43 protein-coding genes are annotated in these 53103 nt (G+C 50.6%); 13 read left to right on the top strand and 30 right to left on the bottom strand.

Features of this window, described 5'->3' with window-relative positions:
* Nucleotides 1–119: 119 nt before the first annotated feature.
* The 5 genes from ACNRUY_RS11315 to ACNRUY_RS11295 all read right to left on the bottom strand — a co-directional run bounded on the left by ACNRUY_RS11315 (nt 120) and on the right by ACNRUY_RS11295 (nt 4207).
* Entirely contained in the window at nt 120–1109 is a 990-nt protein-coding gene (locus tag ACNRUY_RS11315) for a hypothetical protein (RefSeq protein ID WP_488111744.1), read from the bottom strand.
* Between the two features lie 77 nt (nt 1110–1186).
* Nucleotides 1187–1348 carry a hypothetical protein gene (locus ACNRUY_RS11310; RefSeq protein ID WP_488111743.1) on the bottom strand — a complete coding sequence of 54 codons (162 nt, stop codon included), beginning with the start codon at nt 1346–1348 and terminating at the stop codon, nt 1187–1189.
* A 191-nt stretch (nt 1349–1539) separates the two neighbouring features.
* On the bottom strand, nt 1540–2598 hold the full coding sequence (gene holA / locus ACNRUY_RS11305; protein ID WP_488111742.1) for a DNA polymerase III subunit delta: 1059 nt from the start codon (nt 2596–2598) through the stop codon (nt 1540–1542).
* Between the two features lie 6 nt (nt 2599–2604).
* Entirely contained in the window at nt 2605–3171 is a 567-nt protein-coding gene (locus tag ACNRUY_RS11300; RefSeq protein WP_488111741.1) for an LPS-assembly lipoprotein LptE, read from the bottom strand.
* 142 nt (nt 3172–3313) lie between these two features.
* Nucleotides 3314–4207 carry an aspartoacylase gene (locus ACNRUY_RS11295; RefSeq protein WP_488111740.1) on the bottom strand — a complete coding sequence of 298 codons (894 nt, stop codon included), beginning with the start codon at nt 4205–4207 and terminating at the stop codon, nt 3314–3316.
* Between the two features lie 356 nt (nt 4208–4563).
* Here ACNRUY_RS11295 and ACNRUY_RS11290 point away from each other — a divergent pair, with 356 nt between their 5' ends.
* The 4 genes from ACNRUY_RS11290 (at nt 4564) to ACNRUY_RS11275 (ending at nt 9814) form a co-directional block, all read left to right on the top strand.
* Nucleotides 4564–6018 (top strand): catalase, encoded by a 1455-nt coding sequence (locus ACNRUY_RS11290; protein ID WP_488111739.1) that lies wholly within the window; start codon nt 4564–4566, stop codon nt 6016–6018.
* Nucleotides 6019–6338: 320 nt separating this feature from the next.
* The gene (locus ACNRUY_RS11285; RefSeq protein WP_488111738.1) at nt 6339–7547 is read left to right on the top strand and encodes a hypothetical protein; all 1209 of its coding nucleotides are present in this window, start codon (nt 6339–6341) and stop codon (nt 7545–7547) included.
* 529 nt (nt 7548–8076) lie between these two features.
* A complete protein-coding gene (locus tag ACNRUY_RS11280; RefSeq protein WP_488111737.1) occupies nt 8077–8790 on the top strand; it encodes a DNA-3-methyladenine glycosylase I in 714 nt (237 codons plus the stop codon).
* A gap of 67 nt (nt 8791–8857) precedes the next feature.
* On the top strand, nt 8858–9814 hold the full coding sequence (locus ACNRUY_RS11275; RefSeq protein ID WP_488111736.1) for an AEC family transporter: 957 nt from the start codon (nt 8858–8860) through the stop codon (nt 9812–9814).
* Nucleotides 9815–9838: 24 nt separating this feature from the next.
* Here the strand turns inward: ACNRUY_RS11275 and ACNRUY_RS11270 are convergent, their stop codons facing one another.
* The 4 genes from ACNRUY_RS11270 to trxC form a co-directional block, all read right to left on the bottom strand.
* Entirely contained in the window at nt 9839–11236 is a 1398-nt protein-coding gene (locus tag ACNRUY_RS11270; protein WP_488111735.1) for a hypothetical protein, read from the bottom strand.
* A gap of 109 nt (nt 11237–11345) precedes the next feature.
* Nucleotides 11346–11873, bottom strand: a complete 528-nt coding sequence (locus ACNRUY_RS11265) for a phosphatase PAP2 family protein (RefSeq protein WP_488111734.1) — start codon at nt 11871–11873, stop codon at nt 11346–11348.
* A gap of 129 nt (nt 11874–12002) precedes the next feature.
* Complete coding sequence (locus ACNRUY_RS11260) at nt 12003–13367, bottom strand: LSm family protein (protein WP_488111733.1); 1365 nt, start codon at nt 13365–13367, stop codon at nt 12003–12005.
* A 193-nt stretch (nt 13368–13560) separates the two neighbouring features.
* Nucleotides 13561–13995 carry a thioredoxin TrxC gene (trxC, locus tag ACNRUY_RS11255; RefSeq protein ID WP_488111732.1) on the bottom strand — a complete coding sequence of 145 codons (435 nt, stop codon included), beginning with the start codon at nt 13993–13995 and terminating at the stop codon, nt 13561–13563.
* Nucleotides 13996–14090: 95 nt separating this feature from the next.
* Here trxC and ACNRUY_RS11250 point away from each other — a divergent pair, with 95 nt between their 5' ends.
* Nucleotides 14091–14534, top strand: coding sequence for a response regulator (locus ACNRUY_RS11250; protein ID WP_488111731.1), 444 nt, complete (start codon nt 14091–14093; stop codon nt 14532–14534).
* A gap of 81 nt (nt 14535–14615) precedes the next feature.
* Here the strand turns inward: ACNRUY_RS11250 and leuS are convergent, their stop codons facing one another.
* Nucleotides 14616–17225, bottom strand: a complete 2610-nt coding sequence (gene leuS / locus ACNRUY_RS11245) for a leucine--tRNA ligase (protein ID WP_488111745.1) — start codon at nt 17223–17225, stop codon at nt 14616–14618.
* Between the two features lie 578 nt (nt 17226–17803).
* On the opposite strand from leuS, the gene ACNRUY_RS11240 reads away from it, so the two are divergent.
* A complete protein-coding gene (locus tag ACNRUY_RS11240; RefSeq protein WP_488111730.1) occupies nt 17804–19462 on the top strand; it encodes a putative transporter in 1659 nt (552 codons plus the stop codon).
* Between the two features lie 117 nt (nt 19463–19579).
* Here ACNRUY_RS11240 and ACNRUY_RS11235 read toward each other — a convergent pair whose 3' ends face one another.
* Nucleotides 19580–20314 (bottom strand): hypothetical protein, encoded by a 735-nt coding sequence (locus ACNRUY_RS11235; protein WP_488111729.1) that lies wholly within the window; start codon nt 20312–20314, stop codon nt 19580–19582.
* Between the two features lie 386 nt (nt 20315–20700).
* On the bottom strand, nt 20701–22173 hold the full coding sequence (locus ACNRUY_RS11230) for an FAD-binding oxidoreductase (RefSeq protein ID WP_488111728.1): 1473 nt from the start codon (nt 22171–22173) through the stop codon (nt 20701–20703).
* 186 nt (nt 22174–22359) lie between these two features.
* Between ACNRUY_RS11230 and ACNRUY_RS11225 the strand changes: the two genes are divergently transcribed.
* Both ACNRUY_RS11225 and ACNRUY_RS11220 read left to right on the top strand, forming a co-directional pair.
* Entirely contained in the window at nt 22360–23214 is an 855-nt protein-coding gene (locus ACNRUY_RS11225) for a 2OG-Fe(II) oxygenase (RefSeq protein ID WP_488111727.1), read from the top strand.
* A gap of 266 nt (nt 23215–23480) precedes the next feature.
* Nucleotides 23481–24041 (top strand): outer membrane beta-barrel protein, encoded by a 561-nt coding sequence (locus tag ACNRUY_RS11220; protein WP_488111726.1) that lies wholly within the window; start codon nt 23481–23483, stop codon nt 24039–24041.
* 456 nt (nt 24042–24497) lie between these two features.
* Here ACNRUY_RS11220 and ACNRUY_RS11215 read toward each other — a convergent pair whose 3' ends face one another.
* The 3 genes from ACNRUY_RS11215 to ACNRUY_RS11205 form a co-directional block, all read right to left on the bottom strand.
* Nucleotides 24498–25535: an OmpA family protein gene (locus tag ACNRUY_RS11215; protein ID WP_488111725.1), complete on the bottom strand. Its 1038-nt coding sequence runs from the start codon at nt 25533–25535 to the stop codon at nt 24498–24500.
* A gap of 543 nt (nt 25536–26078) precedes the next feature.
* The gene (locus ACNRUY_RS11210; protein WP_488111724.1) at nt 26079–27392 is read right to left on the bottom strand and encodes a C45 family autoproteolytic acyltransferase/hydrolase; all 1314 of its coding nucleotides are present in this window, start codon (nt 27390–27392) and stop codon (nt 26079–26081) included.
* A gap of 81 nt (nt 27393–27473) precedes the next feature.
* Nucleotides 27474–28784: a serine hydrolase domain-containing protein gene (locus ACNRUY_RS11205; protein ID WP_488111723.1), complete on the bottom strand. Its 1311-nt coding sequence runs from the start codon at nt 28782–28784 to the stop codon at nt 27474–27476.
* Nucleotides 28785–28997: 213 nt separating this feature from the next.
* Here ACNRUY_RS11205 and ACNRUY_RS11200 point away from each other — a divergent pair, with 213 nt between their 5' ends.
* Entirely contained in the window at nt 28998–29870 is an 873-nt protein-coding gene (locus tag ACNRUY_RS11200; RefSeq protein ID WP_488111722.1) for a LysR family transcriptional regulator, read from the top strand.
* Between the two features lie 92 nt (nt 29871–29962).
* Here ACNRUY_RS11200 and ACNRUY_RS11195 read toward each other — a convergent pair whose 3' ends face one another.
* Together ACNRUY_RS11195 and ACNRUY_RS11190 are read right to left on the bottom strand one after the other, a co-directional pair.
* Nucleotides 29963–31138 (bottom strand): cation:proton antiporter domain-containing protein, encoded by a 1176-nt coding sequence (locus ACNRUY_RS11195; RefSeq protein WP_488111721.1) that lies wholly within the window; start codon nt 31136–31138, stop codon nt 29963–29965.
* Nucleotides 31139–31201: 63 nt separating this feature from the next.
* Nucleotides 31202–31954: a hypothetical protein gene (locus tag ACNRUY_RS11190; RefSeq protein ID WP_488111720.1), complete on the bottom strand. Its 753-nt coding sequence runs from the start codon at nt 31952–31954 to the stop codon at nt 31202–31204.
* Nucleotides 31955–32106: 152 nt separating this feature from the next.
* Here ACNRUY_RS11190 and ACNRUY_RS11185 point away from each other — a divergent pair, with 152 nt between their 5' ends.
* Complete coding sequence (locus tag ACNRUY_RS11185) at nt 32107–32850, top strand: YdcF family protein (protein WP_488111719.1); 744 nt, start codon at nt 32107–32109, stop codon at nt 32848–32850.
* Between the two features lie 19 nt (nt 32851–32869).
* Here ACNRUY_RS11185 and ACNRUY_RS11180 read toward each other — a convergent pair whose 3' ends face one another.
* The 7 genes from ACNRUY_RS11180 to miaB form a co-directional block, all read right to left on the bottom strand.
* Nucleotides 32870–34276, bottom strand: a complete 1407-nt coding sequence (locus ACNRUY_RS11180) for a class II fumarate hydratase (RefSeq protein ID WP_488111718.1) — start codon at nt 34274–34276, stop codon at nt 32870–32872.
* Between the two features lie 346 nt (nt 34277–34622).
* Nucleotides 34623–36170, bottom strand: coding sequence for an apolipoprotein N-acyltransferase (gene lnt, locus ACNRUY_RS11175; RefSeq protein ID WP_488111717.1), 1548 nt, complete (start codon nt 36168–36170; stop codon nt 34623–34625).
* Nucleotides 36170–37009: a CorC family transporter gene (locus ACNRUY_RS11170; RefSeq protein ID WP_488111716.1), complete on the bottom strand. Its 840-nt coding sequence runs from the start codon at nt 37007–37009 to the stop codon at nt 36170–36172. Before ACNRUY_RS11170 ends, lnt begins: the two co-directional genes overlap by 1 nt.
* A 134-nt stretch (nt 37010–37143) precedes the next feature.
* Nucleotides 37144–37608, bottom strand: a complete 465-nt coding sequence (ybeY, locus tag ACNRUY_RS11165; protein ID WP_488111715.1) for an rRNA maturation RNase YbeY — start codon at nt 37606–37608, stop codon at nt 37144–37146.
* Entirely contained in the window at nt 37605–38636 is a 1032-nt protein-coding gene (locus ACNRUY_RS11160; RefSeq protein ID WP_488111714.1) for a PhoH family protein, read from the bottom strand. The genes ybeY and ACNRUY_RS11160 overlap by 4 nt, the downstream gene beginning before the upstream one ends.
* A gap of 111 nt (nt 38637–38747) precedes the next feature.
* Nucleotides 38748–40079: a hypothetical protein gene (locus ACNRUY_RS11155; protein WP_488111713.1), complete on the bottom strand. Its 1332-nt coding sequence runs from the start codon at nt 40077–40079 to the stop codon at nt 38748–38750.
* A 308-nt stretch (nt 40080–40387) separates the two neighbouring features.
* A complete protein-coding gene (gene miaB / locus ACNRUY_RS11150) occupies nt 40388–41737 on the bottom strand; it encodes a tRNA (N6-isopentenyl adenosine(37)-C2)-methylthiotransferase MiaB (RefSeq protein WP_488111712.1) in 1350 nt (449 codons plus the stop codon).
* Nucleotides 41738–42214: 477 nt separating this feature from the next.
* On the opposite strand from miaB, the gene ACNRUY_RS11145 reads away from it, so the two are divergent.
* Both ACNRUY_RS11145 and ACNRUY_RS11140 read left to right on the top strand, forming a co-directional pair.
* Nucleotides 42215–42544, top strand: coding sequence for a DUF1820 family protein (locus ACNRUY_RS11145; protein WP_488111711.1), 330 nt, complete (start codon nt 42215–42217; stop codon nt 42542–42544).
* Between the two features lie 159 nt (nt 42545–42703).
* Nucleotides 42704–45151 carry a hypothetical protein gene (locus ACNRUY_RS11140; protein WP_488111710.1) on the top strand — a complete coding sequence of 816 codons (2448 nt, stop codon included), beginning with the start codon at nt 42704–42706 and terminating at the stop codon, nt 45149–45151.
* Nucleotides 45152–45184: 33 nt separating this feature from the next.
* Here the strand turns inward: ACNRUY_RS11140 and ACNRUY_RS11135 are convergent, their stop codons facing one another.
* From ACNRUY_RS11135 to radA, 6 genes are all read right to left on the bottom strand, one after another.
* Entirely contained in the window at nt 45185–45832 is a 648-nt protein-coding gene (locus ACNRUY_RS11135) for a hypothetical protein (protein WP_488111709.1), read from the bottom strand.
* Nucleotides 45833–45886: 54 nt separating this feature from the next.
* Nucleotides 45887–47170: a glutamate-1-semialdehyde 2,1-aminomutase gene (gene hemL, locus ACNRUY_RS11130; RefSeq protein ID WP_488111708.1), complete on the bottom strand. Its 1284-nt coding sequence runs from the start codon at nt 47168–47170 to the stop codon at nt 45887–45889.
* A gap of 122 nt (nt 47171–47292) precedes the next feature.
* Complete coding sequence (gene thiE / locus ACNRUY_RS11125; protein ID WP_488111707.1) at nt 47293–47925, bottom strand: thiamine phosphate synthase; 633 nt, start codon at nt 47923–47925, stop codon at nt 47293–47295.
* A gap of 54 nt (nt 47926–47979) precedes the next feature.
* Nucleotides 47980–48810: an SGNH/GDSL hydrolase family protein gene (locus ACNRUY_RS11120; protein WP_488111706.1), complete on the bottom strand. Its 831-nt coding sequence runs from the start codon at nt 48808–48810 to the stop codon at nt 47980–47982.
* A gap of 112 nt (nt 48811–48922) precedes the next feature.
* Nucleotides 48923–50200, bottom strand: a complete 1278-nt coding sequence (locus tag ACNRUY_RS11115; protein WP_488111705.1) for a dicarboxylate/amino acid:cation symporter — start codon at nt 50198–50200, stop codon at nt 48923–48925.
* Nucleotides 50201–50446: 246 nt separating this feature from the next.
* Nucleotides 50447–51820 carry a DNA repair protein RadA gene (gene radA / locus ACNRUY_RS11110; protein WP_488111704.1) on the bottom strand — a complete coding sequence of 458 codons (1374 nt, stop codon included), beginning with the start codon at nt 51818–51820 and terminating at the stop codon, nt 50447–50449.
* A 622-nt stretch (nt 51821–52442) separates the two neighbouring features.
* Between radA and ACNRUY_RS11105 the strand changes: the two genes are divergently transcribed.
* Nucleotides 52443–53024, top strand: coding sequence for a hypothetical protein (locus ACNRUY_RS11105; protein ID WP_488111703.1), 582 nt, complete (start codon nt 52443–52445; stop codon nt 53022–53024).
* The last annotated feature ends 79 nt before the right edge of the window (nt 53025–53103 follow it).

The following is a 53103-nucleotide window of genomic DNA, read 5'->3' as shown; positions in this document are numbered from 1 at the left end:
TGATTAGTATGAATCATAAGGGTTACCTTTTTACGATTTAGATTTCAGTGATTTCACCCTCTATCTAAATCGGTAACCCTTCCCTTTTTTGAAGAGGGAATTGTCAGATCAGATCTGAACTAATGCATATAATCAGATTGATCTACATCAGAGTTGGATAGTGCTTGGCAGACATCTTCGCTTTCACTTTTAGTTAAACCAAAACTACCTAGTGATCTTTTAAGGTTGCGTACATGAGAAAAATCAGAATCTAAGGCTTCCTCAAATCCGTGTTCATGCCTTCTGGTTGTGGTTTCGATGCTGGAAGTGCTATAGCCGGAATCGGTTGAACCAGTATCAAAATCATCGAGAAGAAGGTTGAATTCATGTTCATAGCGTGTCGTTAGTTCGGAGCGGTTATGGCTGCTATTATCAGAACGCTCAGGATAAGACTCATCAAGCAAACGCTCGTACGCTCGGTTAAATTCTCTTGCGGTGTGGACTCTTGTTGTTTCAGGTTGGGTAGATTCTTGTTGAACTTGCTCCCTGCCTGGATGAATTGATGAGACTGTTTGTTGACGAGTGTTCGTACCTCTACTGTGGTTTGAATCGTTAGTGGAGATATCAAAATCATCAAGAAGACGATCAAATTCCTGTTCATAGCTGGTCGTTAATTCGGAGCGGCTCTGGCTGCTCTCATCAGAACGCTCAGGGTAAGACTCATCAAGCGAACGCTCGTAGGCCTGGTTAAATTCTCTTGCGGTGTTAGGCCTGGTTGCTTCAGGTAAGCTAGACTCCTGTTGTATGCCTTCTCTGCTATGCAGCCTTGATGGGCTTCCTGGCTGGTGAGAAGCTCTACTTCGGCTTGAGCTATAAGAGGCGTCAGTGTCAAAATCAAGTAGGCGCTCAAATTCATCTTCATAGTGTGCAGGGGACCTGTTTCTTCCCGAGCTTCTATTTTGGCTGTATGCCAGAACTCTTGAATCAATTGTGTCAATAAGGTTCTGCGTGCGTTGAGAAACGCAGCCTTCAGAAATATCATCAAGAATTGATTGAATAGCATTTGTTATTTTTGCCGACAGCTCGTGATCTGAACTGTATTGGGCACGTAAGCCCTGTAATCTTTCCATTGTTCTCATTCTTTCTGAATGAGTATTGACTGGCGGTTGCCTATCGCTGCTTCCTCTTGTTGCGATGTGATAATCAGTCAACCTTTTTGGCTGTTCTGCTGTTGAAGTGTATTGGGTTCTATAACGCCTCGGCGCAGCAGGCCGGATTCCAAACCTGCTTGTTGATTCTTCAGGAACGGAACGCGCACGAAACCGGTCACAATATGGCCGGCGATGAGCAATTTGGCTACTGTATCCATAGTTTCTGCTGTCCATAGCTTTTGCTCCTTGTGTTTGCGTCATTTTCCCAAAAGACTGTTTTGATCACCCGTGTTTCATTCAGATTCATACCCCTTGTGTCCCATCATTCCTATTTCTTCTGAGGGGCAGAACACAATGGGCTACCAGTTCTTCCTGTGGGATATATTACCTGTGGGCGGAAATTGAACAACTAGACAAAGGTGGCAGTAGCCGCTGGGGCTGGCATCCCGGCCAGAAACAGCACCAGGGAAAGCAACTCATCCCAGGGGTTGTTCTTTTCCAGGCCTTTGACACAGCGGTCAACCTGACCTGCGCCAACCAGCATCTGCCTGAGATTCCGTTCGCTGTGGCGCTGGAGGCATTTGTCCAGCAGGGCCCGGCGACGTTTGAGGATGAAGGGGGCAAAGCCCAGTACTTTTGCGGACTGGTCAATGGCCAGGTCCGTTGACAGCCCCCGGGATTTCAATCGACTCAGGTGGCTGAGCAATCGTATGTCCCGGGCAAGAGCCCAGAGCACAACGGGAGGTTCAATCCCTTCTCCCCTAAGCCCCCCGAGAATCCTGACACACTGCTTGATATTCCCTTCCAGGGCAGCGTCCAGCAGCTGGAACACATCATAACGGGCGCTGTCGGACACGGACTCTTTGACGGTCTCTTCATCAATGACCCGGTCTTTCGCCAGCAGCTTCAGTTTTTCAATTTCCTGGGAGGCCGCCAGCAGATTGCCTTCGACCCTCTCTGAGATAAGTGACAGTACTTCCGGGCTGGCGGAGTAGCCATCGGTTTGCAGGCGCCTGGAAATCCACTGGGGAAGCTGGTTGGACTCAATGGGCCAGACAGGAATAAAGGTACCGGTCTGCTCCAGGGCCTTAAACCACTTTGATTTCTGGGTGGCATTGTCCAGGCGGTCGGTGATGATCAGCAGCAGGTTGTCCTCAAACGGGTGCTTTATGTATTCCAGCAGGGCTTTTCTTCCGGCATCTCCAGGCTTGCCATTGGGCATGCGCAGCTCAAGGATCTGTTTCTGGGCAAACAGGGACAGGCTGTTGGCGGCTTCCAGAAGCTCTCCCCAGTCAAAGCCACTTTCTGCGTGGTAGACATGCCTTTCTGAAAATCCCTTCTGGCGTGCCTGATGTCGGATCTGGTCACAGCACTCACCCACTTGCAGGGGTTCATCACCACTGACGATATAAACGGGGGTTAACTGGCGCTTCAAATGGTTGCCAAGCTGGTCAATACGGAGCTTCATTGAGTACTACAGCCCGCTATCCTGTGCCTGTTCCTGCTCAAGCCGCTGAACCTCCCTGGCCCGTTCCGCTTCTGCTTCCAGCGCGTCTGAGGACATACTGGCAACCCGGCGAACCGTAGTGGCGATCAGTTCCTGGCGCAGTTCCCTGAAAATAATGCGCTCTTCAGACTCGCCGGCATTGGCCTGATTCTGGTTCCAGGTCATGTACCGCTCCCTGCTGAGCTCCACGGGCTGGTAAAGGGGGAGACCATCCGCGGTTTCCAGCTGATACACGATGCTCATGGAGAGGCGTTTCTCATAGTAACCCGCAGAGGCCTGAGTCTGCTGGCCATTATTTTGCCGTGCATCCAGAATGTGGAGACGGTAAGGGGCAATATTGGTGATCCGGATTCCGGTACTTTCCAGCGACCGGGAGAGCAGGCGAACGATGTCATGATTTCCCCCGGATACGGACAGCTGTGCCAGTTCAGTGGGCACTTCTATTTTTCCCCTAAGGTGAAAGCCGCAGGCCGTCAGCAGACTGGACAACGTCAACAGAAGGAATAGAGCTGCCGGGCGAATGCGTTGTGTCATGATCTCTCCATGGTTCATTAAAAGCCGGGAACGGCTATGGCGCGCGCTATTGATCAAAAAAGAAGAGTATACAAATGCCCATAGCGAAAGAAAAACAGTTTGCGGAACCTTCATCATTGAAAAGAGGGAAACAAACGGTTTTTCAAGGGGCTTTCAGGGACAGGGTAACTTTATCCGCCACCATAAAGGCCACGTCTTCTCGGTAATAGGCAGCTTCATTGATGAAGACCGCATATCCAGGCTCTCCCTCATAGGGAACGGCTTCTCCCCCAAAGGTTTCAAAAATAGCATGGCCTGCTTCCAGCAGCCGGTAATCCCGATCCTGAAGGTCTTTATGAACCATTGCTGTCAATTCGCCGTTGTCATCCCGTGGATAGGGAACCCGCTCCCTGACCTGAAACGCCTGGACTTCTTCATGAAGCCGGGGCTCCTGACGGGTTTTGCACAGAGTCATGAACTTGATCAGCAGCGACACAACTTTTTCGGTGGTATGAAACAGGTCATGGCGGATCACCGCATTGGCCAGGGGGCCGATTTCCACAGCCAGGCCAAACTTTGAAATACTGTTCAGGGACTGGCTCTGCTCCCGGTCCACATCGCTCACCAGAATCCGGGCTTCCGGGATATTCTGCTGGACGTAGGAGGCGGCATGCAGATTGAAGGGCTGGTCATTACGGACAATCAGGGTAATGCCCATATTGGCGGTGCTGCTGTGGAGGTCAATGATGAAGTGATGTTCCAGCTCTTCAGGGGAAAACAGCAGGTTGATTTCCCGGGCTCGCTGATGCTCATGGTCATTGTTGGTGCTGGTCAGAATCTCCCGGGTAAAAGAGCGGTTGAGGTCGTTGTGGATAAAACGCTGTCCCATGGCAAAGGCTTCCGGGTTGGCCAGCAGGGTGGACACTTCAAGAGAGTTGTCCTGATAGAGACCCGTTTGCTTAACTTTCCGGATAAAGTAAGGGCCAAGGTACTCATTGCCATGGGTACCACCGACAATGGTGATTTTTTCAATGGTGGCCCACTGTTCGTTTTTCATACCTCAGCTCCCAGTCATTTTTTTGCGAAAGCCCCGGGGTGGCCAGGACGATACTGTGTTATTACTGTGAGAATGCGTTTACTTCGGGTTTTGTAGGCATTGTCACGATTCAGGATAGGTGGCAGATACTGCTTATGGCTGTCTGGATCTCGGTTAGTCCAGCATAACACAGTTGCTGCCAGCGGTGCCTGGCAAGGTGTTTTTGCCCATTAAGAAGTGAAATGCTCAGCGTTCAAGCCTTGGTATTGATAATCATTTTTACTTGAAAGCGTTGATGAGGATCAATTTGAGGTATACGTCACCTTAACTATACTTCCGGTCGATGAGCTGCATGCCCTATTGGATGGAGAGAAATAATGAATAATGATAACTTTTTAACCACAGCAAACGGTGCGCCGGTTCCAGAGGATGACAACAGCATCAGTGCTGGCGAGCGGGGGCCATTGACCTTCGATAATTTCCGTTTGTTTGAGAAGCTTGCGCATTTCAACCGGGAACGGATTCCAGAGCGTGTGGTGCATGCCAGGGGGTATGGAGCCCACGGAACGTTCACCCTGAACAAGGATCTGTCAGACTATTCCATTGCGGATTTTCTTCAGGGAGCAGGCAAAAAAACGGATGTTTTTCTGCGGTTTTCCACAGTGGCTGGAGGTCAGGACTCCGGTGATTATGTCCGTGATGTCAGAGGGTTTGCCCTGCGTTTTTATACGGAAGAAGGCAACTATGACATAGTGGGCAATAACACTCCGGTTTTCTTTCTGAGGGATCCGTCGAAGTTCCCGGATTTTATTCACTCCCAGAAGAAAGACCCGAGAACCAACCTGCCGGACCCGGCCCATCATTTTGAGTTCTGGGCCAGTAATCCGCAGTCTCTTCACCAGATCACCATTTTAATGTCGGATCGGGGAATTCCCCTGTCCCTGAGGCACCTCAATGGCTATGGCTCCCACACCCTGAGTATGTGGAACAGCAAAGGCGAGCGGTTCTGGGTGAAATGGCACTTCAAAACCAACCAGGGGATCAAAACCTTAACCAATGAAGAAGCGGCGGCCATGCCTGTGGAGGGTATGCAATCCGATCTGGTTAGTGCCATTGATCGTGGAGAGTTTCCCGGCTGGACGGTGAAAATCCAGGTGATGACGGAGGCCCAGGCAAAGCAGTACCCCATCAACCCCTTCGACCTCACCAAAGTCTGGCCCCATTCTGATTTTCCTTTAATGGAGATTGGACAGCTGGAGTTGAACCGCAATGTGGACAATTACTTTGCTGAAACTGAACAGGCTGCATTTGCTCCCAGCAACCTTGTGCCAGGCGTAGGGGCCTCTCCGGATAAAATGCTTCAGGCGCGCCTGTTTGCCTATGCGGATGCCCATCGTTATCGTATTGGCGCCAATAACCAGCAGTTGCCGGTCAACCGCCCCAAATGCCCTGTCAACCATTACCAGCGGGATGGTGCAATGACGGCCGGTTCTGCCTGCCCTTATTCCGGTCATAACCAGGGCTCAGGGGCTAACTTTTATCCCAATGATCGCCCGGATGCACCAAAACCGAAGCCGGAGGTGGCAGAGCCACCCATGCCCCTGGAAGAAAATGCCTGGGTGAAGGCCTATGACTCCAGAGACGAAGACAATTACAGTCAGGCAGGTAACCTGTTTCGAATGATGTCTGAAGAGCAGAAGCAACAGCTGGCAGGGAATATTGCCGGTGGTCTGAAGATGGCAACTGAGTCGGTTCAGAAGCGGATGATTGAGCACTTTACCCAATGCGATCCTGATTATGGCAAATGGGTGAAGGCGGCCCTGGAAGTCTGATTCATCTTAACGTGTAATAAGCCGGGCATTGACCCGGCTTTTTTAGTCGGAGGGTATCCGCTTATTACCTGAAGTCACTACAGAAGTGGCCTATAGCCCGAACAAGTTAAGGGGGGGCAGAACTACAAACGATCATCTGGTCGCTTGTGGGTTTCTCTGACTGCCTGCAATGCTACCGCCAGTGCCTTTGAATTTCTATTCCTTTGCTCTTTGTAACATAAAGCCGGATAACAGCTTTGCAATGGATATAAATCCACCGTTTTATTCCTGGAATGGTATTTGTGAAAATAAAGAAATAGCAGAGGCAGCCCCACTCTCTGGTGAAACATTTTATATTGAATTATTTCACTTCGTTCTTTTTTTCGCCTCTCTACAGTTACTTTGAATCGGTTTTATACGGGAAAAATAACGTCAAGGCAGACTGTATAGAACTTGTCTATAATCCCACAACAAAACAACAAAACAACAAAATACTAGAGGTTTTAGCGATGGTACATATTATTATGCTCAGGCGAATACTCTCTGTTATTTGCATAATATTATCCATGTTCGTTCCAATATCAGTCTTTTCTTATACTTTCACTGTAGATGATAAACTAGCCTTTCAAAACGACAGTGGACGACTTAAAATGACTGCGCATAAAGGAGATAGTGCTTCTACACAAGAGTGTGTGAGAGGTGCTCCATTCGACAGCTTCCACCATTATCTTGAATGTTACGGGGGTGTTCATCTGGAATCAAATGAAAAAAATACATTTTATTTTATTTTGCCTCACATGATTGAAAGAATAGGAATAGAAGGGCCACATTTAGATTTAGATGTGGCCGTTATGGTGCAGTCAGTGATTTTGCATGATGTTAATAATCCAGTTAATTCGCGCTACAAAATGAATGAAAAGACTGATGCGTTTGATTTTAAACTTCAGGAATTTACCCGGCAATTAGAGCAAGACCAGGCAGATCGAAATCCCGAAACAAACATTCCATCAGTATTTACGCCTTCAGTTCAGGGGTTGTTATCGGCTATTGTAAATGATGGGGTTGGGTTTCCCTGCGTAGGGGAGGTGAAATACTTAAATAAGCGCAATGTTCCATTAAATATAAAGCTTGGTAAGGCATATTTTATTCCAGGCAGTATGTCACCCAGAGAGTACGCTTATCTATCCTCCAATGACCCCAGGACACTCTTGAAGTTGAAGTTTCTTAGCTCTAGGAGTGTATCCTTTTATAACCTTACCTTTGAAGATCATTTTCATTCGGTTATGATTAGTCTAGTGTCGTTAGGGGGGCTGGAACACAATACTGGAAGAGATACTACTTTAGAAATGGAAAAAAACGCTGGTCGGATAAGAAAAGCTGATTTGGAAGAAGATTACTTGGAAGAAGAGGCTGTTGATTCACCGTGCAAAAAATATTTCAAAGCTGTAATGGACCAAATGCAAATGATGTTTATAAAAGCCTGGGCTAGGATGGCGGCTTTGGCCTTTAAGAATGCAAGTGAAGGATTCAGGAAGCCAAAGACTGACTAAAGCTGTTTTTTATTAAATGCTCCAAAGGTGATAATGGCACAGTGCAGGCACAATTTTAAGTGTTGTAAAAAACAGTACAATTTTATAAGGCTTCTATCTTGGTACTGGTTATCAGGTCGGAAATGATCACAATTTTTATGTTATCACAGCCTGAGCTAAGCCCCTGAAGCGCTGTGAAGATAGGCTGGGTTTTGCTTAAGGTTCCAGTCAATATCAGCTTCCTCGATTACCCATCCGGGAAGTGCAAACATAGGTTGAAGCTGGCGGGGCACGCATGCATGATTCTTCAGAACTATTATCCTTACAAGCCAATGATTTATTGAAGATTAATTCTGATGCAGTCCCTCTCTTTCATCAGCCAACTTGTATAACCGTTCATTTTGTTGACAAGCCCGTGTAACAAGCATGAATGTGTGGACAAAATATGTGACTCAAAAAAATAGTAGAGTGAGAAGCTCGACACTTCGGGTAATATGCGGGTTAAGCCGTTGGCTGGGTCATGTTCATTTCACCATTACAGGAGGCCAGATTGAAACCGGAGAATTTTCAGACGCTGTATGAGCGCGCCTGTGAGCGAAAAGGGGGGGAAGACAGGCTTGAGGAGTTGCTGGTGAAGCCCCTGGAATCAAAGGGGCTGGAAGCCCTTGGGGATGACCGTTATCTGGCGGAGTTTACCCGGAAAGTGTTTCAATCCGGCTTCGTCTGGCGGGTCGTGGATCAGAAATGGCCTGAGTTCGAACAGCTTTTCTGGCAGTTTGATATAGAACGCCTGTTGATGATGCCCGATGACATGCTGGAAAGAAAAGCCGCTGACCCCAGGATTATCCGCCATTTGAAGAAAGTCTGGAGTATCCGGGAAAATGCGTTGATGATTCATGATATCCAAGTGGAACATGGTCGTTTTTCCCGGTGGCTTGCTCAATGGCCTGTGGAGAATATTGTGGGTCTATGGCTTTATCTCAAGAAAAATGGCTCCCGGCTGGGGGGGAATACCGGTCCTTATGCCTTGAGGGCCATAGGAAAGGATACGTTTTTATTGACCCGTGATGTGGAGGCTTATCTACGTCACTGGAAGATTATTGACAGCGGCAAAGGCACCAAAAAGGCGCTGCTGCAAGCCCAGGCTTTTTTCAACGATCTCCAGCAGCACAGTGGCAGGTCGCTGGCTGAGCTGAGTCGTCTGGTGGCCCTCAGCAGTGGTGTAAACCGGGTAGGCTCAGAAGCTGACGCCGATCATGTCTGAATCGTTCGAATCCGGGCATCATTTTCTATTTGGCTGTTCCTGAATTTGAGTGGGTGATAAGCGTTTCATGTTTTGGGAAACCTTGCTGTTTACTGCGGGTGTGACTCTGCCGGTGTGTGTGATGTTGCTGTCAGGTATTGCCTTGAAGCACTGGCAGTTTATAGATGACGCCTTTATTCAGACCGCGTCCAGGCTGGTCTTTCACTTCTGTCTGCCCTCTTTGCTGTTTCTCAGTCTGGCGCACCTTGACTGGGAGCTGTTTGTTGACCCGGACCTGATTGTGTTTGGAGTTGTTTCTTCGCTTCTGGCGTTTCTGGGGGCGGGATTGCTGTCCCTGAAAACAGTGTCTGTTGCCAGTGACCGGGGAGTGTTTATCCAGGGGGCCGCACGAGGCAACCTGGCCATTGTTGGCCTGGCGCTGGCTGGCAACTTATACGGCAGTGATGGTATTGCCCTGATGTCTCTACAGATGGGTTTTCTTATCCCTGTTTATAACATTGCCTCTGTCTGGGTGCTCAGAACCTATTCAGGCAATGTCACTGGAGAAAAACAGAAGAGGACCTCCCTGTTTCTGGATTTGTTAAAAAACCCTTTGATTGCTGCTGTGTTGTTGGGGGGCATAGTGTGTCTCAGTGGCTGGCCCTTGCCCGGGATTGTTGACCAGGTTGGAGGGTATTTTGCCCGGGTGGCACTGCCACTGGCATTGATTTGCATTGGGGGAAGTCTGAGCCTGAAGTCCCTGGCAGAAACCAGTGGAGCTTCCCTCTGGGCCAGCCTGCATAAGGTGGCATTGATGCCAATGGTTCTGGTTCCCTTAGCCTGGCTTGCAGGATTCCGGAATATGGAATTGGGTATATTGTTTCTTGCTTATGGCTGCCCCACGGCCGCTGCCAGTTTTGTCATGGCCAAAGCCGCAAGGGGAAACACCTCACTGGCGGCCAATATCGTAGTATTAACCACTCTGGGGGCTTTGCCTGCGACCTCTGCGGGAATCTTTATTCTAAGAGGGGTTGGTATTATCTGAATCAACCCTGAAAACGCCGGGCATTCAGACTTTCTTCTGATTATGGATTTGCTGGAAGGACTGGGCATTATTCAGGGTATCCAGGGCCAGGTTGCGACCTGCAAGGAGTTCTTCAATCATTTTTCGTATGTTCTCCTCGATGAGAGCCTGCTCTTGTGCGACTGAGTGATGCCCTGTGGCTTTAGCAGTAGCTTCATCTTCAGAGGGAGCGGAATTGAAAACTCGCTGGTTCTCATACTCAGTAGGGCTGCTGGCCTGGTTGCTCAAACTTTCTGCCACTTTCATGAGCGGGGCATTAAGCGCTTTTCTGTAAACCTTGTCGGGCTGGGCAAAACGATCAAAGTCACTTGAGTCTTGGGCCATCAAAGCCAGCATGAGGTGCTTCAGTGTTGTTTTTTCCTGAGGGGATGTTGAAGCCGCCAGTAACCCTATAATTGCTTCAGGTCCAATCAGTGCTTTTAGCATGGTTACTGCAAATGAGTTGGCTATATGTCTTACAAAACTGGCTGGCTCGAATTGACCCGTGGCTAAATTATGGGCCTTATGCATATTCATCTCTATCGACCACAGGGCGCCACGAACTAATTCGGCTGCGACACCGCTGACGCCGCTGGCCTCGACATTTCCGAGTCTAAGCTCCAGGGTTTTTAGTTTTTTGTTGTGTGACTGCAATATTTTAATCTTATCAAGCTCTACCTGCCGTTCATTGAACACGATGCTGTTATCCTGAAGTTGAGTTTTTATACTCATCAGCATTGAAATAGCCTTGTCCAGGGTCATCGGCTTTTCTGAATCATTAAGGACGGATAACGTAAAGTTCTGTATGGCGGCATTGACGCCTTCTCTCTTCCTTTGGGGAATCGACTCTATGTTGGTTACTGATGCCATTACATCAGCAAACAATGACTGGCTTTTGAGGAGTCTGGGGTCATTGTCTTTTTGCGCAAGGAACTGGCTGGTCATCCGGTGGATATCAGTAATTGTATTGTTACCGTGGCTGTTGTCAGGGTTGGCGATGACTAAGAGCCCCTCAATGGCCAGTTCGCTGATGCCATTGTTCATAAGGTGGCGTTTGTTGCCTGATAGTTTGTCAGACACTTCGGAAAATATGCCGGTTTTTAACTCATCACTATTTTTTTCAAAGGCTTTTGCCAGTTTTAACTGTTTCTCACTAGAGATGGTTTTATCCAGCAAATTCATATTTTCTTTAGCCAGGACTTCAGCCACTCCAGGGTTCAGACTTTCTGTGACCGGTTCATTGAGCCTGGGCCGGTATACAACGAAACTCCCGATGTCGTTTGATAGTGCAACTGATGCACTGTTCTCCCGGTTCCAGCCCGCGGTTGTTTTTTGAACTTCAGGTGTTAACTCTGCTCTGTCCAGCTTCAGGTTTTCTGTGTTTGAGTTGTTCTCAATACGCATAATGCAAACCCTTGAAATACATGTTTTTGAGTTTTCTTTCAGTGGTGGACTATTGGGTTGATCTCCATTGGCAGTGAAAGCAATTATTTCTGTAAGGGTACAGCGAGCTTCACCAGGAGACGCTGTAGCGAATGGCAACACCATCAGACAGAGGTACAGGTTGAATGGCCGGTTTTTCCCGGCGGGAAGTAAAGTACCATGAAGAAAAGACACCCAGTGCCGCCCCGGCGGTGACATCCACAATATCATGGCGTTTTGCATGGATTCTGCTGTAGCCAACAAAAGCCGCTGCCATATACGCTGGAATGGCGTATTTAAAGCCGTACCGGAAATGAATAAAGGAGGCGCTCTGGAAAGAGGCTGAAGTATGTCCTGATGGAAAAGATAACCGGTTCGAATGGTCAGGCCGTTCTTTTCTTGTGATTCTTTTCAATGCTTCTGTGGTCAGCTGGGACGTGGCAAAGGATTTAACCAGTTGCTTGGTACCTTGAAAATCGCCCAGAAGTATTGTGGAAGTCAACGCAACTGTGGGGATGGCCAGCTGAACTTTGTCACCCATTTCCTTAATGTCGGCGGAAGTCATCCGGGTGAAAGCAAACAGTGATAAGGCCAGTGTTATCCATCGTTTGGTGGTCATGGGGAGCTTCATCCTTGAAGTTCTAATGGGGATTTCTTATTCACTCACCATAGTTGAGTGAGGGGATTCTGTCAGGGTGGGGGTATCAGGGGTCAATTCCCTGGCAGCAGGGCCGCCAGGGGGAGAGGGTTACTTCAAGACTTTGACGGTGAGGATTCTATCCAGCCGGATAGGAAGCACGGCTTCTCCCCCAGGCTGGATCCGTTTCAGCCTCAGTCGGTCTTTATCAAGACCGGCAAGAACACCTTCGTAAACCCTCCCTTGATTGAGCTCAATAATGATTTGCCGGTTGATATAGTCAGCCAGAGAAGCCTTTTCAATCACCGTGTAATTCAAGTGGGAGCCCGTATAGATCGCTCGTTCATCCACAACGGATGTTTCAGGCGAGGGTTGCTTTGGTGGTGCTTCTGGTGTCCTGAGCTGTTGCTCTGAAGGGGCATTAAGCTGAAGCAACGTCTGGAGGTCCGCCAGCCGGGAGAGTATCTGGACAGGAGACAAACTAAGCTCTGGTGCTTGAACTTCACGGCCATTGACCTCCATGCTCAGCTTTTGCAGTTGTGGCCAGCTTTGCTGCTGGGAGGGCTTCAGTCTGGCTGGGTGAAAGCCGCGCTGAAACCGGGCGGTAACACTGAGGTGTTCTGGTTGGGTGAGCAGCCTCCTGTAGGCCTCCCGGACAGACGGGCCGGGAATTAAACCCCAGACCTCTCCATAGTAGTGGTCACTTCTTGAGGTTTCGCGGGCAATATACTGCTGGGGAGAGATTCTTGACCGGGCTGCACAGTAAGCGGTTCTCCTGGTCAGAAAACCATCATCCTGGTAATGGAAGGTCAGCTGTGAGAGTTCTGCCCCCGGGCTATCCAGAAACCTGGGAGAGAGTGCTGGAATGTTGTCTAGCCGGGTGGTGAGTGTGGCAAAGCCGATGCCCTGCATTTCAGTACCCATTGACAGCTCAAGGCTCTGGCTGAAGTCATCATAGTGGTAAGCCAGGCTGAGGTTCATCAAAACGGAAGGGTTGTAACCCATGGCCAGAAGCTCTTCCGGGCCAAAGCGGTAATGTTGTCCACAGGAGGAAGGCAATATTCTGCCCAGTTGGCGGTTGCTGGATGAGTAGCGTTCAACCAGTAACGGGTTCTCCAGAAAGAACAGGCCTGTTCCTTCCAGTTCTATGGCCAGTTGCCTGGGCAGAACGGCCTCCTCTGCCATCAGTGCAAGCCTGTACAGGCTGAGGGGGGCGGGAAAGTGGATCGAAAGACGCTCAACCTGTTGTCTGGGGAGTTGGCTTTGCTGAAGTTCCACGGACACCTGGTGGAGAGTAATACTGCCCCGTAAGTCAATATTAATGGTCTGATAGTGGATTCTGGCGTAGGGAGATAGCCTGGCAATCCACTGGTCGACCATCAGCGTGACCTTGCTGGTCAGAAAGTAGTTAAGGCCAGGTAAGATGACTGAAGCCAGAATCAGGGTCAGAATAAGCCCTTTCAACACTCGACGCACTTTTTTATCCTGCTTTGGTCAGCCCTGTTGATGAAGCCAGTGATAGGAGTTGTGATGAATTCTGCCAGTATTCGATAAAGCAGACCAGAGGTCGGCTGGAGAAAGCCGCCCTGAACATCCTCTGACCAGAAAAATGGGCTCTGGGTCTCAAATTCCGGGTTATTCTGATTGCGCTGCTACTCAATGGATCAGGTTATAAAAACCGCTTGATCCATTTTCTTAACTGGACTTCCGGCAGAGCTCCAGATATCCGCTCAAGCTCTTTTCCGTTCCTGAAGGCGATCAATGTTGGAATACTGCGAATATTATATTGTACCGCCATCTGCTGGTGGGCCTGGGTGTCCAGTTTGGCGAGGCGAATCAGGGGCTCAAGTTCAGCCGCAACCTTGCTGAAAGCGGGAGCCATGGCTTTGCACGGACCGCACCAGGGGGCCCAGAAGTCTACCACCACAGGAATATCCGTCTGGCTGAGGAAACGTTTGAAGTTGCCTGCATTGAGAATGGCCGGTTGTCCTGAAAAAAGGGGGCTCCGGCACTTTCCGCAGACAGGGTGGTCTTTCAGGCGGTTTCCAGGTACCCGGTTAGCCGTGGTGCAGGTTGGACAGGGGATCTGAAGTGGGGAGGTCATTGTCTCTGGCTCCCCAAAAGGAAGGTCATTTTTTTACACCTTTTCGTTTTGCTCAAAGTTTATAACTGGGACTAACCTTAAAGGAAATGACTGGTTTGAGAAAGGATGCACATACCGATATGGACTCTCCCTCTTTAACGCCCTCCGCGGACTTTTCCGGAAAGCAGGTTCTGGTGGCTGAAGACAACATGGCCAATCAGCTGGTACTGAAAAAACTGCTTAAGAAAGTCAGTGTCACACCTGTGTTTGCCAACAATGGCCAGGAAGTTGTGGACCTTTATAAAAGTGACCATGAGAAGTGGGATCTGGTGCTCATGGACTGTGAAATGCCGGTGATGGATGGCTACACCGCCACCGAAACCATTCGCCAGTTCGAACAGGAAAGTAACCTGGCGAAAGGGAACATTGTGGGATTAAGTGCCCACGCCATCACTGAGTTCAGGAACAAGGCTCTGGGTAAGGGGATGGACGACTATTTGACCAAGCCCATTGACCGGGACTTGCTCTACAAAACCCTGGCGCAGTATCTGGGTAATTGATTGGATATGGGGAAGATAAAAAAGGGGGATGCAAATGCATCCCCCTTTTTTGTTGTCCGGCTTTGTTGACCGATAAAGCGATCAGTTGGCAACAATATTGACCAGTTTTCCTGGCACTACAATCACCTTGCGGATGGTTTTACCGTCGATAAACCGGGCGACATTGTCGTGCTCTTTGGCCATCTGCTCAATGGCGTCCTTGTCCATGCCTGCGGGCACTTCCAGCTTGGCCCGAACCTTGCCATTCACCTGGACCACCAGAGTGATTGCGTCTTTCCTGAGAGCCTCTTCATCGATGCCTGGCCAGCTGGCATCGAGCACTGAATCAGTGTGTCCCAGGGCTTTCCAGACACTGTGCATGGCGTGAGGCGCGATGGGCGCCAGCATCAGAGTGGTGGCTTCAATGGCTTCGTGAATAACCGCGCGGTCCTGATCGCTATTGCACTTGAACTTGCTGATGGCGTTGTTCAGTTCCATGATGGCGGCAATGGCGGTATTGAACGTCAAGCGCCGTTCGCAATCATCCGAGACCTTGCCAATGGTTTCGTGGGTCTTGCGGCGCAGGTCTTTCTGTTCCTTGCTCAGAGCAGACGAATCAAGGGCAGGAATATCACCCAGGGCAACGTGCTCTGCCACCTGTTTCCAGAAACGGCGCAGGAAGCGATGGGCGCCTTCCACAGCGCTTTCTGACCACTCCAGAGTCTGTTCCGGTGGCGCGGCAAACATGGTGTAGAGACGGATGGTGTCCGCACCGTACTTGTTGATCAGGTCCTGAGGATCAATACCGTTGTTTTTGGACTTGGACATTTTACTCATGCCTGCATGCTCAACGGTTTCCCCGGTGCTCTTGAGGGTGGCGGTTACCAGGCGTCCCTTGTCGTCAAACTCCATATTGACATCGGTAGGAGCGATCCAGTGCTTGACCCCTTTTTCATCCACTTTGAAGAAGGTGTCCGCCAGCACCATGCCCTGGCAAAGCAGGCGCTTGAAGGGCTCATCACTGTCCACCAGGCCCGCATCCCTGAGCAGTTTGTGATAAAAACGGGAGTAGAGCAGGTGCATAACGGCATGCTCGATACCGCCAATGTACTGATCAACTGGAAGCCAGTAGTTTGCCTGGGTCGGGTCCAGCATCTGGTCATCGGAGCTGGATGAACAGTAGCGGGCGTAGTACCAGCTGGACTCCATAAAGGTGTCAAAGGTGTCCGTTTCGCGGGTAGCCGACTGACCATTGTGGGTGGTTTTTGCCCACTGTGGGTCGGCCTTGATGGGAGACTGAACGCCGTCCATTTCCACATCTTCCGGCAGGAGAACCGGCAGCTCCTCCAGGGGAACAGGAACCTCTGTTCCATCTTCCAGGTAGCGCATGGGAATCGGTGCTCCCCAGTAACGCTGGCGGCTGACACCCCAGTCTCTCAGGCGATAGTTGACCTGACGTTCGCCCTTTCCCTGTGCAATGAGTTTGTCGGCAATGGCGTTAAAGGCGGCTTCTGAGGAGAGACCGTCGAACTCACCGGAATGGATCAGACGACCTTTTTCTGTGTAAGCGCACTGAGTCAGGTCGACGACTTCTTCACTCTCCTCTGAGTTGAGAGGCTCAATCACCTGCTCAATGGCGAGGCCAAAGCGGGTGGCAAATTCGTAATCCCGCTGGTCGTGACCCGGAACCGCCATGACCGCACCGGTACCGTAATCCATCAGGACAAAGTTGGCAGCCCATACAGGAATCTCTTTGCCGGTGATGGGGTGGATGGCCCGGATGCCGGTATCCACACCGACTTTTTCCATAGTGGCCATTTCCGCTTCGGTCACCGCATTGGACTTGCACTCTTTAATGAACGCATCCAGCTTTGGATTGCTGGCGGCAGCGGCTTTGGCCAGGGGATGTTCTGCGGCAACCCCCACATAGGTCACTCCCATCAGGGTGTCAGGGCGGGTGGTGTAGATCTGGAACTCATCAGGTGCGCCTTCAACAGGGTTGGCCACTTTGAAGGTCATCTGAAGGCCTTCTGAACGGCCAATCCAGTTGCGTTGCATGGCCTTCACCTGGTCCGGCCAGTCTTCCAGTTTGTCCAGGTCGGCCAGCAACTCGTCGGCATAGGCGGTGATTTTCACGAACCACTGGGGCAGTTCTTTTCTCTCCACCAGGGTGTCGCAGCGCCAGCAGCGGCCATCTTCTACCTGCTCATTGGCCAGTACCGTCGCATCGTTGGGGCACCAGTTGACGGTGCCCATTTTTTTGTACACCAGCCCCTTTTCATACAGCTTTGTGAAAAACCACTGTTCCCACTTGTAGTACTCAGGGCGGCAGGTGGCCAGCTCTCGGTTCCAGTCATAACCAAAACCCAGGCGCTTGAGCTGCCCTTTCATGTAATCAATGTTGTCGTAAGTCCAGGGAGCCGGTGCGGTTTTGTTCTTGATGGCGGCATTTTCAGCTGGTAGACCAAAAGCGTCCCACCCCATGGGTTGCAGGACATTTTTCCCCCGCATGCGCTGATACCGGGAAACCACGTCGCCAATGGTGTAGTTGCGTACGTGTCCCATATGCAGTCGGCCGCTGGGGTAAGGGAACATGGACAGGCAGTAATATTTCTCTTTGCTGTTGTCCTCGGTGACAGCAAAGCTGTCGTTGTCTTCCCAGTACTTCTGGGCTTCGCTTTCAATCTGGTGCGGGTGGTAATGCTCTTCCATCATTGCTCAACGGGCTTAATGTTGGGGGATGCTTCCGGAAGATCGTTCCGGAGGGACGAATCGATCATTTAACCTAGATTCAGCAGTTGGATGCGGAATTTGTGGGAAATCTGAGCGTTCTCAGCAATACCCAAAGGGCATAAAGACGCGTCGTGCTGCCAATGGCCGTAGTCTTTATGCCCTATGGGTACTTGGCAAACGGCGCAACGCAGCTGAGGGCGCTCAGATTTTTCACAAAACCGCAGAGCGGATTCAAAGTCACCTAAAAGGTGAGTAATAAATACAGCTCTATGGCTTTGACCCCACTGGTTGTAGAGAAACTCAAGCGGCCAACTGCTGAATCTAGGTTTAATATCGTTTATACAAGTTAATACAATATCGTGGGCTAGGATACATCAGAGCCTTACCGGCTGCACTTTTACTTTCTTTTTTTCAGGGTTTTCCGGTGAATCCCGTTATTCCAGCAGGTTGCCTGGGACCACTGAGGTTGATTTGCGTCAGCCGGGTTTTTGTCAGCCTCTGGTAAGGTTGCTCCGTTTTCTCTAAGCGGGTTATGCAGGGGGCTTTTTGATAGGACCATGAGCGATATTGCAATTTCCATCTCCATTCTGTCCCTGGTGGCGGTGCTGGGTCTCTGGATAGGTAACTGGAGAATTCGCGGCGTTGGCATGGGCATAGGTGGGGTGCTGTTTGGTGGCATCCTGGTGGGGCACTTTGTCTTCCAGCTGGATATCCATCTGGATAACCACACCCTGGAATACATCAAGGAGTTTGGGCTGATCCTGTTTGTTTACACCATCGGGATTCAGGTGGGCCCCGGTTTCTTTTCTTCCCTGAAAAGCAGTGGCCTGAAACTGAATGCCTTTGCCGCTGGCCTGGTTTTGCTGGGAGGGCTGGTGGCCACTGGGCTGCATCTTTTGTTTGATGTGCCCTTGCCGGTGGTTCTGGGTATTTATTCCGGCGCGGTCACCAACACCCCTTCACTGGCGGCAGGCACTGAAATTCTGGCGGAGCTGGGTACTCAGCCGGAGTTGCTGAGTATTCCCGGTTCCGGTTATGCCGTGGCCTATCCGTTCGGGATCTGCGGGATCCTTTTGAGCATGTGGCTTATTCGTCGTCTGTTCCGGGTGGATGTTAATAAAGAGGCCGAAGTGTTTGAGCAGGCTGCCGGTGCCGGGCATGAAAGCCTGAATACGGTGAATGTGGCTATTCGGAACCCCAATCTTGATGGTCTTGCGCTTCAGGATGTTCCTGGCTTGAACGACGGGGATCTGGTTTGCTCCAGGCTCAAGCGGGGAGATGAGTTGATTGTTCCCCAGAGCTCCACCAGTGTGGCCCTGGGCGATATTCTGCACCTGGTGGGCAGTCGACAGAAGTTGCAGAATGCCCGGCTGATTCTGGGAGAGGAAGTGGATGCTTCCCTGACCACCAAAGGCACTGACCTGCGGACCTCCCGGGTGGTGGTCACCAATGAAAAGGTGTTGGGTAAAAAGCTGGTTGATCTGAAACTGAAGCAACGTTACGACGTGGTAGTGTCGCGGCTTAACCGGTCCGGTGTGGAACTGGTGCCGGATAGCCATGCCAGCCTTCAGTTCGGGGACATTCTGAACCTGGTGGGTCGTCCGGAATCCATTGATGCGGTGGCCAACCAGGTGGGCAATGCCCGGCAGAAACTCCAGCAGGTGCAGATGATGCCGGTGTTTATCGGGATCGGGCTAGGGATTCTGCTGGGCTCATTGCCCCTTCATATTCCCGGATTGCCAGCGGCACTGAAGCTGGGCCTGGCTGGAGGGCCTTTGCTGGTGGCTCTGATTCTCGGGCGCATTGGCAGCATCGGGCGTCTCTATTGGTTTATGCCTCCCAGTGCCAACCTGGCGCTCAGGGAAATCGGCATTGTTCTGTTCCTGGCGGTGGTTGGGCTTAAGTCCGGGAAAAACTTTGTGGATATCCTGGTTCATGGTGAAGGGGTGCAGTGGATGATGTATGGCGCTGTGATCACCCTGGTACCACTGCTGGTGATTGGCATCACCAGTCGTATGTTTGGTGGCCTGAATTATCTCAGTATCTGCGGGATGCTGGCTGGCTCCATGACCGATCCACCGGCTCTGGCTTTTGCCAATGGCCTGCATGAAAAATCCGGGGCTGCGGCCCTCTCCTATGCCACGGTATACCCCTTGGTGATGTGTTTGAGGATTCTTTCACCCCAGATACTGGCCGTGTTGTTATGGGGTGTTTGACGTTATTCTGATGTCGGTCTGATAGTGAGGAGGCAGTAAGGTGGTTTTTACTGCCTCCTCTTATCAGAGTTCAGTTGGGTGGCAATGGTTTTTTACTCTTACCATTGGATGTTTTCCTTAATAATCCGCGTCTACTGCAGTGAACTCATCGTATGATTCGATAAGATCATCCAGGTCAAGGTTTCTTTCAACATTGTAACCGGAGTCACCCATGTGTTTTTTTATGATTTGAGTGGCAACCACAGGTAGGTTTTTACCGTAAGTTTTCCAAATCAGGTTGGCTGATTGAATAAAAGCCGCTTTGTTTTTCTTTGTTTCCAATATGCCGTCAATGATTTCACCTCGTGAGTAATTTCGAATTTCAGTGACAACGACAGAGCCAGAAGGTACCCCATCAGTAAAGTTACCCTCTACAACGTAGCTTTCTCCAATACTGTAACTGACCTTTCCATTGAGCTGGTTATTTCTATAGGATGCAGTGAAATATTCATTTTCAGCCAGTTTAACAGAACTGGTTCCATGTAGCTTGTTATCTGAAAACTCAAAGATATAAGGCCGGCCCCCTGTCCGTCCATCAAACATGACCGTTTGGCCTGATAAAGTTTTTGTTCCAATATTCACTCTGGCCCAGACCTGGAAAGAGTTGAAAGGATTGTATGGGTTGTAAGCGCTATTGATATGGTGCCTTTCTTCTCTGCCTAGATGGTCGGTCATCAGAGGGTGTTGCTGAAGTTTTCTAATAACAATAGTGCGTCCCAGAGGATCGGTCCTTTCACTATTTTCTTCTGTGTGAGCGGTTGATGAAAATAGAAAGATTGTAAGCAAAATATGAATTGCAGTTCTGGTTTTCATAATAGGAATCCTTTCCATGTTTGTAGGTGGCGATGCTCTCTTGTTGCTGAAAATATAATGTTAAGAAAGAGTAATGGTGCATTTTTTTTGGGTCAACCATGTTAACTTGATTTGTTATTTAAAATGTATGGGTTGGTTATTATTTCTAACAAAAAACAGTTCAGGTCGTTTCTCCGTATTTTCTAACATCATACATTGGCTAACGTTGCCTGTATCTGTCATAAAACCTGGATAGGCCCTGATAGTAATAAGCTACCCAGGTATAACAATGCTTCCGGCTTAAAGAGAAAGCATTAAACAACACAGCGTATTGAGCAAACGATTGCTGGCTCAAACAATTCTCAAAGCAAGGTGGAAAGTAAGTTTTACAGACTGCGTGCCGGTCATTATGTGAATAAAAAAGTCTGGGTTTGCCTATGGCGTTCAGGCTGAATATTGAGGTTCTGATTGAAAAGATTGTTCGGGTCATAACAGTGTTTGATGGCTTGCAGGCGGGGGTAGTTATCCCCATAGGCGCTTTCAGCCAGTGTGGGGGACTGGCCACTGGCGCGGTTGACATAACTGCCGGAGTAAAATGGCTGCATCACCAGAGACAGCTCATCAATGAACCGGGAAGCCCGCTGGTAGAAATCGGGGTTGTCTGTCATGACCTGGGGGATGAGGTTACACAGGGCGTCCCGGTGAGCGAAAGCAGTTGCACTGGGTGGAACCCGGGCAATGACTCCCCCGGCTTGCTGAAAGTTGACTGTCAGTTCACTGCCAGGAGGGGGCACTGGGGCCTCAGCAAATGCGTCAAGCAATGTATCAATGGCTCCATCACTGAACTGGTTGATAAACCCACTGCGGAAATAGCAAAGGCGGCCTGGAGGAAAGCGGTTGCTGTGCTGGATTTCCTGGTATCGCCTGGGGGCCAGAGTATTGGTAAGCGGCGCTCCCAGGGAATCAAAAGGTCTAAGTGCTTGAGCGGCCTCTTCGACGGGGCCGTTATAACAGACACTGAACGTAAGCGTTTGCTGGCCTTTATGATCCACTGATAGCTCGGCATCCATCCCCAGCTCATCCCTTCCATGGAGTAATTGATTTCGATACAGCTTCAGGGCATTCATCCGTTTTTCTTCACCGTATACCCGCTCTCCAGCCATCAGTTTCTCTGGAATATCATGCAGTGACAGAACCATTCGGGTGACAATACCAAAATTGCCGGACCCACCTCGAATGGCCCAGAAGAGGTCAGGGTGGTTTGACGCTGAAATTTCCAGGGCAGAGCCATTGGCTAACACCAGATTTGCTGACACAAGATTATCGCAGCTGAGTCCAAGTGTTCTGGATAACCTGCCCAGTCCTCCTCCCAGTGTCAGCCCTGTGACACCCGTGGTAGGAGCAATTCCCAGAGGGACTGCAAGGTTAAATTGAGACGTTAGGTTATCCACATCCCTCAGCAAAGCGCCTCCTTCCACTGACACCAGGCGTTTATCCGGATGCAAAGTGATTTTGTTCATCAGGCTGAGGTTGATAGTTAACCCTCTGGCGATGAGAGCGTTTCCAGCTACATTATGTCCGCCTCCACGAACGGAAAACGGCAGGTTGAACCGGTTGGCGAACCCCATTGTGCTGATGACATCCTGCAGGCAGGAACAGCAGGTGATAATGGCTGGTTTCACGGTGATGGCACCATTCCATACCTGGCGGACGGATTCATAACCATCATCAGCTGGAAAGTAAAGTGAGCCCTGAAGGGACTTATGAAACTGCCTCAAATGGTATTCCGGCAATTCAAATTCACGGCCAGACCGGTTTTTCAGAATAAGCGGCTTCATCTGGGGGCTTTTAGTTCGGGTCGTATGGAGTAGTTGCAGCATAGACCATGCCTGGAAGGTAGCTCCCTCTGCCTTCAGCGGCTCTGTCACAAAAAAGGAACCGTTTGAGGCCCTTTGGGCTTCCAGGCGTATCAGAGGGACTATGGGCTTGCCCGCTATCTTTCCTTATGTATCACGATCAGATACCGCTAATACAAGTATCTTGAAAGAAAGTTGACTGGTCAGGTTATGTCTTTTCAGTTAAATAGCCCATTGAGTGAGTTTACATCCAATGATCTGGGGGCTTTCATTGAAAGCCGGTTAAGTCAGGATGTCGAGAGCCTGAGAGAGGCCTTTCAGCACTCGGGTAATATTCGTTACTGCATCATCGATGACTTTTTTCCTGAAGCGGTGGCAAAGGCGCTGTTTGCCTCTTTTCCTGGTCCAGACAATACACCTCTGAGATATAAAAGCAGTCTCCGGGAACAGAAATATTCAACGAACCAGCTGCATTTATTAAACAACAAGCTGAAGAACGCCGTGTTGTGTTTTGAAGATGATCGTGTTCTTGAGCTGTTCAGGGAAATAACAGGTTTTACGACGCTTATTTCTGATGACGTTCTGTATGCGGGGGGAGTCAGCGAAATGCGTTATGGTAACTTTGTTTTACCCCATCTGGATAATTCCCATGATTTCCACAGAGAGAATTACCGGGCGGTGAACCTGTTACTTTATCTCACTGATCATTGGAGTTCAGAAGCAGGGGGGAACCTGGAGATCTGGCCTGAGGGCTTAAAGGGGGACAAGCTTGAAATTGTTGCCCAGTTTAACCGGCTGGTGATTATGGAAACGCCTCCTCACGCCTGGCATGCAGTAAGCCCTGTTCGTCATGAGGCACCCAGGCGCTGCCTTTTCTACAGCTATTTCCGCCCAGAGCCCCTGGCAGACCATGAATACTTTCAGGTGACCTCCATGAGGGCCTGGCCGGGGGATGTTCTTCTGGATAGCCTTCTTGCTGCTGATATAAAAATAAGAATGTTGCTCCGTCACTTTTTCCCCCGGGGGCTTTACGGGGATCGCGCTGTCTGGAAAAAAAAGCGATAACTGTCTTGTAATTGAAGCCGCAGCTGACATAGACCTGCTCTGTTCCTTAAGGGGGCGTCTTTTCTTCCTTGCTATTCCAGATCCTCTTTTATTTCTGCAGTGCTCCACAGAATAAAATTGTTATGGGTTCAGTAACTCTGTAATGGAATAAAGACGGAGTCTGATGTGACGTAACAGGCCCCTGATATCAGAATGGCGCCCGACTTCACCGTGAAGTCTAAAACAACACATTTTAAATCCCTCACTGAACAACACTGGATGAAACCATGAAAAAGATGATGACCATTGCTACAGCCCTGACCGTTGCCACCCTTTCTGCTAATGCCATGGCGGGTGAATGGTTTGCTGGCCTGGAAGGTGGCAAGGCATATAACAAGTTTGAGCAAACGATTGCTGGTGCAAAAGACTCTGAAAACAAGGTTAAAAGCAAGTTTTACGGATTGCGTGTCGGTCAATATGTAAATGACAATGTGCGAGTATATGGCACCCTCAGTCGCAATAAATTTAACGACTCCCGGGTGAAAGATGCAGGATTGAAGCAGAAAAGCCTGATGCTCTCCACCGACTACGTTTTTATGGCTGACTCGGCTATTCGACCCTTTGTCGGGGCGTCTCTGGGGGGAACTCGCTTTGAAGCCCAGGGTGAGAAAAAGTCCGGGTTTGCCTATGGTGCCCAGGCTGGATTGATGTATCAGGCCGGTCCCGTGGATCTGGAGCTGGGGCTGAAATACATGGGCAACAGCGCTAAGGTGAAGCCAGCATCCGATGCTGAATTCCGGGTTAAGAATTCCCGTCAGGCCTATTTGTCTGCGGCATACCGTTTCTAAGGGGCCTGAAAAGTCTGTGCGGCAGCTTGCCTTGATTGAGCTGCTGCTATTCAAACCTCTCTGTTCAGAAAGTATTCAGGCTCAAGGGTGATAATTAAGCGACCAATCCTGTCAGATTTTGGGTGGCTTTATGGCGGACACATTATTATCTGCAGGCCAGGTGAAGCGCCTGATTGCCCGCAGATCCATGGACGGTGGACGAACAGGGGGTGAGCAAGGTCTCCCTGAGGCGGTGAAAATACCCTTTACCAATTTTTCCTATTGGTTAAAGTCAGATGTTGAACAATGGATTTGTTCAAAGGAAAAAAACAGGACCACCTGAAGTAGGGAGGCTGTCGGACAATTTGATTCGTTCTACTAAATGTTATGCTCGAAAGCATAAGTCCAACAGCCTCCTGGGCTGCCCTGCATAGAGCTGCCTGGGAGCATGATTTCCCTAGCAGCTTTCTTATTTGATTAAAGCACTTCTGCAACTACCCGGCGGTTTTCTTCACGGCCTTCATGGGTGCTGTTATCAGCAAGTGGATCACTTTCACCCATGCCGATCGCTTCAATCCGGTTTCCATCAATACCAAACTCATTGATCAGCATCTGGCGAACGGCATCTGCACGACGCTGTGAGAGGGCTTTGTTGTATTCTTCAGGACCACTGTTATCGGTATGACCGACGACACGGATTTGCACCTCTTCGTAGTGCTTCATGTAGTCTCCTATGTCGGCAATCCGGCTGAGATCGCTGTCCCGGATGGTGGCAGAGTCAAAATCAAAGTCCACCATCAGATTGATCTCTTCACGGGGAATGCAGCCGGTTGAGTCAACGGTGGCACCCGCTTCGGTACCCAGGCAGAGATCATTGGCATCGGCAATGCCGTCCTGGTCCGCATCCACAGGTTGTTCAACAGGCTTTTCCACTGGTGCTGTATCGGCCACTGCTGCAGGTGCCGGGCTACCAAAGGTCCAGTTCAAGGCCAGTTTCATCATTCCTTCGGTTTGTCCATAATCCAGACTGCGAACAGCACGGACATCACCCTGAACGGACAGGTTAGGTGTCAGGGATTTGCGCAGGCCAACCCCCATATTCAGGCGGGTGTCGTCATTTTTAATACCATTAGTACGGTGTTCATTAAACTCACCAATACCAGCGACAGTATAGGGGGTTAAGCTCCCGTCCCAAGGCTTCAGGTCATAGTAGGCATCCACTCGATAGTTTTGAATACGGGCATCACCTGCCGCATTTTTTTGTCCTGCCTGGTACTCTGAGAAAACCCCTTCGATGCTTAAACGGTTATTAAAGCGATAACCGATACCAAATTCCGGTGCCATTTGATTATCCAGTGAGCGGATGCTGTCGTAAGCTGTATAGGTGCCACCAGCACTGATGGAGAAGCCTTTATCCACCACGTTTGGTGAAGAGTTGTCGGCTATCGCTGCACCACTGATGGCGGAAATGATCGCTGCGCTGAGCACTGAGCGGATAATTGCTTTGTCGGTCATGGGTTGGTCCTTGTTGTATTTTTCTGGCTTGTGGCCGGAACATAACAAAATGATCGCTATTTTGTGAATAGCGTTATTTTATATAACTGGCTTTTCAATGGATGATGGCTTTTTATCGAGAGTGACTTCGACGAAAAATAATAGGCGAACACCTTAAAAAAACTAAAGTGGTTTGGTGAAAGGAATTTATGAAGTTGGATTGACGTATTTTGCTATTTATGGAGTGTCTGTCGCAGTCTGTTCGTGACTTATATCCGGTATAAGTGCAAAGCCTTGATGAAAGTATACGAGCTCTGGTGAGTGTTACAGGAAGCGGGTTTTCCTGAAAAACGGCTTATTGTGTGGGAGATGTCTATTGAAAAACGGGGCGCCAGGCAGGCTCTGCTCTGAAGGGGGAAGGTAAGTGGAAAGTGTCAGGGTAAGCCAAATGTAAAATGGATTGTAATCTGAAAAAAAGCAGTATTTTTATCAGGTTTATGTGGCTGACACAGTCTATAAAAAGCTGGAATGACTTCCAGCTTATGACCGTTCTGTATAGAGGGCTCAGTGATACTTGAAACGATAACTTTCCAGGGGTAAGTTGCCTGGATTCCCCGGCGAAACATGGTACTCAATAAACTCGTCGTCAATTTCAACCACGTGCCATAAATTGGAGGTGGCTAACGTTTCATTGACGGGCTTGTTGATGGGAGGACGGGTGAACAGCTCCTCCCATTTTGAAACGGTCATTGCCTCAGGTGTTTTTCCTTTGATCGCGGTTGATATCATTTTAAATCGGTCGACACTGTCGTGGTTGAGTTGCCAGTATACCTCCGGCAGTTTTTTCATATCTTCAGGCGGTTCTGAGAGGTTCAATTCGGTTCGGTAGGCGCCAGAAAGGTCATTATTGGCCCTGGCCACATTGGCTACCGCCATCCAGGTGCCACTGGTTTTCAGCTCAACCATTTTATTGGATGACACTTCAAAGGTGCGGGTGCCCTTTTTATCGGTCAGGGTATAGGCAAGCCCGGCGGCGGGTTTCACCGACTTCAGAAATGCGATGGCTTTTTCTACAGAGCCTGCTTCTATGAGCCGGCGGTAAATAAAGATCTGAGCAAGCCCGTTATCCACATCATGAGCCAGCTGGAATTTGGAGTGTGGAGTGAATGTATATCCGTTAGTGGCGTTGATTCCATGGCCCATAAGAGTGCCCGCATAGGTGGTGGTCAGTAGCACTGTGCCATCTTCCAGAACATGCTTGATAAGGGCTTGACTGCCTTCAAAGTGGCGGGTCCAGTCCAGAGTATAGGCGACGGTTGCCTTTCCTTTGGCCCATACTGAACCATGGGAGCAATGACCTGTCGGGAGGTCCAGGCTGGATTTTTCTGACGCCAGCATGGGATCGATTCCGGTCATTTTTTCCAGAACCCAGAATGTTTCATCAAAGTTCAGGTTGTAGGCGAACAGGTCTCGGAAGTCCAGCCCGGCTCCATGGGCTATTCCCCTGATTTCCTCCACCAGCTCCGGTGTTATGTTTCTGGCTGTCTGATACAGGCCGGTTTTTGTATAAAAGAATGTTCTGTAATCTTCCCAGTTGTAGTCTGTGCCCGCCTGCTTCAGGAAAGCAGATACCATATCGTATTTAAACCGATTCAGGGTGGGTCGTATGACTTTGCGTAATGCCCTGCCATGTTGAACTCCTCGTGCATAAGGGGAGCCTTTAACTTCTACCGTATAAAACTCCGACTGCTGGTTGTTCAATTCTACCTGGTACTCTATAGGAGGGATGCCCGTCATCCCTTGGGCCTCTGACTCTGTAGCCAGCAGACCACTGGCGATGGCAAAGGAGGCTATAAATGCGGCTGTGCTTGCTTTCATCCTGTTGTTTCCTGAAAGGCTTAACGCATTGGTGTCCCCACCCCTTCGGTTTAATCAGAGAGGGCGGGTGTCCGTTAATGGTTACTTATTGTTGAGGGCTTTGATGATGGCGGGGGCCATTTCACTGAACAGCAGCAATGCCATTCTTGGGGTTTCCGGCATGGCGTAACTGCCTGCTGTGGCAATGACGATGTCGGCATCCTTATCCATAATCAGGGTCTGGCCGTGGATCCCGACCATGGCCAGCATTTTGTGCCCCTTTATATCCAATACCCGGAACTGGTCCTTGTACCAGCCCCTGGGAGCTAGATGGGATTCTTTGTTATACCTCCAGGCAGAACGAACCTCTTCGTTGCCTGACAGCAGGTTATCAATGAACTGTTTGGGAATGATCTGTTCGCCTTTATGATTCCTGCCATCATTGAGCAGCATCTGGCCAACCCGTGCAAGATCTCTGGTGGTCATGTTCAGGCCTCCGGAAGCTACTGCATAACCGGTAGGGTCAGACTGCCAGATAGCGCTGTTCTCCATGCCCAGTCGATCCCAGATTTTTTCTTTCAGGAGATCGGGCAGTCGCTTGCCCATTACCTTTTCAACCACCATACCGAGCACTTCAGTGTTGATGCATTGATACTGATAGGCCACTCCGGTTGGGTATTTTCTTTTTTTGATGGTTTTAGCGTACTCCAGGGTACCGCTCAGTCGGCCCTCAACCTGGCCATTCCATTCCTGGGCATCGGTCATGGCTTTGGCCCAGAGGAAGCCGGGAGTAAAGTCGACCTGGGTGCCTGAACGCATATCAGCCACTTCCTGCACTGTGCTCTCGGCAAATGCGCTGCCTTTCAGTTCAGGCAGGTAGTCCTGAATCGGTTGGCTCATATCCAGTTTGCCTTCTTCAACCGCTAAGGCGGCCAGAAGGCTGGTGAACGACTTGGTGATGGACATCTGAAGGGTCTTGCTGTTGGCAGAAAGGCCATTCCAGTAATGTTCATGGACCAGAGCATTTCCTTTAAGGACCACCATGGCGTTATTATGCAATCGATCACGCAGCAACACTTCCAGGCTGATGGGGCCGGTGGCGTCGTTTACCGGTATGTCATTCAGTTTCAGTTGACCCGCAGGTGCCCATTCTCCTGACTCTTGGGCGGCTTTTGATAACGGGATGTCGTAGGAGTGAGTGAACTTCCAGGCATGATGAAAGCTGGCTGCTGCCATTTCACCGGTATCCCAGTTCTGCTGGGTGAGTCCGAAACTTCTGGACTGTTCAAGAAACGCCGTGTCGGGTTTCCTGAGTTCCGAGGACATGGCGGAAGCAGAGGACAGGAGTAGAGAAAGCATCAGTGCCGTTTTTGTTCCCTTGCTGAGTTTGAAAGTGTCTGAATTCAGGATCATTGTCTTTTACCCCGTGGCTGTTTTTGTCGTGGGAAGCCCGCTTTAGGGAAGAGAGCCTTCCCTTTTATGCTGGTGTCTGTGTTGTATTTTCGTGTCATTCAAAAAGCAGTTCATGGCAGACAGTGTCACTTTTTTGTAGCGGATAATTGACCAGAAATGGCAGTGAATGACCAAAGTGAAGTAGCAGGGGGAACCCTGTCTGGGGAGTAATCAATGAAACTTGAGGCCGTCCAGGCATTTCTGCTGGCTGAGGAGACCGGGTCGATTTCAGAAGCGGCCAGAAGAATGAAAAAGCCGAGAGTGATGCTGAGCAACTGGATATCGGCGCTTGAGGACGAGTGGGGGATCACCCTGTTTGACCGGGCCGGCTATAAGCCGGTGCTTACGAAAGAAGGCCAGGCATTACTGCCTGTATGCCGCTCATTATTGGCAGCGTCCGACATGCTGCAGCGCAAAGTGGGCAGTATGCTGAAGTCGGATGAGCAAAGCCTGGCACTGGGGATTGACCATGGTGTAGAGCAGGGCTTTATGTTGGGTGTCATGGAGAATCTTGAGCGTCTCTACCCCTCGCTGAACCTGACTGTGAGGGTTGGGTTTGATGATGAGTTACTGGATTGTGTGGAGTCCGGTGAGCTGGACTTTATTTATACCGGTCTGGTTGAACCGGACCTGTCCCGTTTTGCCTGTCGGCAGATTGGTCATTATGACTTTGTTGCGGTTTGCCACAAGGATCACCCTCTGGCCAGTTACGATTACCTGGAAGTCTCTGATCTCTATAGTCACCGGCAGATCTGGACCCGGCTTCACAGGACGACTGACTCAAAAAAAGTGCGTTTTTCGGACAGCTTCTGGCAAGTTTCCGACTACCAGGCCGCAGTGGGGCTGGTCAGGCGTGGACTTGGCTGGACCAACTGCCCCAAGGCTATGGCGATTGATAGTATTCGTTCGGGGGAGCTGGTTATCCTGAGTCACCCCCAAGCGGTTTATCGATGGCCAGTGGGTTTGCTCTGGCGGGCTGACTACCAGCCGGGGCCGGTCATGCAGCACCTGATGGAAGCCATTGCCAGCCATTACAGCAGGGGGTAGCTTCTGGCTACAGAAGGAATGTGGTTAGAAATCTGTCCAGTCAGACGATGCTTGTAGGGTGTCGCTTATATTGTGAGGGCGTTGTATGTCATTTAATCCTCCCGCAGGCGTCTGCTGGGAGAAATTGGAGTGGGAAGTCGAAAAACCACGATATAAGTTGAAACAATAAATGTGATGATGGCTGTTCCTTCGATCAGCAGAGCGGTGTTGGTACTTATTTTTCCTGCAGCAAGGGCTCCACAGGCAAGCAGCAGAGAGAACTCACTGCTCTGCCCAAGGCGCAATCCCATTTCTGCGGCATTGTCTGAATGCTCTCCTGCCAGTTTTTTCAGCAGGTATTTAAACAACAGTGGCTTAGCGATAAGGATAATGGTGGAGGAAAGCAATATTGCGGCCAGTGTGCTGGCGGGAAGAATGGGTTTGAACTGGGCACCGACAGAAAAGAAAAACAGAATCAGAAAGAACTCCCGGAGGGGTTTAAGTCCTTCTGCAATGACCAGTGAGATGGGAGACGTGGCAATACTGACTCCGGCAATAAAAGCACCGATTTCATGGGAAAGGCCAACCTGTTCTGCCAGCTGGGCCGCAGTAAAGCACCAGCCAAGGGATACCAGAAAAATGTATTCGGAAATACGGTCAAAACGGGCGAACAGTTTAAGCAGAAAATAGCGGACAAACCACCAGGACCCCAGGGCAAAGACAGCGGTCTTCAGGGGCAGAAATAGAGCGTCAAATGGGGTGTCATGGCCACTGCTGTATAGAAGGAGAATGGTCAGGATGGCAAGGATATCCTCGAACAGCAGGATACTGATCATGACTTCGCCGGTTCTTTTATGATGCAGGGTGGTGGTGGGAATAAGCTTAAGGCTGAGTACTGTGCTGGAAAAGGATAATGCTGCGGCGCTGATCAAGGCTTCATTCCGGGGAAGGTGAAAAGCAAAGAACAGGCACGCCCAGATGAGCAGGCCGGCACCCAGCAGACATAGAAAGGTGACCAAAGCCGTTTGTTTTAACTGTTTCAGCAGGTTTTTTGGGTGCAGATGTAACCCGAGCAGAAACATTAACAGAATAATGCCCATGGTTGAGATGGCATCGATGTGACCATCACTGGCCATCAGGCTTGCACCATAAGGGCCGGCAATAACACCCAGACAAATGTAGGCAAGAATGATCGGCTGTTTCAGCCAGGCAAACAGCGTTCCCAACAGGGACGCACCTCCAAAAATCAGTGCCATTTCCAGTATCAGGTGTTTGAAAGCACTATCCACAGGCTTGGTATCCGGTTTCCCGTAGGTTTAAGGGTTTCAAAAAGGGCTTAAGTTTGACAGGTTCTAATGTGTTGTCTGGATGGCCAGCAGCCGATAGGCCGTCAGTGGTGCACCCAGCTGGTGGTAATAAAGCCCTCTAACCACTGAGCTGAGATAATCCACAGCGATCAGTCGGCTGATTTCATTGAGCTGCTCGTTATTAAGGCGCACCTGGCAGTTCTTGAATGCTTTATCCGTAAGCGGCAGTGAGTCCTGGCTCACCTTATCCAGCCAGAATTTAATTTCAGAAGGTACGCTGGTTATGCTGCTGAAACCAAAGCCCTGCCAGAGACGCTGGCTTCCAAGCACCTGCCGGTAATCACTCCCCGAGTAATGGGGCAGTTCATTAAGGGAGTGAGGCTGTACATAGGTGTTGTTTCTTGTGGTAAAGCGCAGGAACTCATCCTTCAGGTAGGGAGGGCAGCTGGGGGCTGTATTATAGGCAAGGTTAAGAAAACGCTTGATACCATTACTGTTGACCACCTGAAGAGTGAGCTTCCTTAAGAGCGCCCTGTCCGGCTGGATGTAGTGAATAGGGTAGCCTTCCAGTCCGAGTTGTTGCAGTTTAATGGCCAGCAGTGCTGGCAACCTGTCGGAAAACACCTGAACTCCCCCAGGGTAACGGTGCCTGATTTCATGGGGCAACAGTATTTCAAGTTCTGTGATACTGACAAGAGTGATCTTTTCACTCACCCTGGTGTGGGGTTGTAAAGTAGAATGCGTTGAGGCAGTTAACAGGAGCAGGCTGCCATAAACCAGGATCAAAGCGATTTTCATTCGGCGGCTATCCACAGATTCTGAAATTGAGCTCTAATCGGGAGAAAAAACTGCGGCAAATCGTCGCAATGGACTTGAACACTCAGGGTGCTGTGTGCATAAGCATAGTCGTGATTTGCTCGATAACGAGTGAATATGTCAGAATGTTTCAAATGGTCTCAGGCATGATAACGCTCAGTAGCCGGATATTTCTGCAGAGGGCCCTATCCCCGTCCACGGTGCTGGTGTGGCTGCTATTAATGGGATTAATCTTTAAATCATGGATGGCCTGGCTGGCACTGGCTGTACTTTATCTTCTTTCGATAGATCCGGTTTCTTCCCGGATCCTGATGAGCCTTGAGCGCTATCCCCCGCTGAACCCTGTAAAGCTTACCTCTATGGCGAACGAAACCATCGTCATTCTTGGGGGCGGCCTGCCTCAGAGCAGCCCTGAAATGCCCGGTCTCAGGCCATCTTCCTTCACACTGGAACGCCTTCGCTATGGTGCATGGCTTACCAGGGAAACCCATCTGCCAGTATTGGTTACCGGTGGCGGTTCCTCTCCGGAAGCAAGCACCATGGCCGAGAGCCTGTCCCGTGATTTTGGCGTGGAGGCTCAATGGCAGGAACAGGAAAGCCGAACCACATGGGAGAATGCCCGGTTTTCCCAGGAAATCATCCCTGAAAAAAAAGAGGCGGTCATACTGGTTACCCATGCCTGGCATATGCCAAGGGCTGTGCTCAGCTTTGAAAGAGCGGGTTTCAGGGTTATTCCCGCCCCTACCGCCTTTACCAGGGGACCGGATTCACTCTCCAGGCTTTCCCGCTGGCTTCCCCAGGCCCGTAACCTGGCTGTTAGTGAACGGGGTATCAGGGAATATCTGGGGTATCTGTGGTACTGGCTGGTATACCGTTGATGAGCCATTGCATCTTACCTTAATGCGATATACCCCCTTTGGTCAGGTGCAGAGGATCGAGAATTTTCCTCAGTGCGGCTTCACTCATTCCGGTCTTCTCCCGGGCCACATCAAGAATGGGGCGCTGTTCGTAATACGCCTGTTTGGCTATTTCCGCGGCTTTCATATAACCGATAACCGGATTAAGGGCAGTGACCAGGACGGGGTTTTTATGCAGTGCAGAATCAATATTGGCACTTTTTACTCTGAATCCTGCCAAAGCCTTGTCGGCCAGTATCTGACTGGCACGAGCAGACAGGTTCAGGCTGGTGACCAGGTTGTTGCCAATCATGGGCAGCATGACATTGAGTTCAAAGTTACCGGACTGGGCACCCAGGGCAATGGCGGTATCAAGGCCTGTAATCTGAGCCGCAGCCATCAGTACGGATTCACAGATCACCGGATTTACCTTACCGGGCATTATGCTGGAGCCAGGCTGCAGAGCGGGCAGCTCAATTTCACCCAGACCGGCCAGGGGGCCGCTGTTCATCCAGCGCAGGTCGCTGGCTATTTTGGTCAGGGTGGTGGCCAGGCTGCGAAGGTTTGAAGACAGTTCCAGCGCCGCCGCCGGAACGCTCAGTGCTGCAAAAAAGTTAGTGGCCGGTATGAAGGGAAGGCCAGTGTCTTCACTCAGCTTCTGGCTGACCCGAAGGGCAAATTCCGGGTGAGTATTGGTGCCTGTGCCAACCGCTGTTCCGCCCAGGGCCAGTTGGTAGAGCCGCTCGAGCGTTTGTTGAAGTCGTTGTTGGTCTTGATGTACCAGAGCTTTCCAGCCACTGATTTCCTGGGAAAAGGTGACCGGCATGGCATCCATCAGGTGGGTTCGACCGGTTTTTACTGTGTTTCTGAGTTCCTGTTCCCTGCTATCCAGGACGCTGATAAGGTGGTTCAGGGCGGGTATCAGCTGATGATGAATTAACCCAGCAGTGGCAATGTGAATGGCTGATGGAATAACGTCATTACTGCTCTGTCCCATATTGACGTGATCATTGGCCGTTATCTTTACTTTTCCTTCCAGGGACACCAGCCGGGCAATCACTTCGTTCACGTTCATGTTGCTGCTGGTGCCAGAGCCGGTCTGGTACACATCAATGGGAAATTGTTGCTCATAGGTGCCGGGAAAGTGTCCTTGAAGCACCTTTTCGGAAGCCCGGACAATGGCTTCGGCTTTTTCGTCGGATATCAACTCCAGTGACTGGTTGGCTTTGGCAGCCGCTTTTTTGATTCGGGCAATGGCGTGAATGAAATCCGGAGGCATAGGTTGTCCACTCACCTGAAAATTATCAACAGCCCTCTGGGTCTGAGGGCCATACAGAGCCTTTTCAGGTACCTGGACTTCTCCCAGGCTGTCTCTTTCAGTTCTAGTGGTTTCCTTTGAGGTGGTCATGGCGGCGGCCGTTCCTGTAAGCACAAACAGTATGAAACAACGGTATAACCTGAGTCGTTGATGAGGGGGGCTCACATGTCATTTCCTCACTGGCCGTTTCTTGACAGTGGTCAGGAATGAGCATAGCCCGGTTTTTTTATCGGCGGGACAATCGGGAAAATAAAAGCAGTTGACCCGCATATTACCTATACCCAAAGGATTTCAAGTTGCTACGCGGCGGCAAAAGAGCGAGACCCCAGGAGCTTAGATAAACTAAGTGACTGGGGTGAGTGAGAGCAGCCAACAAAGTAGCAACTTGAAAGGCGACGGGTATATATGCGGGTTGAGGCTATTTTCGACAAGTGAGTCAGGAAAAAACGCTTTTTCTTCTCAGAGGGCTAACCAGAGTCAATAGAATCATGAGCAAGCTAACCACCAGCGTGGGCCATGATCCGGTGATCATATAAGGCGTGTTCCCGGAACGCACCTCAGCGGTTTCTGACAGGACGCCCTTGCGAAAACGGGGGATGGTGGCCAGTACTTTCCCTTTGTTGTCGATCAGTGCAGAAATACCGTCGTTGGTGGCTCGTATCATATAGCGCCCGGTTTCCAGTGATCTCATACGGGCCATCTGGAAGTGCTGGAGTGGGCCGATGGATTTGCCGAACCAGGTGTCATTACTGATGGTGATCAGCAGGCCGCTGCCTTTGGCGGTGGAGGCGGCAAAGTCCGGATAGACCACCTCGTAACAGATATAAGGCGTGATCAGGGTATCACCGGCTTTGAGGTGGGGTTGGCTGGTCTTGCCGCGGGAAAACTCGGACATGGGCAGGTTAAAAAAATCGATCAGGCCGCGAAGCACTGACTCGAAGGGGACATACTCCCCAAAGGGAACCAGCTTCTGTTTGTCATAACGTCCCTCTTCTTGACCCAGAGAGAGTACGCTATTGTAAAAACGGGTCCGGTCTCCGGAGTTATCGTCATAGGGTATGCCCAGAATCAAGGTGCTGCCTTGCTGGCGGGCTTCCCGGTCAAGTTGATCCATCAACCCCCGGGCCCGGTTGTACAGCAAGGGGATGGCGTTTTCCGGCCAGATGATCAGGTCTTTGTCCCACTGCTCTGCACTCAGGCTGGTATAGGTGTTGATCGTGGACTGGATAAAGTCAGGGTCCCATTTCAGCAGTTGGGGAATATTACCCTGAACTGCACTGAATTCCAGCTTTCCGGTTTTTTCAGTCCACTGAACCTTCTGCAACGGGGCCGTTAACCCCCAGAGACCAAGGAAAGCAAAAAGTGCCAGCAGGTTGATGATCCTGTTCTTTCCCCGGGATGTTTTGCCAGGAATGAACAGTGCAACCAGCAGGCAGCTGGTAGTCACCATTAAAAGGCTCAAGCCGTAAGTTCCCGTGACCGGAGCCAGGGAGGAAAAAGGGGTGTCCAGCAGAGCATAACCCAGTAGCAGCCATGGAAAACCCGTGAATAGCCAGCTGCGAACCCACTCAAACAGAACCCATAAACCGGCGAACAGGAAAGCCTGCTGCCAGGGAGGCCGCGCACAGTCAGACTGAGATGACCGGTTAAACCCACTGTATAAAAAAAACAGGGGCATGATCATCAGTGCTGAAATTGCGAGCACAAACAGCAGGGTCAGAAAGCCTGCCAGGGGAACAGAAGCCGCACCAAACTCATGGATACTGACGTATATCCAGGAGGTTCCCGTACCGAACATGCCGATGCCAAAGAGAAAGCCACAAAGGGTAGACGTCTTGATGGGGGCGTTTCGAACCAGCAGGAAAACCAGTGCCGTTGCCACCATGGGCACCGGCCAGAGGTTAAACGGGCTGAACCCAAGGGGCAGCAAGGCGCCTGCCATCAATGACAGGACACCACGGATCAGGGCGATGGGGGCAGGCATCAGCAGGGCGTCACCCTTAGTAAACGAATGCGTCGACCGTCGGCATTGAGCACATCGAAACGAAACCCGGAAATTTCCACTGATTCATTACGGGTGGGCATGTGTCCGAACTCCTGCATGACGATACCGCCAATGGTGTCGAACTCATCATCACGAAACCGGGTGGAGAACTGCTCGTTAAAGTCTTCAATAGGGGTCAGGGCCTTGACGATAAAAGCATGGTCAAGGTCGTCAGCGGGCTTGATGTAAGTGTCTTCATCGACGTCGGTTTCATCTTCAATATCGCCGACGATCTGTTCGAGGACATCTTCGATGGTGACCAGTCCTGCCACCCCTCCAAACTCGTCAATCACAATGGCCATATGGTTCCGGTTGGTACGGAACTCGCGCAGCAGGACATTCAGACGTTTACTTTCCGGAATAAACGTTGCTGGTCGTAGGTGGTTTTTGATATTGAACCGGCCACTGTTCAGAATCAGCGGCAGCAGGTCTTTGGCCAGCAGAATACCGATGACTTCATCTTTGGTATCACCTATGACCGGGAACCGGGAGTGGGCAGACTCAATAACCTTGGGAAGGAAGTCACGGGGCTCCTGGTCTTCCTCGACGCAGACCATCTGGGAGCGGGGAATCATGATCTCGCGGACTTGCATGTCCGCAACCTGAACAGCCCCTTCGATGATGCTCAGGGCCTCGTCGTCCAGCATTCCCCGACTTCCGGCATCCCGGAGGATACCCAGCAGGGCGTTTCGATCTTTGGGGTCCTGGCTAAACAGACTGGCCAGTTTGTCCATCCAGGATGGTGACGGCTGGCCGTCCGTCGAATGGTCGTCGCTCATTGCCCTCTTTGCTCAAGTGTTGCTCACTGTACTATCGACAGTGTGCGGTTTACGGGTAGCCTTCCCTTCTTCCCAAAAAAGTGAGTTGTCACTGGGGACAGTCCTGGGAAGCTCTATCCTCAAAACGTTCTATCTCAAACGCATTCCTGATAGGGGTCTGGAAAGCCAAGCTGTTGCATGATGGCAGTTTCCAGGGTCTCCATTTCCAGAGCCTGGTCGTCTTCAATATGATCGTAGCCAAGCAGGTGCAGTGTGCCATGAACAATCATGTGTGCCCAGTGGGAAGTCAGGCTTTTTTTCTGTTCAATGGCCTCCCTTTCCACCACAGGTGCGCAGACCACCAGGTCCCCCAGCAGGGGCAGCTTCAGCTCCTCGGGAAGCTCTGAAGGAAAAGACAGCACGTTGGTGGGCCCTTCCTTATTCCGCCACTGACGGTTTAACTGGGCACCCTCCTCTGTGTCGACAATCAAGAGGCTTATTTCAGCTTCCTGTCGGTGTCTGCCCACAGCGGTAGCCGCCCATTTCTCAATTTCCTCAGGAGAGGGCAGCTGAGTGCTGGTGCTGTTGACCAGCATATCGATATGAACGCTGGTCATCATTGCACGGCCTGAGGTGTTTTGTTCTGGCTTGCCCGGTCATGGCGGTCATAGGCCTGTACGATCCTCTGAACCAGTGGATGACGGACCACATCTTTGGCGGTGAACCAGGTGAAGCCAATGCCATCGACCCCCTTAAGGACATCAATGGCGCTGGCCAGTCCGGAGCGGGTACCCCTTGGTAGGTCCACCTGGGTGATGTCACCGGTAATTACGGCCGTTGAGCCAAAGCCAATCCGGGTCAGGAACATTTTCATCTGTTCCTGGGTGGTGTTCTGGGACTCATCAAGAATGATAAAGGAGTTGTTCAGGGTCCGGCCCCGCATGTAAGCCAGGGGAGCCACTTCAATCACGTTCTTCTCGATCAGTCGGTCCACCCGCTCAAAGCCCAGCATTTCATAAAGCGCGTCATAAAGCGGGCGAAGGTAAGGGTCGATCTTCTGGGACAGGTCTCCCGGCAGAAAGCCCAGCTTTTCCCCGGCTTCCACCGCCGGGCGGACCAGCATAATGCGACGGATCTGCTCCTCTTCAAGCGCTTGAACGGCAGCAGCTACCGCCAGATAGGTTTTACCCGTGCCGGCAGGGCCGATGCCGAAGTTGATGTCGTGCTGCAGAATGGATTTGACGTAGCTTTGCTGGTTGGGGCCCCTGGGGGTAATCGTGCCTTTACGGGTACGGAGGGTCACCAGTTTGTCATCGGGTTCTTCATGAATCCACTCAATGGCGGATTCCTGAAGAAAAAGGTGAACGGTATTCGGGCTCAGTGGCTCATCTTTGCCGGTTTCCCGAAACAGTTTTTTCAATACTTCACCGGCTACGTCTGCACGTCCGTTTTCACCACTGATGGCGAAGTCATTGCCCCGGTGTCGGATGGTGACGCCCAGCCTTTCCTCAATCTGTTTCAGATGCTGGTTAAACTGTCCACACAGCTCTGCGAAGCGACGGGGCTCATCAGGCTCCAGGGAAAACCGGCAGATGCGATCCGGTGGGTTGGGTTGCTTATTTTCCTGAGAGTTGGGATAGGTGTTCAAAGTCGGTTTTTCAGCCTTTACTGCATTTGGGTTTGTTAAAGGATATAACGGGGAGCGGCAGATGCAAAGCTGGGCCTTACTGGAAATAAAACCTGAACACTCAAGTCAGAGTTACAGTATATTGCACGTAGAACTTTTGTTCTTTTTTGGGGGGGCGGGCTCAGATTGATTTTCCGAATTATCAGTGGATGCTTGGGGTTCAGGTTCTTCACTTGGTTTATCCCGAGAGGGGAGGTGCTCCTGGAGCTGGCTGGAGGTGCTTTCTGCCTTGAGGGAAGGGTCAAGTTGCAGGCTTGTGGTGCCTGAGAGCGAATGACGGGAAGAAAATGCGCTAACAGCTTGGATGGCGCTCCGAACTCCAGGCCGTTTAATGATCTTTTTGGATACCTTCTCTGTATTCAGAAGGTGATCAGGAGAGTTGCCTCTATTGTGTGGTTGCTCTGGGGTTAAAGGTCTACCCAGATCCTTGCGAAGAAGTTGAATAAAATTATTAAACCCCTCGCGTAGCCTTATGTCACGTCTGTCAGGTTCTGGTATTTGGGACCACTGACTTTGAGTATTGACGCTTGCAGTTTGGGTTGACTGGTCTTGAGTATCGCCATCGACCAGAAGTTCGAGCTGTAAACCATCGGACTGGCTCATTGCTCCAGGTTGTGGCTGAAGGCTGGACTCTTCAGCGATCTCTGTATTGTTTTCATGGGCGGGGGGACGGGGGGACTGATCTGAAAGCAGTTGCACTGTCTCTTGAGCCATTTCGTCTTCATGGGCTTCCCGGTCGTTGTTTTTTTCGGGCAACATATACACGATGAAGTTGCGAAGAAATGGAGGAACATAATCAGCAGGATCTTGTTTCCCCCAGTGGGGGGCTTCAGGAGGAGTATAGAGTAGGGTCAACTCCTGTTCAGTGAAAAGATGCCTTACTTCTTCTATTGTCACTGCTTTGCTTTTTGAGGAAGATTTGATGGGCTCCAGGGGCTTTTCTGAGGTTTGATAATGGGCTTTGACACCCATCAGCTCCCCTGAGCTGGCGACCCATAGGTTTTTTTTAACAGGGTGGATTTCTTCCTCCATAGATTCATTCCCAGGTGCTTCAACGATAAGCTGGTTGCTGTTTTTTTCGACCTTAAGCGTCAGTGGGTTTTCATTTTCAGAGTCACCTGGAAAGGCCACAAGGGGTTGGCTGAACTGGATTGAAAGGGTTTTTATTTTGCTTTTGGCCGGAAAAAATAAAATGAATTGATGATGGCCTGGGAAAGGGTTGACGGACATTGCTGTGCCCGCTGGGAATGGAGTTAATTGGTCGTATGCTATAAGACTGGTTGATATCAAAAAGAGTTCAGTCAGAGAATGAACAGAATGCTGCGGAGTATCTGCTCTGGAAATTGAGTGTACGTCCATGATTAAAATAAAAAAAAGAAGTTTCTTCAAGATTTTTGCAGGCATATGAATGAAGTCCTTATTTAGCAGGAATGAAACAATTTAAATTCAAAGGTTAAGGTAGTTGGTGAACTATTTCGCAGCCAGCGGAGCAAAAAACAGATACAAAAAACAACAGAATGTGTGTACTGATGATTGTTGGAGGGGGAGGTAGTATTGTTGAAGGCCGAGTATTTCTATGAAAATACTCTTGCTTTTATTTTGCTATGGACATTTGGCTTTACGACCATGGTTAGCACTGCTGTCTCTCTATGGCTGCTTAAGAAGCAGCCCAGGGCATATCGGAGAGGAATCTGCCCTGGGAGGTACCGGTGTCAGGCAACGGCATCCAGCTCAGAAGTAACCAGAGTTCCCCTCAGGGAATGGGGCAGAGCCTCAATAATGTCCACCTGTGCAAAATGGCCGATCAATCGGGGGTCCGGGCAGGAGAAGTTGACCACCCGGTTGCACTCGGTGCGCCCAGACAGTTGTCCCGGGTCTTTTTTGGAGTAACCGGTGACCAGAATTTTCTGACGGCTTCCCACCAGGCGTCGGCTGATCTGGCTGACCTGCTGGTTAATGCGATTCTGAAGAATCTGCAGGCGCTGCTTTTTGATGTCTTCGGTGACATCGTCCGGCATGTCAGAGGCGGGCGTGCCCGGACGTTTGCTGTAGATAAAGCTGAACGACGCATCAAAGCCCACTTCAGCGATGAGATTCATGGTGTCTTCAAAATCCTGATCTGTTTCACCGGGGAAGCCCACAATAAAATCAGACGATAGTTTCAGGTCAGGGCGAACTGCCAGCAGCTGGCGGATTTTTTTCAGATAATCTTCTGCGGTGTGCTCCCGTTGCATCAATTTCAGGATGCGGTCGGAGCCGCTTTGTACCGGAAGGTGAAGATGGCTGACCAGCTCGGGGACTTCTCCATAGACCTGAATCAGGCTGTCCGAAAACTCCAGGGGATGTGAGGTGGTAAAGCGGATCCTGTCGATACCGTCAATGGCCGCAACCACGGTGATCAGTTCAGCCAGGTCACAAGTGGAGCTATCGTGCTTTTCGCCCCGGTAGGCATTGACGTTCTGGCCCAGCAGGTTGATTTCCCGAACGCCTTTTTCAGCCAGCCCGAAGCATTCGGCAATCACATCGTCCATGGGTCGGCTGATTTCAGCCCCCCGGGTATAAGGGACAATGCAGTAGGTGCAGTATTTGTCACAGCCTTCCATGATGGAGACAAAGGCAGAAGGCCCATCGACACTGGGTTCGGGCAGGCGGTCAAACTTTTCGATTTCCGGAAAGGTGACGTCCACCACCGGGATATGGTCAACCTGGGTGACATCAATCATCTCCGGCAACCGGTGCAGGGTTTGTGGGCCAAACACCACATCCACCTGTGGGGCCCGCTTGCGGATTTCCTCACCCTCCTGGCTGGCGACACAGCCTCCGACCCCGATAATCAGGTTCGGATTTTTCTCTTTGAGCTTTTTCCAGCGACCCAGCTGATGAAAGAGTTTTTCCTGGGCTTTTTCCCGCACCGAACAGGTGTTGACCAGCACCACATCGGCCTCTTCAGGGTTATCCGTCAGCTCCAGTGTGTGGGTTTCTCCGAGCAGGTCTGCCATGCGGGCAGAATCGTACTCGTTCATCTGGCAGCCGTGAGTCTTGATATACAGTTTTTTGCTCATTTCACACTACTTAAACGATCCAAAGGCAGCTTTCAGCACCGGGGGCGACGAAGACTGCATGTATCGCTCATGCTGTTTCGTACTGATCTTATTGATCAGGTCTGTAGAGAAGGACAGGCCCGTTGCCCATAAACGAGCCATTATAGCCACCCTCACTGTTCGAGGATAGTCAGTCTGTCTGCGGGGGCTGCAGGGATTTCAACCGGGTTCTGGTGGTGAATGCCCGCACTTTGTCGGAATGAACGGATGCCCGGTGGGGCTTTGCCATGAAAAATCCTTTGCTTTCGCGTTTTTCATGGGTAAGAGGTGAGGAGGGTACACACTCTTTTGCCCTTGCTATAGGCATTCAGGCACTGGAATAAAGACTTTAATCAGGGCAATGGGAAGTGGCTTTATGGTATGATCCCCGGCGTTTTTTAATTGACAGGGCCGGGGTGAGGTAAATCCCGGGTTGTCTGGTATCGGTGATAGTAATCAATGGCGAAAAACCCCGTATTCCGTGTGATCTTCCAGAACCAGGGCGAAGTGTTCGAAGTTTATGCCCGTCAGATCTTCCAGAGTGAGCTCTGGGGCTTTATTGAAGTGGAAGAGTTCGTGTTTGGTGAGCGCAGCCAGCTGCTGGTGGATCCGGGCGAGGAGAAGCTGAAAGCCGCTTTTGACGGGGTCAAGCGCAGCTACATTCCCCTGAACACGATTATCCGCATTGATGAAGTGGAGAAGGAAGGGGCAGGCAAGGTCAGTGAGGCCAAGGGAGACAATATCAAGCCATTCCCCACAATGCCTCATTTGCCGGGTCGGGATGGTTGATTAACAGGATGCTTCCTTTTTGAACGATAAGCGAATGAGCGATCTTATTTCCCCAATTGATACAGGAAGGATCGCTTATTCGCCCTTTTCGACTGCTGGAATGCAGAAAAGAACGGCCGATAGAAAGCTTATCTTGTTGATTTAGCAGAGCTAATGATTATGGATAAGCCGACTGGCAGTGGATTCCATCCCTCTTATCTGGAAGGAGTTTCTGGAGGTGACCATGCCAGACGTTCGGAGGAAGGGGCGAAAGCGGGAGAGGAGGGGGATAAGGAAGATAGCGCCTCAACTTCTATTTATCATCGAAAGTCTAACCCATTAACGCCTCCCGGGGGCTCAATAGATGTTCAGAGTGCTGAACGGCTGGCTCAATGCAAGGCAAAAATTGAAAGGGCATTTTCCTTATATGGCGAGAACCATCCGCAGATGGGAAAAAAGACGCTTAATGATTTTCTGAAGAATGTGTTTGTTGGGATTGGCACAAAGAAAAAAAAGAATGTAATTTTTGATCAACTCAGTCAAAGTGCAAAAATCAACTATTATTTGGGCGCACTGTTATTGTCAAGGTTTGTTGGGAAAGAAGGGCGCGACAAAGGGTTAAATAAGGTGTTGTCTCAATTGCCGGAATCGGTTTTGGAGCGACATCTTAGAGCCGTTGAACTGTATTATGAACTTTCCAAGGAAGGTGCTCTTGATGTTGATAAAGTCCAGGAGCTTTACGGGCTGTCAGGAGAAACGGGGTTTTTTCCAGGAATCTGGCGTCTGATTAGTCTGTCCATTAAACCAGGGGGGCAGTGCCTGATCTCGCCACTCAGGGCATTTAACCTTCTTAGTGACCACCCCACTAATTTTACCCATAAAAATCTGATGCAGATTTTTGCCAGATCAGTGACTGACCTTGTTGTCATGCAGCAGGTTCAACTATCGGGGCAGTTGAATGAGTGGCAGCATGCCTTAGCTTTGATCTCACCAGCACTGACAGGAGATGCTTCTTCCCTTTTGATGTTTCCACCACTAGGGGAGAATGCATTTCCTTCGGATGTATATAGGAAGATATGTCCCCTGTTTAGGTATTCCAATGAGCTCAGGCAACTGGAAGGTGCAGGAAAAGACCAGATAGAAAGTCGGTTTAAGCCTGCAGACAGCCATATCTTAAGGCGAGCAGAGGCTCGAAATCCAGGAAGAAAAAGTCGTCGAATAAGGGACGCGATTGCTTCCAAAGTTGTGCCTGAGCTGGGCGCTTGGGAATCGCTTTTTGAGCAGCATGATCAAGGGAGGATTCAGGGACTCTCGGAATATAAGCAGGGAATTATAGGGGTGGTTCTTGCTTTGACCTATAAGTATGCAGAAAAAGAAGGTGGCTCGCTGATTAAATCGGCATCACATTTAAAACAGGCGGCTGTGCTTTCGAATCTTCCACTGTTGTACATGGATGCGGGTGAAATCTTTATGGGCTATGGATGCTACAAGGAAGCTATAGAGTGTTTTTCCAGTCTTCGAAGTGCCCCTCGCCTGCACCCTTCAATGCAGGATGAACTGGATGAGCTTACTGAGTTGTGCCAATTGAAAGAAGGTGAGCGGGAAGCTCTGCAGGCCGCTCTTGAGTTACAGAATGAACCCCAGGAGCAGAGGGTTTCACGGAAACGGCGAAAGAAACCGAAAGCTTCCGGGATTCCAGCAAAAAGACCTTCGTTGTCCGATGAAATTGAAATGAAGGGGCTTAGTCTAAGTGATACTGCTGGTAGGTTGATGCCCTCAGCGGGGGTAGCTACAGAAAAAACAGAAGCGGGTCCATCAGCCCTTTCGACCCCTTATTACGAAGAGACAGAAAAAAAAGCGGAAGAAAAACGAGAGCACCTGTTAGATACGTTAGGAAAAAGTGAGATGGAAGCGGAGCCGCTTCCTTTTTCTGGAGAATCAAAGGCATTTGATCAAAGCCAGAGCCAGGCTCAAGCGCCCCTTGATACAGAGATTTTTTTTCCCCCCTTGGGGGGTTGGCTGCCAGACGATCACCCTGAAATACAAAGATTTCTCTGGGAGATCCGGCAGTGTCGTGATCGCCAGGATCTACAGGGTGAGAAAAAGTGCCTGGATGCCTGGTTAAAGAAGGGGGGGAAGGCCTATGGGCGTGTCTGTGAGGAGGCAGGATGGTTTTATATTCGCCAGGGAGGCCTGCCTCAGTCACCGGTTGTTCTCGAGAGGGATGATGTCCAATCCCGGGAGCAGCTTTTCCGGTTTGCAGGGCATTGGCTGTCGAAGTCCCTTGCCTGCCTTCTGCAGAGGCCGGTTCAAAAAAATATCAGTGTGTCGGGGTTGAAGTTATTGATTGATGATGCCTACAAGAGGCATCCTGAATGGAAGGAAAACCCTGAGTTTCGCAAAAGGCTTCGGTCACTCTGCTCGAGTTATGGTCATGTACAGGAAAGGCTGGCGGGTATTACTCATGGCAAGGCCCGGTTCACCCATGATGAGCGATCTCACCAGTATTATCAGCTGAAAAGGGTTGCCGATCCTTTTTATAGCCCTGCTCCTCCTGTCCGGGTGGGTTCAAAAATAGAAGTGGTTTCTCAGGAAGAGGCGGTCAGGCGGGGGCTGAAAAAGTCATGAGACTGTATTTTTAAGCCTTTCGACCGGCCTTCTTTACAGTGCCTCTTCTTCCTCCTGGTCTGATGAGGGGTAGCTGTTCTTCAGGGCGAAATACAGGCCGCTGCTGAACAGCAGGTTGCCCAGGCCGATCAAATATCGAAACAGGTCCAGCCTCAGATAGCCTGCCAGGGTTCCCTGGGTACCAATCACCAGTGCTCCGGTAAAAATACTGGCGATGGAGGCGATCATCAGCCACCTTGGCCCCGCTTCAATGGAAGAGCGCAGCAACAGGTACAGAGTGACGACCAGTAGCAATGCCAGCTGAAGGTCACGGTAAATGATTTCCAGCCCATACCAGCGGGTCGCTTCATAGACGACGCATATTCCCAGTATCAGCCGTCCCCAGGCCGGGCGGCTCCAGCTCCGAGTGGTTAAGCCAAGGCAGGCAGCGATGCCCACCAGCGGGGGGGACATGAACATGGCAACGTTAACCAGCATTTCATGGGGAGCAGACCAGGCCGGTGAGACACCGTAGCGCAGGCTGCCGGTAATGGCGGCCAGTGCCATCAGCAAAAAGCCCAGCATGGCCGCGGCAGCCGATGACCTGTGAATCCGGGCAAAGGCTTTCTGCTGCGCCATAAGGAATACCGCAAATACGCTGGCAAAGGCCAGAACGGCATCGGAAAGGGCCAGGGAACTCATCGTTTGCAAAACTGTGAAACCATCATTTGTGAGCGCTGTATCTACCGGGCTGAATCAGGACAGCGCTGAAAAGGCCTTTTCAGCCGCATTCAGGGTGGCTTCGATTTCCGCTTTACCGTGGGCGATGGAAATAAAGCCTGCCTCAAAAGCGGAAGGGGCCAGGTAGACGCCATTGTCCAGCATGGCATGGAAGAACCGGCCATACCGCTGGGCATCACAGGCCATGACCTGATCAAAGCAGCTGACACTATCCTGTTCAGTGAAGAACAGGCCAAACATGCCCCCCACCTGAGACGTGGTAAAGGGAATGCCTGCCTGGTCGGCTCTTTCCTGCAAGCCCTTAAGTAGAGTGGCTGCTTTTTCTGTCAGAGAGTCATGGAAACCATGGGTGCTGAGATTTTCCAGGGTGGCGACACCAGCGGCCATGGCCAGTGGGTTGCCGGAAAGGGTGCCCGCCTGATAGACCGGTCCCAGTGGCGCCAGGTGCTCCATGATGTCTTTGCGGCCACCAAAGGCACCTACGGGTAACCCTCCGCCAATGATCTTGCCCAGAGTGGTGAGGTCAGGCTTGACGTCATAATAGGCCTGGGCTCCACCAAGGGCGACACGGAAGCCGGTCATGACTTCGTCAAAAATCAGTACTGTGTCGTGTTGATCACACAGCTTGCGGATACCCTCAAGAAAACCGGGAGCCGGTGGAATGCAGTTCATATTGCCGGCGACCGGCTCAATGATGACACAGGCAATTTCATTGCCCATGGCCTTAAAGGTCTGTTCAGCTTCGCTCAGGTTGTTGTAAGTCAGTGTTATTGTATTTTCAGCTAGAGTGGCGGGCACTCCCGGTGAGTTTGGAACGCCCAGGGTTAACGCTCCGGATCCCGCCTTGACCAGCAGAGAGTCGGAATGGCCGTGATAACAGCCTTCAAATTTGATAATACGGTCACGCCCGGTAAAGCCCCTGGCCAGTCGGATAGCACTCATGGTCGCTTCTGTGCCGGAGTTCACCATTCGGAGCAGCTCCATGGAAGGCACTATGTCCCTGACCATTTTAGCCAGCCGGGTTTCCAGTTCCGTAGGGGCTCCAAAGCTTAATCCCGCCAGCGCCTGGTCACGAACGGCAGCAACGACATCGGGGTGGTTGTGCCCGAGGATCATCGGTCCCCAGGAGCCAACATAGTCAACCAGCTCTTTGCCATCCACATCGTAAAGGTGGGCTCCCCGGGCTTTTTTAAAGAAGACGGGTTTGCCACCGACGCCTTTGAAGGCGCGAACCGGAGAATTCACTCCCCCTGGAATAACTGTCCTGGCATCTTCAAAGAGTTCTATGGAACGTGACATGACGGATCCTTACAATGACGTTGCGACGCTGTCTATAAAGCTATGTTGGAGAACCGTGGTTAACCAGCAATGGACCAAGGTTTGGCAATCCCAGTTTTTCAGACAAGGGTTGAGTCCAATCATCACTGGCCGGAGTTGAACAGTGAGTTGAACTCCAGGGCACGGCCCTTGATATCCCGGGCAGCGAACAGGTTGTTGATCACGGCCACCATATCTGCACCGGCATGAATCACTTCGGGGGCATTATCCACAGTAATTCCTCCAATGGCTATAACCGGAAGGTCAAATCGATCCCTGGCTTCTGACAGAATGCTGATTTCAGCGGGTTCGGCGTCCGGCTTGGTCCGGGAGGGGAAGAAGCGGCCAAAAGCCACGTAGCTGGCGCCCTGGTCAACGGCAGCCTGGGCTCTTTCCAGGGAGTTGCCACAGGTAATGCCGATGATGGCATAGTCTCCCAGCCGTTCTCTGGCTGCTTTCAGGCTTTCATCCTGTTGCCCCAGGTGAACGCCATCGGCTTCAACATCCATGGCCAGCTCTACGTCGTCATTGATGAGTAGCAATGCCTGGTGCTGATGACAGAGGACTTTCAGGGCGCCTGCCTGCCTCAACCGTTTGCCACGATCCAGGCTTTTGTCTCTGTACTGCAGCACTTTCATTCCGCCCATCAGAGCCTGCTCTACCGTTTCCAGTAAAATCCGGTCATCCGGTTGCAACTGACTGTCAGTGACGCCGTAGAGGCCGTGAAATCTATGCATGAGTTTTTCCACAGAAGGGGTAGCCGGGAGAGTATACCAGTTTATGATTTTTCATCACTCTTTCTGCTCGGGCAAGGCCAAACGATCAATATTGAACCCGGGTAATAACCGTGGATCGAGTTCATTGGACAGTTCTGAAAAAGGGGGAGCTCTCCATTCTTTCATCTCATGAACCAGTCTTGTGGTCAGGCAGAATATACCCAGAGGCTTTGGGTGTATGCCATCGAAACTCATAAGATCCCTGATGTGCAGTTGACCCAAAGGAGGGCCACAGTTGAACGCTGGCTTAGTATAGAAATCGGAGAAATCCACCAGGAGCACCCTCCCTTTGCCCTGCTGCTGGTTTCTTATGTTCACCCAGTGACGGATCATGGCATTGGCCTGCTGAATAACGCTTGCACCTGGGATGTAGTTCCAGGTAGAAAAAAAGACAGGCAAATAGACCGCTTTCCTGGGAAGCAGGCTTACCACGTAATTATGTTTGTCATAGCTGTCCAGGTAGGTAATCAGTTGCTGCAATTGGTCAATCCGAAAGTTTGCCTGGTCCGCACTTTCCAGATCTGTCGTCCAGTCCGGGTTGAAAACGGGCCAGAACAAAACATCTACCGCAATGATGATCTCTGGAACTCCGGATTTTCTGCAGTATTCAACCTGTTTGTGAATTTCAGAAAGGGAGTAGTGCATTACAGAGAGCAGTCCCAGGAATGTCACATTGTAAAGCTGGGATGCAGGGCTGGAATCGAACATCTGGAAAGTGGAGTAGGGTTTTTGAATACGACGGAAATGTCTTTCCAGCGAGAGGGGGGCAACATAGCTTGAGATCAGCTCAGGAAAAGTGTTTCCACTGATACCCGTGGTAATACTGGCCCCAATAAATGCGACCATCTTCAGGTCTGGGAAAAAATCAGAGTCCCGATCTGTGAATGGGAAGCCCAGGATGAAAATGAGCAGGGGTAAGGCCTGGCATTGGAGCTGGGTTCTCACGTTAACAGGGGCTTTATTGAATGGGGGTTGCCGGTTCCACGTGAGAAACAGACTCATACTCTCCTTTTGATGCAAGAATACCGACAGCAGTATCCCCCACCACATTAGTGACGGTGCAGCCCGCGTCCAGAATCCGGTCAGTGGCCAGAATAATACCCATGGCTTCTATGGGCATGCCCATGGTGTGCAGCAATACGCCAGTGGTCACTGCGGCGCCACCGGGAATGCCTCCGGTGGCGATGGCCAGAAGGAATGTAGTGAAGCCCAGAGTGCCCAGTTGCAGGGTACTCAGTTCAATATGGTAGGCATTGGCAACGAACAGGGCGGCCACGGTCATGTATATGGCTGAGCCGGACATATTAATGGTGGCTCCCAGTGGGACAGAAAAACCGGCGACTCGCTCAGGTACATGAAACTTTTCCGTCAGTGTCTGATAAGTAATGGGAATACTGGCATTGGAGCTGGCGGTGGAGAGGGCAAATATCATTTGCTCCCGGGTATGGCGGATGAAGTCGAGAGGGGGGCGACGAGTCATAATCCCTGTCACCAGTGGATAAAAAACAAACAGCCATAGGGACATGATCAGCAGGCCGGTCATGACGTAGGCAAGCACACTGAGAATGCTTTGACCGTTTAGTGTGGCAGCCAGCTTACCCGTCAGGAAAAACACGCCCCATGGGGCCAGGTTCATCACCATGGAAATCAGTTTCATCATGACGCTGTTGGCCAGGGAGAAGGCTTTACTGACCCTGTGGGTTTGATGGTTTTCCAGTTTTTTTATGGCGATGCCGGTCATCACCGCCATAAACAGTATTTGCAGAATATTGCCCTCAACCACCGCCTGAAACGGGTTGACCGGAACGATGTTGACGACCATATCCAGCAGGGAGGGAAGCTCTGTGCTGGCCAGTTGTATGCTTTCATCCCCATTGCCAAGGTGTGCTCCGGTGCCAGGGGAAATCAGCAGAGCTATGGCCATGGCAGAGATGATTGCAACAACCGTGTTGGCCAGATAGAGGGAAAACGTTTTAAAGCCGAGCCGGCCAACCTGGGCAATATCTTCCAGGGCACACACGGCATGAACAATGGAAACAAACACCAGGGGCACGACCAGCATTTTGATCATGGCCACAAACATGACCCCTGCTCCATTAAACAGCCCTGCCACCAGATACTTCTGACTGAAACCATCCGGGGAGCTGAATAGCTGAATGGCTGTCCCTGTCAGCCCTCCCAGAATCAGGGCTATCAGTATCTGGCGAGCCAGGTTTCTCTGCATGACTTTCTTCATGATACAGCTTCTCCCTTTCCGCTGAATGGAGCCTCTCTGATCACTCACGGCGAACGCAGGGCATTCAAAGGTTTGATTGTGTATTCCGAAACAAGTTCCCTCCTGTCCCGGCTCTTCAGGGAAATACTGCGAATCACGGATGCTATACGACAGGGCTTGCACCCATCCTGAGTGCCAACAGGTGACCGGGATGACTCAAGTTTAGATGATTTTTCGATTTCGGGACGCGCGTCAGCCTGTTACCGGTTATATGGCTTCCAGAGCTTCAGAAAGTTTGTTGACTGCAATGACCGTCAACCCCTCAATGGGCTTTCTGGGCTTGTTCGCAGCAGGAACAATGGCGCGGCTGAAACCGTGCTTGGCAGCTTCAACCAGCCGTTCCTGGCCGTTGGCCACCGGGCGGATTTCCCCGGCCAGGCCCACTTCACCAAAGGCCACCAGGTCCTGTGGCAGGGGGGAGTCCCTCAGGCTGGATACCACCGCCAGCAGGCCTGCCAGGTCCGCAGAGGTTTCTGAAACTTTGACCCCTCCCACTACGTTGAGAAAGACATCCTGATCACTGGTGAAAATGCCACCGTGACGGGTCAGGATAGCCAGCAACATGGCCAGACGGTTCTGGTCCAGCCCGACGGTGACGCGGCGCGGGTTGCCCAGCTGGGATTCCACCACCAGTCCCTGGATTTCCACCAGTAGCGGCCGGGTTCCTTCCCAGAGCACAGAGATTATACTGCCGGAGGTGGGCTCCTGGGTGCGGGACAGAAAGATAGCAGAGGGGTTTTTTACTTCTTTCAGGCCGGTTTCGGTCATGGCAAAAATCCCCAGTTCATTGACCTGACCGAACCGGTTTTTGGTGGCCCGCATCATCCGGAAGCGGGAGTCATCGGTATTGCCCAACATAATCTGGGTATCAATAATATGCGACAGTGTCATAGGACCGGCCAGGGAGTTGTCTTTGGTGACATGGCCCACAATCAAAAGGACGGTGCCTGTCTGCTTGGCAAACCGGGTGAGGAAAGCGGCGGATTCTTTGACCTGGGCCACGCCACCGGGCACCGAGTCAACACCGTTCATATACATTACCTGGATGGAGTCAATCACGATAATGCCCGGCTTTTCCTGTTCGGCCACCGCTGCAATGTTTTCTGCAGAAGTTTCCGCCAGCATTTTAAGGCGGTCGGTGGGCAGGCCCAGCCGTTGAGCCCGGGCGGCGATCTGCTGTAGAGACTCCTCGCCAGAGACGTACAGGGCATTCATCTCCCTGGCTACATGGCAGAGCACCTGCAGCAGAATAGTGCTTTTACCCGCTCCGGGGTGGCCACCAATCAACACGGCGCTGCCTTTGACAAAACCGCCACCGAGAACCCGGTCAAATTCAGCCATGCCGCTGGAAAAACGGGGAGCCTCCGCCACATCAACGTCACTGAGGGTTTGCAGGCCGGACAGCGTGCCCGCAAAACCGGACTTATTAGTGGCGGCAATAGAAGGTGCAGCAGCAGGGCCAAGGTTGATTTCTTTATAGGTATTCCATGCCTTGCAGTCTGTGCACTGTCCTTGCCATTTGCTGGCTTCACTGCCGCACTCGGTGCAGACATAGGCTTTTCGGGATTTGGGTTTGGCCATGATGTTTTTTGAAATAAATAAAAGGGAGTGTACCTCTTTCTTATCCTGTTTGTCCTTAATCAAATTACGAATAAGAGTAAAGGGCCGGTTTTTCAGATTGTTTATTTTCTCGTTCTGTTGTTATTTACCCCTGGGGCAAGTCCACACCTTGTGACAACAGAGGTTAACAGGTTATCCATTTGCTATGAAATATCGATGGGCTATAGCTGGTTGTTACTCTTAATTGTCAAATGGTGCTGGGGTATAGATGCATTAATTAATACATTTGTACAATTTCTGGTTTCGTAAGGGGTATTTAAGAAAGGACGCTTTGGCCATATTGGTGAAGGGAGGGGGTAAACCAAGTGAAGTTATAACGGAAAGTAAAGATTGCAGTCAATGGCGATGTGGCAATAACAAATTCATTGGATATACTGGCAGGACTCTTGTCAGATTAATAGAAAAGGACAGCACCTGATCAGGGATTCTGGATGGAGGAGGATTGGTAAATACCCATTAACTTGAATAATAGAGTGTGGTGAGAATTATGTTACGGTTTTTTTTGGGTTCTTTGCAGTGGTCGAATTGGAATGGAAAGCTAAGCATTTTTCATATATGCAGCCTTCTTTCTGGTACTTTTGTAATGATTGCCCTGCTTGTTCAGAATGTATCAGCAGCTCCTTTTTCTTATAACGATACAGATGCTTTTATAGTGAATCAAAGGTTAAAGCGAAGCTATTATAGGTTTAAGAAGATCGATACAGCATGCCCGGTTACGTCGGAGGCGTGGGAAAGGAGAGGCATAGAACTTGGATGTGACAAGGTGAATGTGTTCCACTGTCTTAGAAATGAAAAGGCGCGTTTGGGTGAGATGTGTTTTGAACCAACCTGGATTCAGTCAGATTACTGCCCAGAGTTTAACGAGATTGCGGGAAAGATTGATGCAGAACCGTGTGATAAGACAAAGGGTATTTGCCCTAAAAAAACATTTTTAAGTAATGACGTTATAAGATATAGTGGCTGTTTTATAGTTAGAGATTCGCAAGATGTACCCGATGATGAAAGCCCGGATTCAGAAGTTTTGACTTTGCCTCCAGATGATGAAAGCCCGGATTCAGAAGTGTGGGTACCTGTTGTTGCAACCATAGGTACAACTTTGGTAGTTACGGGTGTGGTTGGCGCTGTTCAAATTAAGTGTTGCTCTACCCAATGTATAGAAACTTGATCTAAAAAAGCCTCCTCTGAGAAGAGTTGAGTTTTAAGAAACCTTTTCCACCCGAGGTAACGAGACAGGTATTTTGTTG

It is taken from the genome of Endozoicomonas sp. Z74 (assembly GCF_057680865.1).
Note: the sequence above shows the minus strand (reverse complement) of the source record. Positions and strands in the feature narration are given on the sequence as shown.

Coding starts and splice junctions, on each gene's coding strand:
- ACNRUY_RS11315 (WP_488111744.1), bottom strand. CDS start 1,109: ATGGAAAGATTACAGGGCTTACGTGCCCAATACAGTTCAGATCACGAG.
- ACNRUY_RS11310 (WP_488111743.1), bottom strand. CDS start 1,348: ATGGATACAGTAGCCAAATTGCTCATCGCCGGCCATATTGTGACCGGT.
- holA (WP_488111742.1), bottom strand. CDS start 2,598: ATGAAGCTCCGTATTGACCAGCTTGGCAACCATTTGAAGCGCCAGTTA.
- ACNRUY_RS11300 (WP_488111741.1), bottom strand. CDS start 3,171: ATGACACAACGCATTCGCCCGGCAGCTCTATTCCTTCTGTTGACGTTG.
- ACNRUY_RS11295 (WP_488111740.1), bottom strand. CDS start 4,207: ATGAAAAACGAACAGTGGGCCACCATTGAAAAAATCACCATTGTCGGT.
- ACNRUY_RS11290 (WP_488111739.1), top strand. CDS start 4,564: ATGAATAATGATAACTTTTTAACCACAGCAAACGGTGCGCCGGTTCCA.
- ACNRUY_RS11275 (WP_488111736.1), top strand. CDS start 8,858: ATGTTTTGGGAAACCTTGCTGTTTACTGCGGGTGTGACTCTGCCGGTG.
- ACNRUY_RS11270 (WP_488111735.1), bottom strand. CDS start 11,236: ATGCGTATTGAGAACAACTCAAACACAGAAAACCTGAAGCTGGACAGA.
- ACNRUY_RS11265 (WP_488111734.1), bottom strand. CDS start 11,873: ATGACCACCAAACGATGGATAACACTGGCCTTATCACTGTTTGCTTTC.
- trxC (WP_488111732.1), bottom strand. CDS start 13,995: ATGACCTCCCCACTTCAGATCCCCTGTCCAACCTGCACCACGGCTAAC.
- leuS (WP_488111745.1), bottom strand. CDS start 17,225: ATGGAAGAGCATTACCACCCGCACCAGATTGAAAGCGAAGCCCAGAAG.
- ACNRUY_RS11240 (WP_488111730.1), top strand. CDS start 17,804: ATGAGCGATATTGCAATTTCCATCTCCATTCTGTCCCTGGTGGCGGTG.
- ACNRUY_RS11235 (WP_488111729.1), bottom strand. CDS start 20,314: ATGAAAACCAGAACTGCAATTCATATTTTGCTTACAATCTTTCTATTT.
- ACNRUY_RS11230 (WP_488111728.1), bottom strand. CDS start 22,173: ATGCTGCAACTACTCCATACGACCCGAACTAAAAGCCCCCAGATGAAG.
- ACNRUY_RS11225 (WP_488111727.1), top strand. CDS start 22,360: ATGTCTTTTCAGTTAAATAGCCCATTGAGTGAGTTTACATCCAATGAT.
- ACNRUY_RS11220 (WP_488111726.1), top strand. CDS start 23,481: ATGAAAAAGATGATGACCATTGCTACAGCCCTGACCGTTGCCACCCTT.
- ACNRUY_RS11215 (WP_488111725.1), bottom strand. CDS start 25,535: ATGACCGACAAAGCAATTATCCGCTCAGTGCTCAGCGCAGCGATCATT.
- ACNRUY_RS11210 (WP_488111724.1), bottom strand. CDS start 27,392: ATGAAAGCAAGCACAGCCGCATTTATAGCCTCCTTTGCCATCGCCAGT.
- ACNRUY_RS11205 (WP_488111723.1), bottom strand. CDS start 28,784: ATGATCCTGAATTCAGACACTTTCAAACTCAGCAAGGGAACAAAAACG.
- ACNRUY_RS11200 (WP_488111722.1), top strand. CDS start 28,998: ATGAAACTTGAGGCCGTCCAGGCATTTCTGCTGGCTGAGGAGACCGGG.
- ACNRUY_RS11190 (WP_488111720.1), bottom strand. CDS start 31,954: ATGAAAATCGCTTTGATCCTGGTTTATGGCAGCCTGCTCCTGTTAACT.
- ACNRUY_RS11185 (WP_488111719.1), top strand. CDS start 32,107: ATGGTCTCAGGCATGATAACGCTCAGTAGCCGGATATTTCTGCAGAGG.
- ACNRUY_RS11180 (WP_488111718.1), bottom strand. CDS start 34,276: ATGACCACCTCAAAGGAAACCACTAGAACTGAAAGAGACAGCCTGGGA.
- lnt (WP_488111717.1), bottom strand. CDS start 36,170: ATGCCTGCCCCCATCGCCCTGATCCGTGGTGTCCTGTCATTGATGGCA.
- ACNRUY_RS11170 (WP_488111716.1), bottom strand. CDS start 37,009: ATGAGCGACGACCATTCGACGGACGGCCAGCCGTCACCATCCTGGATG.
- ybeY (WP_488111715.1), bottom strand. CDS start 37,608: ATGATGACCAGCGTTCATATCGATATGCTGGTCAACAGCACCAGCACT.
- ACNRUY_RS11155 (WP_488111713.1), bottom strand. CDS start 40,079: ATGCCTGCAAAAATCTTGAAGAAACTTCTTTTTTTTATTTTAATCATG.
- miaB (WP_488111712.1), bottom strand. CDS start 41,737: ATGAGCAAAAAACTGTATATCAAGACTCACGGCTGCCAGATGAACGAG.
- ACNRUY_RS11145 (WP_488111711.1), top strand. CDS start 42,215: ATGGCGAAAAACCCCGTATTCCGTGTGATCTTCCAGAACCAGGGCGAA.
- ACNRUY_RS11140 (WP_488111710.1), top strand. CDS start 42,704: ATGGATAAGCCGACTGGCAGTGGATTCCATCCCTCTTATCTGGAAGGA.
- ACNRUY_RS11135 (WP_488111709.1), bottom strand. CDS start 45,832: ATGAGTTCCCTGGCCCTTTCCGATGCCGTTCTGGCCTTTGCCAGCGTA.
- hemL (WP_488111708.1), bottom strand. CDS start 47,170: ATGTCACGTTCCATAGAACTCTTTGAAGATGCCAGGACAGTTATTCCA.
- thiE (WP_488111707.1), bottom strand. CDS start 47,925: ATGCATAGATTTCACGGCCTCTACGGCGTCACTGACAGTCAGTTGCAA.
- ACNRUY_RS11120 (WP_488111706.1), bottom strand. CDS start 48,810: ATGGTCGCATTTATTGGGGCCAGTATTACCACGGGTATCAGTGGAAAC.
- ACNRUY_RS11115 (WP_488111705.1), bottom strand. CDS start 50,200: ATGAAGAAAGTCATGCAGAGAAACCTGGCTCGCCAGATACTGATAGCC.
- radA (WP_488111704.1), bottom strand. CDS start 51,820: ATGGCCAAACCCAAATCCCGAAAAGCCTATGTCTGCACCGAGTGCGGC.
- ACNRUY_RS11105 (WP_488111703.1), top strand. CDS start 52,443: ATGATTGCCCTGCTTGTTCAGAATGTATCAGCAGCTCCTTTTTCTTAT.